The sequence below is a fragment of the Streptomyces sp. MP131-18 genome (genome assembly GCF_001984575.1).
In the GTDB taxonomy this organism is placed as follows: domain Bacteria; phylum Actinomycetota; class Actinomycetes; order Streptomycetales; family Streptomycetaceae; genus Streptomyces; species Streptomyces johnsoniae.
Map to the genome: position 1 here is coordinate 1,738,503 of NZ_LZNS01000001.1, position 57,671 is coordinate 1,796,173.

Sequence of the window (57,671 nt, forward strand, 5' to 3'; positions counted from 1 at the left end):
CCGAAGGACGTCTGCTCGTACCGCCCGGTGGGCCGGAGCAGTCAGCTGCTCCCGGCTTCCCGTTGCGGCGGTGTCGTAAACGTACTGGAGCGGAGCGCCCGGACGCAAATCCAGTCGCTCCGCTGCCAGATGACGGTCAGACGTCGACGACGACCGGCATGATCATCGGACGCCGCCGGTATGTGTCCGAGACCCACTTGCCGACCGTCCGGCGTACCAGTTGCTGGAGTTGGTGGGGCTCGACCACGCCGTCCTGCGCCGAGCGGGCCAGGACCTCGTCGATCTTCGGGAGGACGGCGGCGAAGTCGGATTCCTCGATGCCGGAGCCCCTGGTGTGGATGCTCGGGCCGCTGACGATCTTGCCCGTGCTGCTGTCCACGACCACGAAGACGGTGATGAAGCCCTCGTCCCCCAGGATGCGGCGGTCCTTCAGGCTCGACTCGGTGACGTCGCCCACCGACAGGCCGTCCACGTACACGTACCCGGCCTGGACCTTGCCCGCGATCTTCGCCTTGCCGTCCAGCAGGTCGACGGCCACGCCGTCCTCGGCGATGACGATGCGCTCCGCGGGCACGCCCGTTGCCGCGCCCAGCTCCGCGTTGGCACGCAGGTGACGCCACTCCCCGTGAACGGGCATCAGGTTCTTCGGGCGGCAGATGTTGTAGAAGTACAGCAGCTCGCCCGCCGAGGCATGGCCGGAGACGTGCACCTTGGCGTTGCCCTTGTGGATGACGTTGGCGCCCCACCGGGTCAGGCCGTTGATCACGCGGTAGACCGCGTTCTCGTTGCCGGGGATCAGCGAGGACGCCAGGATGACCGTATCGCCCTCGACGATCCGGATCTGGTGGTCGCGGTTGGCCATCCGGGACAGGGCCGCCATCGGCTCGCCCTGGGAGCCGGTGCAGACGAGGACGACTTCGCGGTCCGCAAGGTCGTCCAGCACCTTGACGTCGACCACGAGGCCGGCGGGCACACGCAGGTAGCCGAGGTCCCGGGCGATGCCCATGTTGCGGACCATGGAACGGCCGACGAACGCGATCCGGCGGCCGTGCTCGTACGCGGCGTCCACGATCTGCTGGATGCGGTGCACGTGGCTGGCGAAGCTGGCCACGATGATCCGCTTCTCGGCCCGCGCGAAGACCTGGCGCAGCACGCCGGAGATCTCCCGCTCCGGCGGGACGAAGCCCGGTACTTCGGCGTTCGTCGAGTCGGAGAGCAGCAGGTCGATGCCCTCCTCGCCGAGGCGCGCGAAGGCGCGCAGGTCGGTGAGGCGGCCGTCGAGCGGCAGCTGGTCCATCTTGAAGTCCCCGGTGTGCACGGCCATACCGGCCGGGGTGCGGATCGCCACGGCGAGCGCGTCGGGGATGGAGTGGTTGACCGAGACGAACTCGCAGTCGAAGGGGCCGATCCGCTCGCGGTGGCCCTCGCGCACCTCCAGCGTGTAGGGGCGGATGCGGTGCTCCTGGAGCTTCGCTTCGAGCAGGGCGAGCGTCAGCTTGGAGCCGATCAGCGGAATGTCCGGCTTCTCGCGGAGCAGGTAGGGCACGCCACCGATGTGGTCCTCGTGGCCGTGCGTCAGCACGATGCCGTCGATGTCGTCGAGACGGTCCCTGATGGAGCTGAAATCCGGCAGGATCAGGTCGATGCCGGGCTGCTCCTGTTCGGGAAAGAGCACGCCGCAGTCGACGACGAGCAGCCGTCCGCCGTATTCGAAGATGGTCATGTTGCGGCCGATCTCGCCGAGGCCGCCGAGCGGGGTAACGCGCAGGCCACCCTCAGGAAGCTTCGGCGGCGCGCCGAGTTCTGGGTGCGGATGACTCAAGAGACTCTCCTGACCACGCGCGCCACATGCCTCGATCCGGGCAGCATGGCGCGCGTGTCTCTGTGCATTGGTCGGTATTCAGTTATCACCCTCGACGCGGTGGGCCGCGTCGAACAGGCAACGTTTTTGTTCTTAGATTTGTACCCCACCGGCCGTCAGATCCCGCTTGAGCTGATCGGTTTCCTCCGGGGTGAGACCGACCAGCGGGAGACGGAGCGGGCCGCCGGGCAGGCCGAGCAAACCGAGCGCGGCCTTGGAGGTGATCACGCCCTGGGTGCGGAACATGCCGGTGAACACCGGTAGCAGCTTCTGGTGGATCTCCGTGGCCTTGGCGACGTCGCCGCCGGAGTGCGCGTCCACGAGGGCCCGCAACTCGGGCGTGACGACGTGGCCGACGACGGAGACGAAGCCCACCGCGCCGACGGACAGCAGCGGCAGGTTGAGCATGTCGTCGCCCGAGTACCAGGCGAGGCCGGTGGTCGCGATGGCCCAGCTGGCACGGCCCAGGTCGCCCTTGGCGTCCTTGTTGGCAACGATGCGCGGGTGCTCGGCGAGCCTGACCATGGTCTCGGTGTTGATCGGGACGCCGGTGCGGCCCGGGATGTCGTAGAGCATCACGGGCAGTGCGGTGGCGTCGGCGATGGCGGTGAAGTGCCGCAGGAGACCTTCCTGCGGGGGCTTGTTGTAGTACGGCGTGACCGTGAGGAGCCCGTGGGCGCCGGCCTCCTCGGCGGCGCGGGCCAGCTCGATGCTGTGCCGCGTGTCGTTCGTGCCGACGCCCGCGACGACGTGGGCGCGGTCGCCCACGGCTTCCACGACGGCGCGCACCAGCCGGGTTTTCTCCACATCGCTGGTGGTCGGGGACTCACCGGTGGTGCCGTTGACGATGAGGCCGTCATTGCCGGCATCCACCAGGTGGGCGGCGAGGCGCTGCGCGCCTTCGACGTCGAGCGAGCCATCCGCCGCGAACGGCGACACCATGGCGGTCAGGACCCGTCCGAAGGGGGTCTGCGGTGTGGAGGTCGGAGCCATAGGTTCCACGCTACTCGCAGCTCAGCGTGCGCGCGCCCATCGGGGCGCTCAACCGGTGGAGCCCGGCACTGCCTGCTCGGGGGTTCAGACAGTGCCGGGTCCGTTCATTCACCCTAAATGAACTTCGCGAAATGTCGCAATACGGACACCTCGCTCGGGCTGGGCCCGGCGGCTCGTCCGCTACGGCGCCACCCGGCCGTTCGCATTGAACGCGGCGTGCGTCAGCGGCATCAGGCGCGCCCACTCCTCCTCCATCCGCTCGCCCACCATCTCGATCTCCCGCTGCGGGAAGGAGGGCACCGCCGCGCGCTCGTCATTGGTGCGCAAGCCGAGAAAGTGCATCAGCGAGCGGGCGTTGCACGTCGCGTACATCGAGGAGAAGAGACCGACCGGCAGGACGGCGCGCGCAACCTCCCGGGCGACACCGGCGGCCAGCAGCTCCCGGTAGGCGGCGTAGCCCTGCCGGTACGACTCCTCCATGACCTTGCCGACCAGCGCGTGCTGCTCCGCCGTCCCCGGCACGAACTCGTACTTGCCCGGGCGGCCCTGCTGCACGAGCTTGCGGTCCTCGCCCGGGAGGTAGAACTCGGGGTCGAGCTGCCGGTAGCGCCCCGACTCCTCGTTGTACGACCAGCCGACCCGGTGCCGGTGGAACTCGCGGAAGACGAAGATCGGCGCACGGACGAGGAAGGTCATCGAATTGTGCTCGAACGGGCTCCCGTGCCGGTCGCGCATCAGGAAGTTGATCAGGCCCCTGGAACGCGCCGGATCCTTGCCGATCTCCTCCAGGGACTGCTCCCCCGCCGTCGAGACGCGGGCGGCGAACAGCACGTCCGCGTCCGAAGCGCTGTGTTTGACCAGCTCAACGGTGATGTCGCTACGGAATGTCGGCGTCTCGGTCACCGGGAATCCTTCCAGGCACAGGGCGGTGGACGAAGCGGCTCCACCCTACGGCCAGGCACTGACACCCTCGTCCGGCGGGCCGGGCAAAACGGGCTCTGGCCCATGAGTCGGATTGTTCAGCTGATAAACTTGACTTTGAGCCAATCGGGGGAGAGATAGCCCGCATGACGTATCACGACGACTTCCGGAGCAATGTCGCCGTACCGCGCGGCCGGCCCTCCGTCGCCCGGCTCCTCGGCGGCGCCCTCGTCGGCCTTGTCGTGATATCCGGGCTCATAGGTGCGCTGCTGCTCGCCCGCCCCGCCCTCGACGTGGAACACCGGCCCGTTCCTGAGGCACCGGAGGCGGCCGAAGGTCACTGACCGCGGTAGCCTCACCGTTCACAGCACCGTCCCCCCGTGATGCCGCCTGTGATACGAACGAGGACCCAGCCGTGCCCCTGACCTTTCTTGCGGCCGACCACGACTCCGCGGGCCACGCGCCCGAGGAAGCGCTGCCGCACGCCGAGCAGGACCAATGGCGCCGCCCGTACCGCCCGGGCCCCTGGCGCGTCGCCGCCGCGGCGGTGATGCTGCTCATCGCCGCCTACATGCTCATCTCGGCCATGATCATCATCATGGCCGGTTCCCCGGCCGGCGCCGGGGCCACGCTCGGGGCCGCGGTGGCGGCCATCGTGTTCGCCCTGCGCCTGCTGCGCATGGGCATCTGGGTCAGCGCGCGCGGGCTGCGCCGCGTCGGGCTGCTGCGCACGCGAACGCTGCGGTGGCGCGAGATCACCCGCGTGAGCACCGTCCAGCAGCCCGTGAAGTGGCTCGGGACCCCGCGCAGCGTCCAGGGCCAGGCCCTGCGCATCGAACGGCGCCGCGGCGAGCCCCTGCGCACGCTGCTGACCGACCACAACGCCGACTTCCTGGCCAGGCCCGAGGCGTTCGACCGGGCCGCCGACGTGCTGGAGGCGTGGGCCGCCGAGCACTGCTAGCACTACGCGGCGGGCCGTCGCGGCCGACCTGTCAGTCGCGGACCGCGGCGGACCGCCGACCGGCGTGCAGCCCGATGGCGTGCTGCATCGCCTTGCGGGCGCGCGGGGTGTCCCGCGCGTCGTGGTAGGCCACCGCCAGCCGGAACCAGCACCGCCAGTCCTCCGGCCGTGCCTCGGTCTCCGCCCGCCGCGCCGCGAAGGCCGCGTCCGCCGCGGCGGGGTCGATACGCCCGCTCGGCGTCCGCGCCAGATCGTCCGCCGGCAGACCGCCCTCGGCCTCCAGGACGCGGGCCAGCCGGTTCGCGCCGAGCACGAACCGCAGGCTCCGCCACAGGAACCACACTCCGAGCAGCGGCAGCACCAGCACCGCCGCGCCCAGCGGCACCGTCACCCACGTGCCCTCGCGCATCAGCAGCACCCCGCGGTGCCCGACCAGGCCGAAGTAGACGACCAGAACGGTGCACAGCCCGAACAGCACCAGCCTGTCACGCACGGCTAGCCGTCCAGCTCCATGAAGTGCTCCAGGCCGAACGTGAGGCCCGGCACGCCGCCGACCCGCCGCACGCCGAGCAGCACGCCCGGCATGAACGAGCCGCGGTTCATCGAGTCGTGCCGCAGGGTGAAGATCTCGCCCTCGTCGCCGAACAGCACCTCCTGGTGCGCGACCAGGCCCCGCAGCCGCACCGCGTGCACCGGCACCCCCTCGACGTCCGCGCCGCGGGCCCCGGCCAGGGACGCGCTGGTCGCGTCGGGCTGCGCGGCCAGGCCGGCCTCCCGCCGGGCGCCGGCGATCAGCTGGGCGGTGCGCACCGCCGTGCCGCTCGGCGCGTCGGCCTTGCCCGGGTGATGCAGCTCGACGATCTCCACGGACTCGAAGAAACGGGCCGCCTGCTGGGCGAACCGCATCGTGAGCACCGCGCCGATGCCGAAGTTCGGCGCGATCAGGACGCCGGTGCCCGGCGAATCGGCGAGCCAGCCGTTCAGCTCGTCGAGGCGCTCGGACGTCCACCCGGTGGTGCCGACGACACCGTGGATGCCGTGGCGCACGCAGAACTCCAGATTGACCATCACCGCGTCGGGGTGCGTCAGCTCGACCGCCACCTCGGCGCCCGCGTCGACCAGCTCCGTCAGCGCGTCACCGCGGCCGATGGCCGCGACCAGCTCCATGTCCCCGGCCTCGGAGACCGCGCGGACGGCCTCGGCTCCCATGCGTCCGCGGGCGCCGATCACGGCCACGCGCAGCTTCTTCATCCTGCTTGCTCCTGGATCTGGTTCAGGCCACGGCGTCCGGCAGGCCCGCGGCCTGCCTGTCGTCCAGCGGGCCGATGACGGACAGCGAGGGCCGGTGGCCGAGCACCTCGCGGGCGACCTGGTGGACGTCGTCGGGGGTGACCGCGGAGATCCGGTCGAGCAGCTCGTCCACGGAGAGCTGCCCGCCCCAGCACACCTCGCTCTTGCCCAGGCGGTGCATCAGCGAGCCGGTGTCCTCAAGCCCCAGCACGGTCGACCCGGCCAGCTGGCCGATGGCCCGGCGCGTCTCGTCGTCGCTGAGGCCGTGCCGTGCCACGTCGGCGAGCTGCTCGCGGCAGATCTTCAGCACGTCGCCCAGCCGGTCGGGGCGGCAGCCGGCATAGACGCCGAAAATGCCGCAGTCGGCGTAGCCGGAGGTGTGCGTGTAGACGTTGTAGGCCAAACCGCGCTTCTCCCGGACCTCCTGGAAGAGGCGGGAACTCATCCCGCCGCCCAGCGCCGCGGACAGCACGCCGAGCGCCCAGCGCCGCTCGTCGTGCCGGGAGACGCCGGGCATGCCGAGCACGAGGTGGGCCTGCTCCGTCGGCCGCTCCTGCACCTCGACGCGACCCGCAGCCCTGATGCCGCGCCGACCGGTGCGGTGCGGCGCGGGCCCGGCCGTCGTGCCGTTCAGCGCGCCCGCCGTCTCGAAGGCGCTGCGCACCTGGTCGACGACGGCGGCATGGTCCAGATTGCCCGCGGCGGTGACGACCAGCCGGGTCGGCTCGTAGTGGCGACGGTAGAAACGGGCGATGCGGTCCCGCGTCAGCGCGTTGACCGTGTCGACCGTGCCCAGCACCGGGCGGCCCAGCGGGCTGTCGCCGAGCAGCGTCTGGGCGAACAGGTCGTGCACACCGTCACTCGGGTCGTCCTCCGTCATCGCGATCTCTTCAAGGATGACGTCGCGCTCGGCCTCGACCTCCTCCGGCGCGATGACCGAGCCGGTGAGCATGTCGCACACGACGTCGATGGCCAGCGGCAGGTCGGCGTCGAGCACCCGTGCGTAGTAGCAGGTGAACTCCTTCGTGGTGAACGCGTTCATCTCGCCGCCGACCGCGTCGATGGCCGAGGAGATGTCCAGGGCGGTACGCCGTTCGGTGCCCTTGAACAACAGATGTTCGAGATAGTGGGTGGCTCCGTTGAGCGCCGGCGTCTCGTCGCGCGAGCCGACGCCAGCCCAGATACCGAACGTGACGGACCTGACCGAAGGAACAGTCTCGGTCACGACCCGCAGGCCCCCGGGGAGTACGGTCTTGCGAACGGTGCCCGTGCCCGGCTCCGCGCGCCGCGGACGGGGCACGGCCCGCCCCACCGAAGCGGTGGGGCGGGCCGTCGAACGGGGGGTGCGCCTCACTGGTCGGCGGTGTCCTTCCCGGCCTCGTCGGCGCCCTCGGCCGTGGCGTCGGCGGACTCTTCATCCAGGACGGGGATCAGCGAGAGCTTCCCGCGCTGGTCGATCTCCGCGATCTCGACCTGCACCTTCTGGCCGACGCCCAGCACGTCGTCCACGTTCTCCACGCGCTTGCCGCCGGCCAGCTTGCGGATCTGCGAGATGTGCAGCAGGCCGTCCTTGCCCGGGAGCAGCGAGACGAACGCACCGAACGTCGTCGTCTTGACCACCGTGCCCAGGTAGCGCTCGCCGACCTCGGGCATCGTCGGGTTGGCGATGCCGTTGATCGTGGTGCGGGCGGCCTCGGCGGCCGGGCCGTCGGCCGCGCCGATGTAGATCGTGCCGTCGTCCTCGATGGTGATGTCGGCGCCGGTGTCCTCCTGGATCTGGTTGATCATCTTGCCCTTGGGGCCGATGACCTCGCCGATCTTGTCCACCGGGATCTTGACGGTGATGATGCGCGGCGCGTTCGGCGACATCTCGTCCGGAACGTCGATGGCCTCGCTCATCACGTCGAGAATGTGCAGCCGGGCGTCCCTGGCCTGCTTCAGCGCGGCGGCGAGCACCGAGGCCGGGATGCCGTCCAGCTTGGTGTCGAGCTGGAGCGCGGTGACGAACTGGCGGGTGCCGGCGACCTTGAAGTCCATGTCACCGTAGGCGTCCTCCGCACCGAGGATGTCGGTGAGGGTGACGTAGTGGGTCTCACCCTCGATCTCCTGGGAGATCAGGCCCATCGCGATGCCCGCGACCGGGGCCTTCAGCGGCACGCCCGCGTTCAGCAGCGACATGGTGGAGGCGCAGACCGAGCCCATGGAGGTCGAGCCGTTGGACCCGAGGGCCTCGGAGACCTGCCGGATGGCGTACGGGAACTCCTCGCGCGTCGGCAGCACCGGGACCAGGGCCCGCTCGGCGAGCGCGCCGTGGCCGATCTCGCGGCGCTTCGGGGAGCCGACGCGGCCGGTCTCACCGGTGGAGTAGGGCGGGAAGTTGTAGTTGTGCATGTAGCGCTTGCGCGTCACCGGCGAAAGGGTGTCCAGCTGCTGCTCCATACGCAACATGTTGAGCGTGGTGACGCCGAGGATCTGCGTCTCGCCGCGCTCGAACAGCGCGGAGCCGTGCACCCGCGGGATCGCCTCGACCTCGGCGGCCAGCGTGCGGATGTCGGTGACCCCGCGGCCGTCGATGCGGACCTTGTCGCGGATGACGCGCTCGCGCACCAGCGCCTTGGTCAGCGCCCGGTAGGCGGCGGAGATCTCCTTCTCGCGGCCCTCGAACTGCGGCAGCAGCTTCTCGGCGGCCACCGTCTTGATGCGGTCCAGCTCCGTCTCGCGCTCCTGCTTGCCCGCGATGGTCAGCGCCTGGGCCAGCTCATCGCGCACGGCGGCGGACAGGGACTCCAGCACGTCGTCCTGGAAGTCGAGGAAGACGGGGAACTCGCCGGTCGGCTTGGCCGCCTTGGCGGCGAGGTCGGACTGCGCCCGGCACAGGACCTTGATGAACGGCTTCGCGGCATCGAGGCCGGCGGCGACGACCTCTTCGGTCGGCGCCTGGGCGCCGCCCTTGACCAGCTCGATCGTCTTCTCGGTCGCCTCGGCCTCGACCATCATGATCGCGACATCGCCGTCGGCCAGGACACGGCCGGCGACGACCATGTCGAAGACGGCCTCCTCCAGCTCGGTGTGCGTGGGGAACGCCACCCACTGGCCGCGGATGAGGGCGACGCGGGTGCCGCCGATGGGGCCGGAGAACGGCAGGCCCGCCAGCTGCGTCGAGCAGGAGGCGGCGTTGATGGCGACCACGTCGTACAGGTGGTCGGGGTTGAGCGCCATGATCGTCTCGACGATCTGGATCTCGTTCCGCAGGCCCTTCTTGAACGAGGGGCGCAGCGGGCGGTCGATCAGGCGGCAGGTGAGGATGGCGTCCTCGGAGGGGCGTCCCTCGCGCCGGAAGAAGGAGCCGGGGATCTTCCCGGCCGCGTACATCCGCTCCTCGACGTCGACGGTGAGCGGGAAGAAGTCGAGTTGGTCCTTCGGGTTCTTCGAGGCGGTGGTGGCCGACAGCACCATGGTGTCGTCGTCCAGGTAGGCCACGGCGGACCCGGCGGCCTGCCTGGCCAGCCGACCGGTCTCGAAGCGGATCGTGCGGGTGCCGAAGCTGCCGTTGTCGATGACGGCCTCGGCGTAGTGGGTCTCGTTCTCCACCTTGGAAAGTCTCCTCTTCTGCACCCCGTCCTGGGGACGGGGCGGGGTGGAGCACCTCCAGACGGGCCGGCCATCGATCGAAGCTCCCGGGACAGCAGCCCGGGGGCCACTACCGAGGACCGGCGACGGTGAGAAGGCACTCCGCCTCGTGCATACGTCGTGGTTTCTCTGTTATGTCGTTGAGGACCAGCCTACAAAGGCGGGCGGTCCCCGGCGCGGTTTCCGTCCGTGACGGACCGGATACGGCGAAGGGAGCGGCCCCGGTTGAGGGTGACCGCTCCCTTGTCGGCGTCTTACCTGGCGCCCGCGGCGCCGCGGCGGATACCGAGCCGTTCCACCAGGGTCCGGAAGCGCTGGATGTCCTTGCGCGCCAGGTACTGCAACAGGCGGCGGCGCTGGCCGACCAGGAGCAGCAGGCCCCGGCGGGAGTGGTGGTCGTGCTTGTGGATCTTCAGGTGCTCGGTGAGGTCCGAGATGCGGCGCGAGAGCAGCGCCACCTGGACCTCGGGGGAGCCGGTGTCGCCGTCCTTCGTGGCGAACTCGGCAATGATCTTCTGCTTCGTGGCGGCGTCGAGTGACGACACACGTGCTCCTTGGTGATGTCCGATGTAGCCACCGAGTGCCCCTGGGCCGATCCGCAGGGGAGCTTCCGGAACTCGGGAGGCGGGGCCCGCTGAGCGCTTCCTCCAGAAGACTCCGGGGGCGCGTACGCAAACGGCCGGTAAGCAGGCTACAACAGGATGGCGAGCCGAGCACACTCGGAGGGCATCAGCCGCTCGTCAGTCCTCTGGCCTCGCCGTACAACTCCAGCACCGCAAGGCACAGCGGTATCAGGGACAACAATACGGCCCCTTCGGTGAGATCGAGCACCCGGCCCCAGAACGGGGTCAGCCCGGCCCGCGGCACGACCAGGGCGATCGTCGCCAGCACCGCCGCCGCGGCGGTGAGCGCCGCGGCCAGCCAGACGGTGCGCAGATCGGGCGAGCCGCCGTCGGCCGCGGACGTGGTGTCCGCCGCGACCCCGACGACGAGCAGCCCGAGGGAGACGAGCCCGGCCGAGAGCAGCACCGCGACCTGGACCGCGTACCGGAAGAGGCGGGCGCGCGTGAGCAGGGCCACACCGGTGGCCAGCGCGAGCAGCCGGCCCCAGCCGCTTCCCGAGAAGCCGAGCGTGCCGACGGACACGGTGGCCAGTACGGCGCAGCCGCCGGTGAGGCCGAGGAGCAGCTGGTGGCCGCGGCGGGCCTGCGCGGCGATGCGTTCGGTGTCGACGGGCGGGGCCGGGGTCTGGGGCTGCTCCGGGTCGGTGGTGTCGTAGCCGGGGCGCGGGGCGGTGTAGCCGATGGGAAGCCGCACCAGACTCGCCGACAGCGCGGGCAGGAAGCCCAGCGCGCCGAGGGCGACAGGCGCGCAGACGGCCGCCGTGTGCACCGGGTCCGCCTCGGTGAGGATGGCGCCGAACGTCGCGAGCGTGCCGAACGTCGCCGCGCAGGCGCTCGCGGCGAACCAGCCCGCGGCCTGGGGCATGGCCGCGATCAGCACGACGGACACGAGCAGGGCGGCGACGCAGCCGAGCAGCAGTTCCAGGCGGCCGACCCCGTGGCCGGCGTCGAGCGGAAGCACGCCGGTGCCCGCGACGAGGGCGTGCGGCAGGGCGGCGAGGCCGAACGTCACGGCGGCCGCGTGATCGTCGTAGACGCGGGCGCGGACTGCGGCGAAGGCGGCGAGGAGCACGGCGAGGATGCCCGCGATGACGCCGGGCAGGCCGTGCATCTCGTGCCGTTCCGGCTCACCGAACCACAGGACCACGGCGACGAGCGCGCCGAGGCAGCCGGCGGCGGTGAGGCCCGCGAGCCGCAGCATGCGGTCCTGCCAGAGCCGCCGGTCACCGGCGACGGCATCGGCGACCGCGTCGGTCACGTCGTCGTGGACCGGCGGCGGCAGGGAGTCGGCGAACGGGCGCAGGGCCAGCACCTCGCCGTCCAGCACGCGCTGCCCCGCCAGGGTGCGCGCGCCGTCGAGCACCGTGCCGTCGCGGCGGACGAGGTGGTAGCCGACGGGGGCGCCCGGGTCGGGGGTGAGACCGGTGAGGTGCAGGATCTCCGGGTACAGCTCGGCGAGCGGGAAGTCCTCGGGCAGCGCCATGTCGGTACGGCTGTTGGGCGCGGCGATGGTGACACGGCAGAAGCCGACGGTCGCGGTCGTGCTCACGGTGTTGCTCCCCTCCCCTTGTGCACGGACTGCGGCGGACACCCTACCCGGAGTGCTGTCAGTGGTGCCCACTAGGATCGACAATGCGTCACCGCACCGTGGCCGGGGGGTCGTTGAAATGAGCCAGATCGTCGTCAAACGCCCGCCGAGGGCTCTGCCGGAGCCCGCGGCCGGGGAGGCCGTGGAGCTGCTCTCGCCGCCCGAGCTGCCCAAGGGGCAGCAGGAGGGCGTGCTGATGCAGGTCGTGCCGATGCTCGGCATGGGCTCCTCGGTGGTCTTCTTCTTCATGCCGAACGCGCACCCCTTCATGCGCATCATGGGGATGCTGATGCTGGTGTCGACGGCCGGCATGGTCATCGCCATGATCGTCAGATTCCGGCGGGGCACGCAGGGACAGATGGCCCAACTGCGGCGGGACTACCTGAAGTACCTGTCGCGGACCCGGCGGGCTGTGCGGGAGACGGCGCGGCGGCAGCGGGACGCCCAGCACTATCTGCATCCGGCGCCCGAGCAGTTGTGGTCCCTCGTCGCGGAGGGCAGCCGGGTGTGGGAGCGGCGGCCGGGCGAGGCGGACTTCGGGCAGGTGCGCATCGGGCTCGGCGAGCACCAGCTGGCCACGCCGCTGGTGGCGCCGCAGACCGCGCCCGTCGAGGAGTTGGAGCCGCTGACCGCCGGGGCGATGCGAAGGTTCCTCGACACCCACAGCACGGTTCACGGGCTGCCGATGGCCGTCTCGCTGCGGAGCTTCTACCGGCTGGTGCTGCACGGCGACGCGGAGACGGCGCGCGGCGTGGCCCGCGCGCTGGTGGGGTCGCTGACGTCGCTGCACTCGCCGGAGGACATGACGCTCGCCGTGGTCACCTCGGCGGAGGCGGCGGGGCACTGGGAGTGGACGAAGTGGCTGCCCCATGCGCAGCTTCCGTCCCTGGACGGGGCCGGCACGCGGCGCCTGTTCGGGGGCAGCGTTCCCGTTGTGGAGCAGGAGCTGTCGGGGCGGCTCGCGGGGCGGGGGCGCTTCTCGCCGGGCGGCAAGCCGGTGCTCGACCAGCCGCATGTGGTGCTCCTCGTCGACGGGGACCGGATTCCGCCGCATTCGGCCTTCGCCGCCGCGGAGGGGCTCCAGGGGGTGACGATCGTCGAGATCGCGCCGGGTGAGCGGGACGCGGGCCGCGGCGGGCTGTCCGTGCGGTGCCTGCCCGGGAGCCTGCGGCTCGAAGCGCAGGGCGGCTCGGTGTTCGACGGCGAGCCGGACGTACTGTCCCCCGAGGCGGCGGAGGCGCTGGCGCGGCAGCTGGCCCCGCTGCGGCTGAGCACGGCCGCGGACGAGGAGGAGCCGCTGCTGGCCGAGCTGGACTTCGCCGAGCTGCTCGGCCTCGGCGATCCCGCGTCGGTCGACGTCTCCAGGACGTGGCGCCCGCGGTCGGCGGGCGAGCGGCTGCGGGTGCCGATCGGCGTGGACGAGGAGGGCCAGCCGGTCATGCTGGACCTCAAGGAGGCCGCGCAGGAGGGCATGGGCCCGCACGGTCTGTGCGTGGGGGCGACGGGCTCGGGCAAGTCGGAGCTGCTGCGGACGCTGGTGCTCGGCCTCGCGGTCACCCACACCTCCCAGACGCTGAACTTCGTGCTGGCCGACTTCAAGGGCGGCGCGACGTTCACGGGCATGGCCGGGCTGCCGCACGTCTCCGCGGTCATCACAAATCTGGCGGACGACCTGACGCAGGTCGACCGCATGGGCGACTCGATCCGCGGCGAGCTCCAGCGGCGGCAGGAGTTGCTGCGGGCGGCGGGCAACTATGCCAACCTGCACGACTACGAGCGCGCCAGGGCGGCCGGCGCCCTGCTGGAGCCGCTGGCCTCGCTCGTCCTGGTCATCGACGAGTTCAGCGAGCTGCTGACGGCGAAGCCCGACTTCATCGACATGTTCATCCAGATCGGCCGCATCGGCCGGTCGCTGGGCGTGCATCTGCTGCTGGCCTCGCAGCGGCTGGAGGAGGGCCGGCTGAAGGGCCTGGACACCTACCTGTCGTACCGGATCGGTCTGCGCACCTTCTCCGCCGCCGAGTCGAGGACCGCCATCGGCGTTCCGGACGCATACCACCTGCCGCAGGTGCCCGGCTCCGGCCTGCTGAAGACGGGGACGGAGCAGATGACGCGCTTCAAGGCGGCGTACGTCTCCGGCGCCTACCGGAAGCCGTCGACGAGGACGGCGTCCTCGGGCCCGCGCCCGCTGCGCCGCAGGCCGGTCGTGTTCACGGCGGCACCGGTCGCCGTGCAGTACGACGAGCCCGAGGCGGCCGCGGGCCCGGCGGACCCGGCGCAGCCTGCGGGCGACGACCCGCTGGCCGACTCGGTGCTCGACGTGATCGTCCGCCGGCTCGAGGGGCAGGGCCCGGCCGCCCACCAGGTGTGGCTGCCGCCGCTGGACTCCGCCGTGCCGCTCGACACGCTGTTCCCCGAGCTGCGGGTCGTGGAGGGGCGCGGCCTCCAGGCGGCGGGCGGGACGGGCGGGACGGGCGGGTTGGGCGTCCCGCTCGGCGTGGTGGACAAGCCCTTCGAGCAGCGCAGGGAGACCTTCGTCCGCGACTTCTCCGGGGCGGGGGGCCACATGCTGATCGTCGGCGGCCCGCAGTCCGGCAAGTCCACGCTGCTGCGCACGCTGATCACCTCGTTCGCGCTGACGCACACGCCGCGGGAAGTGCAGTTCTACGGGCTCGACTTCGGCGGTGGCGGCCTCACGGCGGTCGCCGGTCTCCCGCACGTCGGCGGTGTGGCCTCGCGCCTGGACCCGGACCGGGTGCGGCGGGCCGTCTCCGAGGTGGCGGGCGTGCTGGCCCGGCGCGAGGAGCTGTTCCGCCGGGAAGGCATCGACTCGATCGCGACCTACCGCCGCATGCGGAACGCGGGGCAACTGCCGGAAGAAGCCTGGGGCGACGTGTTCCTGCTGATCGACGGGTGGGCCACGTTCAAGCAGGACTACGACATGACGCTGGAGCCGGTCATCACCGACATTGCGTCGCGCGGCCTCGGCTACGGAGTCCACCTGATCGTGACGGCGTCCCGGTACATGGAGATGCGCCCGGCGCTGAAGGACCAGCTGACGAACCGGGTGGAGATGCGGCTCGGCGACACGCTGGACTCGGACTTCGACCGCAAGGTGGCAGCGGCCATCCCCGCGGGGGCACCGGGGCGCGGGCAGACGCCCGACAAGATGCACTGGATGGCGGCACTCCCCCGGGCGGACGGAGTGACCCGTACCGAGGACCTCGCGGAGGGCACGGCTGCTCTGGTCGAGTCCGTCCGCGCCGCGTGGCACGGCGCCCAGGCACCGGTCATCCGCATGCTCCCGGAGCGGCTGCCTGCCGACGAGCTGCCCAAGGGCTTCGAGCGCCCCGAGTCCGGGATCGCCGTGGGACTCGGCGAGACCGACCTGGAGCCCGTGTTCATCAATTTCGAACGGGACCCGTTCCTGCTGATCATCGGCGAGAGCGAGTCCGGCAAGTCCGCGGCGCTGCGGCTGATCATGCGCAAGCTTTCGGAGCGCTATTCGCCGGACGACGTGCGGTTCATCGTCACCGACTACCGTCGGGCGCTGATGGCGGCCGCGCCCGAGGAGTTCATCGCGAGCTACTCGACGACGGAAGCCCGGCTGACGCAGGACATCGTCTCGCTGAACAAGATCTTCGAGAAGCGGGCGCCGAAGGAAGACATCAGCATGGAGGAGCTGCGCTCGCGGAAGTGGTGGAAGGGCCCGCGGCTCTTCGTCATCGTCGATGACTACGACCTGGTCGCCATGGGCAACAGGAACCCGCTGAGCCACCTGACGGACCACCTGCCGTACGCCAGGGACGTCGGCGTCAATTTCATCATCGCGCGCGGCACGGCCGGCATTTCGCGCGCCATGTTCGAGCCGTTCGTGCAGCGCCTGCGGGAGCTGGGCGGGCAGGGCCTGATTCTGTCGGGCGACCCGAAGGAAGGCGAGATCTTTCCCTCGATTCGCGCCCGCACCCTCCCACCCGGCCGAGCACAGTTCGCCTCCCGCCGCCGGGGCAGGCCCCTGGTCCAGCTGGGTTGGCTGCCCGAGGAGTAACCGCACATGCGAACGGGGGGTGTGACCGGCCCCCGGCCTGCGGCCGGTCACACCCCCCGTGGCACGGATGCGGTGCCGTCGCCGGGTCAGGTACCCATGCGGTTGGCGTTGCGGAGGTCCACGGCCCGGTAGTTCATGCCCGCCGTGTCCAGCGCGTTGCCGGTCATGCCCAGGACGACGCGCAGCTTGTCCAGCTCCTCGGAGAAAACCCGCATGTTGGCGTCGAAGGCAGTGGCTGCCTCACCAGACCATCCGGCTGCGGCCCAGCTGAGAGCCGCCCGCAGGGCCTCCAGGCGATCGAGAAGCTGCCGCTCCTCGGCGGTAAGCCCTTCGGACCCGCCGCTGAGCGCCGCGTAACTGAGACTGAAGTCAGCCATGGTCTATCCCCTTTCCGTATGCGACATGTGTCCGATGGGCGTTACGCAAGATGGTCGAAGCCGCGGGAGGACATGTCCCCCAGGCCCGAGTGGGCGCGCTGCATTTCCGCGATCTGCTCCTGCTCCTGCTGCGAGAAGTCGTCGCGGCTCATCCGGACCAGCTCGCGCAGGTTCTCCAGCGCCCGGACCAGCCGGTCCAGGTTGAAGTTGGCCTCGGTCTGCCCGGAGGCGAACTGCCGGGCCGCCTCACCGGTCCACCCCGCGGCCACCTGGTCGGTCGCCGACGAGAGCTTCGTCCGGCTCTGGTTGAGCAGCCCGACCTCCTGGTCGAGCGAATTGAGCAGCTCCCGGATGGTTTCTTCACTCTGCCGCAAATCGCTGTTCGGCATCGCTTCAGACATTCAGACCCTCCCCTTGTGATTGCTTATCCCGTACTGACTAGGCCGTACCGCGCCGACGGTTGACCACTACCGCTGCCGCGACACCGCCCAGGATCACCACACCGACGACGCCGGCCATGACCAGCGGCCCCGAACCCCCGCCATCACCATCGGCCATATTCTCCGCCGACTCATCAGGCCCACCCGAAGGCTCGGGCCCCGCCGAACCGGCCTCACCGGACTCCCCGGAATCCTCCCCCTCCGGACCCGTTTCCGGCTCCGGCACGGGCGCGGGCGACACCGGAGGATCGAGCGAGGCCTCATACTCCTCGAACAGCGGGTTGACGTCCGGCTCCCCCGGCTCCCCCTCGCCATCGAGAATCACACGATCCGGCCGCACCATGCCGTACCCGACATAGTCGTCCCGACCCCCCTCAGGCCCATCCGCGGTCTCCAACATCGCCCGCAGCACCTGATTCTTCGTCCAGTCAGGGTGCGCCGACCAGATGAGAGCGGCAGAAGCAGACGCAAGCGCCGTCGCCGAACTCGTCCCGCCCTCTTCCACGATGCACGCGGGTTGGAAGCTCCCGTCCGGGCACTGCCCTGGCACCTCATTTCCCGGTGCGGACAGCGCTACTTGCGGGCCATAAGTCGAATAGTCCACATGCTCGCCACTCCGGTCTACGGCGCCTACAGCGACAACCCCCTCGTGCAGAGCGGGAACACTCAGGGAGTTATCGGTGTCGCCGGTATTCCCCATAGCCGCAAAGATTAATGTGTCATTTCGGGCCGCAAGGTCGAGAGCAGCATCCAATTCCGGGACGATCCCCAATTCTTCCACGCCCATGGAAATACTGACGATCTTAGCATCGGAGTCCACAGCGTATTCAATCGCCTGAGCGAAACGCTGTGCTTGGCCGAAGTCCCGCTCAACGTTTTTCACTCGAACAGGAAGGACCTCGACGCCTGGGGCAAGCCCGGGGATACCACTTTCCGCACCAGAACCGGCTATGAGGCTAGCCATACTCGTTCCATGCCCGTCTCGGTCAACGTGCGCGCCCTTGGGGTCGTAGGTGAGATCGGTACCTTCGAGGACTCGTCCCTCCAAAGTGGGCAACGAAGCGTCCGTGCCTGAGTCGACCACGGCGACCGTCACACCTTCGCCTCTTGCCTGCTCCCACACTTCCTCCATGCGCATGGTGTCCATGTACCAGGGGTCCTGAGGCCCCTCGGCAGCGGCATGGGGAGCCAGCGCGAAACTGCCCAGGACCATACCCGTCAATAACAGCGCGGCGGTCCGAAAGCGTGCGGGTGCGGGAGTCAAGAAAGACATAGAGTCAGCGGTCCTTTTCCTGTTGCGCTCGATCGTTCCGCTTCCGTTTGCGCCGTCGGCCATTCGCCGACGGCGAGGGCCGACCGGTGATCCCGGCTGTTGGCGAGCCAGTACTGCCCGCTGCCTTCCGAGATATGGCCGGCTCGGCACCCGCCCTTCCGTAAGGCCGGCTCCCATCACTGAGATGGCTGGCCGATCCGCCCACCAGCGCGCCTCCAGGGCCACGCACCGCGCCGGTCGTTAAATCGCGAAACGCCGAGGGCGCACCGGCACCGACGATCCCGTTCTGCGGAATCGCACGATGATGCGACTCCGCCTGACGCGGCACACCGCCGATGATGCCGCCCTGGCCCGTCTCACGTGACATGCGGCCGCCGGGAAATCCCAACATGGGAGGACGCCCTGTCATGGGACTCTGAGCAGCGCCGCCACCACCCGCGTGGTGACCGTCGGCGTGGGCAGGCGGAGAGCTGACGTTGGACATCGGGTTCATGGTGGGGCGAGGTACAGGGTGCTGGGTGTTCGGATGCGGCGTCCGAAGTGCACCGCCGTTGCCTGGCCCGCCCCCGGGCCCCGGACCGATCCTCGGCTGCGGGGTGATCACGGGGGTGTGGATGTTCTCCGCACCACCGGCAGGCGGAGGCACCGGGCTCGGTGTTGGGGGGACCGTCGGGCCGACCGGAGCCCGTGCGTCCGGCGCGGGCACGGCAGAGTCGAGTGACGTCCCGATCCAGTCGTCGCCCGGCGCCGCCACGATAGGCGTCGGCGCCGCGGCACCGCCGACAAACTCCCGCGGCGGGCTCGGAGCCACCGACGGCGGCATCGACGAAAACCCTTGAGACGCTTCGCCGCTCCCAAACATCGCATAGGCGCTTCCGGCACTGCCTGAATATCCGAGTCCTGGAGCACCGCCGGGCGTGGACGGCCCCGACGCCTGCTCTTGCGGCGGCCGCCAGCCTTCGGTCGTCGTGAACGGCTCGAAGCGGGGTTCCGGGGCGCGGGACATTGCGTCGCTTGCGAGTCGGTAGGCCGAGTCCAGGCTGTCGATCAGTCTGATTGCTTCCTGGCGGTCCACTTCGGCCATCGTTTGCTCGAAGCCGCTGGCGTCCGACAGCGGGCCCAGCGGGGTCGGGCGGGTCGGGGGCATGGCCGACTTCACCTTGGCCAGGACCTGGCCCGCCACCGTCATTGCGCCACCGACCCGCTCGGCGTAGTCGCTGAGCGTTGCCGACTCCTGCCGGAAGTGGTCGCCCCAGGCGCGGACCACTTCAGCCGCCTCGCCGCGCCATTCCATGGCTGCCACGCGGGCCGCGATCAGGTCTCCCACTTCGCGGATCATCGGCACCATTTCCAGCAGCGCCCGTGCCCGGGTCTCCACCGCGCCGGGATCGGCTCGCGCGACCAGCCCCGCGAGGAACTCGTGCTTTTCAGATTCGTGCTCACTCACAGCCGTGCCCTCCCCATGTCACTGCGCCATGTCCTGAGCCCCGCCACCGCCGGTGCTGTCGTCACCCGGACGAGGCCCCGGTGTCGAATACAGCTCGTCCATGTGGGCGGTGATCTGCTGCAACCGCTCGATCTGCTCCATTTCAGTCGCGGTGTAGTCGTTCTCGACCAGTGTTGTCGTAATTCCCAGCATCTCGATGGCGTCCTGCTGGATGCGCACAAAACCTTCGAGTCGTGCCCGGATCTCCTCGTAGCGCGAGAACAACTCGGCCGCTGCCGATGATTCGCCGAACTGGCCCGCCTCCGAGCGGAGATCGCTCAGCTGCTCGGGCGACAGCCGTGATGAACGCAGTGTTTCCACTGCGGACTCCAGCCAGCCGACGAAGTCGGGAAGCTCGCCGTCCGGCAAATACAAATCGGGCCGACCTGCCGGCCGGTATGAATCGTCCGTCATCCCACCCTCCCCTCCACCGGTGCCCCCTCAGTCACCGTGGGCCACCATCTTATGCCGATCACTCCGCATTGATGCAAGGTGGTTACGGAGCGGAATCGATCGCAGCTTCGAGACAGGAAAGCGCTATTGCCGCCGCCGGTCGCGCAGGATCAGGGCCGCGCCGGCCACCGCCGCGGTCAGCACCGCCCCGGTCAGGACGACGAACGTGCCGAGGCGTTCCGAACGTTCGGCATGCGTCTCGCCCAGGTCGAGAGCTGCCACCTCCGGGGCGGGCGGTGCCGGTGCCGGCTCGTCCGGGACCGGGGCGTCGGCCGGCTCCGTGTCGTCCTCCGTCAGCGCGCGCACCGGGTCGACGACGCCCCAGCCGGTGTGCGGATCGGGGCCCGGTGCTGCGCGTTCCGCCGTCTGCTGGAGATGGGTGACGACCTGCTGCGCGCTCCACTCGGGGTGCGCGGCGCGCAGCAGGGCGGCGACGCCCGCCACGTAGGGCGCGGCGAAGCTGGTGCCGCTGTCGACGCACTGACCGCCGCCGGGAACGGTGGAGACCATGTCGACGCCGGGGGCCGCGATGCCGACGAAGTCGCCCGACTGCGAGAAGGGCGCGCGCTCGTTGTTGCGGTCTGAGGCGCCGACGGCCAGGACGCCGTCGTAGGAGGCCGGATAGGTCTCGCGCCGGCGGCCGTCCGCGCCGTCGTTGCCGACCGAGGCGATGACGACGATGTCCGCGTCCACCGCCTCCGCCACTGCGGTCCGGAGGGCGGAGCCCCCGGCCGGCGGCGCGTCCGTGTCCTGGGAGATGTTGATGACGTCCACGTCCTGTTCGACGGCGTGCTCGATGGCTCGGGCGAGCGTCCCTATGGTGCCGCCGGCCTGGGAGTCGGTCTGCCGGATGGGGACGATCGTCGACTCGGGGGCGAGGCCCACGAACCCTGTGTCCTCGTGGGAGCGCGCGGCGATGATGCCCGCGACCTTGGTGCCGTGGCCGACCGTGTCGGTGGTGCTGTCGCCCTCGCCCTCGGTGAAGTCGGCGCCGCGGTCCGCCGCGACGGCGCCGGCGAGCTGGGGGTTGGCGGTGTCGACGCCGCTGTCGATGACGGCGACGCTGACGCCCGCGCCGCGTGTCTCCTGCCACAGCTGGTCGAGCAGGACGCGCTGGAGCGACCAGGGGCGTTCCTCGATGGGCTCGGCCGGGAACGTGCAGCGCGCGCCGTCGGCGGAGGCGGCGTGGGCGCCGGTGAACGTGGCCAGGCCCACGAGGGCCAGCGCGGTGCCCGCGCGGAGCGGGCGGTGGCCGCGGCGCATGTCAGGACCCCTGCGGCTGCTGGGCGTTGCGGGTGTCCAGCCGCGGGCCGGTCGGCAGGAACTCCGACCAGACCGCGGGCACCGGCACCGGCGTGATGTCCCCGTAGCCGAGGCGGAGATGGGCCTGGTCGGGCTCCCCTTCGCCGGGGGCGGTCGCCTGCACGGGGTAGCGCAGACCGGTGTCGGTGACCAGGAACACGCCTCCGGCCTCGGCCTGTTCGCCCTGTACCTGGCGGTAGAGCAGCCCGGAGCCCGGTGTGACGTACGCGTTGGCGGAGCCGGAGGCGATGGTGGCCGGATAGGAGGTGCCGGCCCAGGTGGCCACCTCGGTGCTGCCGTCCTCGCCGTCGACGCCGAGGAGGACGGAGCAGAGCGCGGTGCGGTCGCCTCCGTTGACCTGCTGCGGAACGCCGTCGGGCCAGGCGCGTTCGAGGCGTTCGTCGGCGGGGGCCGGGGTGAAGTGCTGCGCGCCAAGTTCCATGGCGCGGTTGTTCTGGTGGAGGATCTCGGTGTCCGGGTGGTTGAGCGTGAGGTGGGCGGTGAAGTCGGAGACGGGGACGACCGCGCCCGGCAGGACGACGTAGTGCTGCATGCTCCCGCCGGCCGGGGCCACGAGCACCGTCCCGACGGCATCGGCCTCCGGGGCCAGCCCCGGGACCTGGGCGGGGGCGCCGGCGGGGGCCGGGAGTTCGGGGAAGGCGAGGGGATCGCCCTCGCCGAACGTTGCGAGCCACTCGTCGGTGACGGGCTGCGCGTCGCCGCGGGTGAGGAGCCGCAGGAGCGTGTCGCGGGCTTCGGGGTCGGGCTCGCCGACGGGGTACTTGGTGCCGGTGCCGTCGATCAGGTACTCGGTGCCGTCCTCGCCCCGGACGTACAGGGCGTCGCGGCCGGCCAGTCGTTCGTCGCCCCCGACGCGGGCGGTGTCCCGTTCGGCCAGGACGAACGACGCCTGCTGCACGGCGGAGCCGCCGCCCGGCTGCTGGCAGACCGCCCAGCGCTTGGCGTCGGACACCTCGTCGGCGGCCGGGAGGCGGTCGGGGGCGTAGGGGATGCCGAGGGTGGGGCCGCGCGGGATCGTTCCGCTGTCCAGCTCGTCCTCGTCGACGTTCACGATGCTGAGGTCGTCGGTGTCCTCGAGCAGCAGACGCGCGGAGGACAGGTTCAGCACCGGGTGCAGCTGGGCGCGACCGTCCGTCTCCAGCACGACGTAACGTGTGGTGGAGTCGCTGCCGATGATCACGTTGCGGCCCGGCTCGTCCCAGTTCTCGGGGACGGACGGCCGGAACATGCCCCAGGCGCCGAACCCCGCGAGGATCAGCGCGCCGACGACCGCCCCCGGCAGGACGGCGCGCAGCGGGCGTGGCGCGCCCTCCTCGGTCACGCTGGGCGCAGGCTGGAGGAACGCCGAGACGGTTCGCCGTTTGGCGAACGTGTAGGCGTTGAGTTCGTCCTTGCGCGATGCCATGGGCGACCGCTCCCTCCCCCTGCCGGTAACCGGACGTCAGACCGACGTCCTACTATGCCGGGTGACGCTTTGATTACCGTCGGGAGGGGGCGTGATGAGGGGGGACTCTGCGACGCGGGGGTCAGAGGGCCCCGGCCGGGGTGTGGTGCCGCGCGCTTTGTCGGGGCCGGGTGGGACGTTCCCGATGGGGCCGCTGCTGTGCGTGCAGGCCGTCGGCGCGCTGCTGTGGGGCGGCTGGGCCGCGGAGAGCCCGCTCGTCGCCGCGCTGTCCGTGGTGCCGGCCGTGCTGCTCGGGCTGACCGTGGTGGCCTGGCGGCGTGGCGAGCCGTTGCCCCGGTGGATCGGGTCCGCGCTGGCTCTGCGGCGGCAGCGGCAGGAGGTGGCGCGGGCGCCCGAGCCCGGCACCGACCCGCTGCTCGCGCTGGCCGCGGAGTGCCGTCCCGGGCTGCGCAGTTACCCGTTCATGGCGCGCGGCGGGCGGGACGGCAGGGAGCGACGGGAGGTGGGCATGGCCGGGGACGGCGGCACACTGACCGCGGTGCTGCGGGTGGAGGCGGCGCTCGCGCCGCTCCAGCCGGGCCGTGCGGCCCGCCCGTTGCCGCTGTCGCTGCTGTACGACGCGCTGGACACCGACGGCATACGGCTGGACGCGGTCCAGGCGGTGCAGTACACGCAGCCCGCGCCCGCGCCGGTGCTGCCGGACCGGTCGGTGGCGGGGACGAGTTACGCGCTGCTGCAGGGCCAGGGGGATGCGCCCGCACTGCGCCTCACGTGGGTGGCGCTGCGGCTGGACCCGGAGCTGTGCCCGGATGCGGTCGCCGAGCGCGGTGGCGGACTCGTGGGCGTGCAGCGCTGTTTGACGCGCGCCGCGGACCAGCTGGCGAGCAGGCTGACCGGGGCGGGTTTCCGTGCGTCGGTGCTGACGGAGGCGGAGTTGTTGTCCGCGGTCGCCGCGTGCACGAGCTCCAATCCTGCGGCGACGGCGCTGATGGGCCAGGGCGACGGGCCCCGGCCGCGGCGGACGGCGGAGGGACAGCGGGTGTGGCGGTGCGACGACCGCTGGCACACGACGTTCCAGGTGGCGCGCTGGCCGGTGCTCGGCCCGGGGGCGATGCCGCTGCCCGGGCTGGTGGCGCTGCTGACGTCGCTGCCCGCGTTCGCCACCACGTTCGCGCTGACGCTGCGCGGCCAGGGGCGGGAGTCCGCGCTGCTCAACGGGCATGTGCGCATCACCGGGCGCGCGGAGGGCGAGGTGCACGCGGCGGGCCGTCAGCTGCTGCGGGCGGCGCGCGGTGCGCGCGTGGTGCTGTCGCGGATGGACCGGCAGCAGCTGCCGGGTCTCCAGGCCACGCTGCCGCTGGGCGGGATGCGCTGATGGGCCGGTCGGGGCACGTACTCGCGGCGGCGGACCTGTCGGCCCTGTCGCTGCCGGTCGGGGACGACGGGATCATCGTCGGCGTGGACAGCAGATCGCAGCCCGCGGTACTCGGCATCCACCATCCGGTGCCGTACGACGTCGTACTGATCGGCGGGCTGTGGACGGCGCACGTGCTGGCGCTCCGCGCCGTCGCGACCGGCGCGCGCGTGGTGGTGGAGACGGGGCGCCCGCAGCTGTGGACGCGCCTGGCACAGGCGGCGAACGGCGGCCTGGAGTGCATGACGCTGCACGAGGTGGGCCGGGTCCCGCCGGTGGGTGCGACGCTCGGCAGCCCGGTGCTCGTCGTACGGGACTGCGGGACGCGGCCGCCACGCAGCCGGGTCGCGTCGGCGCCCTGGCAGCCGGTGCTGACGCTGCTGCCCTATCTGAGCCCGGCAACGCACCGGCTGGTGGAGCGTGCCTCGCTGGTGGGGGTGCAGCGCGTCTCGCCTGAGGAGGCGCGGGTGGTCGGCCGGATACTGGCGCTGCCGGAGGTGCAGGCGGAGGCGTTGCCGACGCTCGCGGAGAACGCGACGCTGTGGTGCACCCGTTCGTCGCGGCGGCTGGTGCGGCTGCTGCCGACGGACAGCGAGACGGGGCTGCTCGGCAGTCCCAGCCGGCTCGATCAGGGCGCCGAGTGAGGACGGCCCGAGGCGGCGGGCGAGGGGAAGAAGTGGGGAGAAGGGGAGCACATCGGGTGCGGGAGGGGCAGACGGCGGGCGCGGGGTCGGCGATGGTGTGAACGCTTATGCTGCTCTGGTGACTTCACCACAGCAGGGGCTCACTCCCCGCCAGGCCAGGCGGCTGCGCATGGCCATCGCCGGGTGCGCGATGACGGCGATGGCGGTCGTGCTCGTGATACAGCTGGGCGACGGCTCGTCCCTGCGGTCCATAGGTCTGTACGGGGCGGCGTTCATCCTGTCCGGCGCGGTGATCGAGATGAGCCGGCGCGGCAGGACGCGGCTGGGCATGGCGGTGCTCGGCGCCGGCTTCGTACTCCTCCTCGGCGCCGACTGGTGGCTGCGCAACCACTGAGCCACCGCCTCCCTCCAGTACCCGTGTCAGTGCGCTGCGTTACGATCGCGGTCTGGCATGCGTTGTGCTTTTGCTGTTCCGCCGACCGAAGGGATCACGGCTGATGGCCGCCACCGAGACTCCGGACGAGATCGCCGCGCGGAAGGAGCGCGAGAAGAATGAGCTGTATGCGCTCGACATTTCGGGCGTGGAGTGGCTGAGCGCGCCCGGCGGGCCCGAGGACGAGAAGGTGGAGATCGCCTACCTCCCCGGCGGCGGCGTGGGCATGCGCAATTCCAAGGACCCCGGCACGGTGCTGCGGTTCACCGCCGCCGAGTGGGAGGCGTTCGTCCTGGGGGCGCGGGACGGCGAGTTCGACATCGACGAGCAGGGCCGCCTGCCGTCCCAGCCGTCGTAGCCGCCCGGCGCCGGATGCCGGGTGCCGGGCGGCACTTTACGGAGCGGAGCTTTGCGGGGGCGACCCGGGTCAGCGCTTGACGCAGGTGTAGGTGCCGAACAGCCGTGCCTCGTAGGCGACGTGCACGATGTCGAAGCCGGCCGCGTCGAGCATGGGTTCCAGCAGCCAGCGGTAGGTGCTGTGTTCGGTTCTGATGTGCTCCGCGTAGTCTTCGGCGGTGTAGCCTGCGGACGGGTCCGTGGCGGCGCCCGCCATCCAGGCCGAGAAGACGGCCGGCGCCTCGGAGGGCGCGAAGTCGTAGATCAGGTCGCGCAGGCGCAGGACGCCGCCGGGCCGGAGCACCGCCGCGATCCGTTCCAGCGCCATGGTCTTCCAGAGGTCCGGCAGTTGGTGCAGCGCGTGCCGGGTGTGGACGGCGTCCACGGGCGGCCCGTCGTGGTCGTAGCTGAGGAAGCCCGCCCGCGCGGTCTCGACCTGGGCCAGGCCCGCCTCGGCGACGCGCTCCTCGATCACCCGCAGCATCGCCGGGGAGACGTCCACCGCAATGACCCGCCGGAACGCGTCGGCGGCGGCGAGCGCGAAGCGGCCCGTGCCCGCCCCGAGATCAACGACGGTCGCGTCCGCACCCACGCCTCGCTCGCGGAGGGCGTCGATGTCATCCGCAGGGTCCGGATAGCCCTGCTTGCGGTCGAACCCGGCAACGAAGGCGGGGTCGAGGTGTTCCGGGCCGGCATGGAGCAGTTCGTCGGGCATCCACGGTTCAGACATGCCCCGCACCCTGCCACGCGGCCCGCACGAGCGCCCGGCATTTTCCCGCGGGCCGTGGCGGCGTTTTGCCCCGCTTTGCGGGATGGCCTTGCGCGGGCCGGACGGGGAGGGCTAGGGCGAGTTCGCGGGGGGCGTTTAGGGTGAGGGTTGGCGCGTGAATAGTGCCGTGGCAACGACCTGTATCCGTGTCGAGGGAACCGCCCGGGGGATCGGGCCCGTCATCCGCACAGCGGCCTCAAAAGGTGCGGATCAGGTAGCAGGACCAGCAGCGGGAGGCGTCGTGAGCAGCGATCGGGACAAAGTTCGCACCGCGGAGGAAATCTCCGCCGACGAGCACCCCGATGCCGAACTCCAGGAGGAGGAGTCGGAGAGCACCGGGCAGTTCACCATCGACTACACGCCGCCCGCCTGGTATTCCGGTGGCGGCGGCTCCGCCGCGGATCAGCAGCCGCCTGCCGTGCCGCCGCGCGACACACCGCGGGCCGAGCCGGGGGACGCCGCCCCCGGCGACGTGGTGAGCGGGGACACCATGCAGATCTCGACCTCGGCCATGCGCAGGGCTTCGGCCGAGCCGGCGCCCGCGGAGGGCACGGCGACACCGCCCCCGGACCCGCGTACTCCCGCGGCACCGGCCGCGTCGGCCGCGCCGCCGCCGGGTGGACTGCCGCCGCTGCCGCCGGACTTCCGGGTCGACCCGCCCACGCCGCCAGCACCGCCCGGGTTCCCGCCGCCGCCCACCGGGCAGGAGCCGGCCGACGCCGCGCCGCCTGCCACGCCCGCGGCCGCGCCCGCCGGCGAATCGCCGGCCGACGGGGAGGGCGCCGAGCCGCTGGGGCCCGACTACACGTTCGCGCCGCCGCGGAGCGAGCCGGAGGAAGAGCCGCAGGACGAGGAACGCGGAAGTGTGCAGGTGGAGTTCGCCCGCACCTCCCCGGAGCCCGAGCCGGAGCTCGACGAGGACAACGGGGCGGATGGCCCCAGGGACTCCGTAGCGCCCCGGGAGGACGACGCCCGGACGCCATCGGGTCCGCCTCCCCCGCCGCTCGGACTCGGCCTGCCGCCGGTGCCGGGCGCCGCGCAGACATCGCCGCCCGCGCCGGCGCCGCAGGCTCAGCCGGCGGCGCCGGCTCCCGCGCCGCCCCCCGCACCCGCACCCGCGGTGCAGGAGCCGATGGCTGCCCACCCCGACCCGCGCGCGGCGGGGCAGTCGCCGTTCACCCCGCCGCAGGCCCAGCCGCAACAGCCCCCGGCACCACAGCGGCAACAGCAGCCGCATCCGCAGCAGTTCGGGCAACCGCCCGCACCGCCGCAGCCGTTCGTCCCGCAGCAGCCGCAGCAGCAGCAACAGCCGTTCGGGCAACCGCCCGCGCCCGCTGCGGGACCGCCGGCGGTACCGCACCAGCCCCAGCCGTTCACCCCGCCACAGGCCCAGCCGCAACAACCCCCGGCACCGCACCAGCAACAGCAGCCGCAGCAGTTCGGGCAACCGCCCGCACCGCCGCACCAGCAGCAGCAACAGCACAACCCCGCCCTTCCGGCCCCCTTCGTCCGGCCTCAGCAACCCCAGCCCCAGCAGCCGCAACCCCAGCAACCGCAGCAGCCGCAGCAACAGCCGCAGGGCCCGCCCGGAGCCGGCTGGCCGGACCAGCAGCAGTACGCGGCGCAGATGCAGCCGGGGGCCCTGGGATACACGGCCTCCGTCGAGCTGTCCTCGGACCGGCTGCTCCAGGACAAGCGGCGCAACAAGGCGCGTTCGCAGCCGGTCAGCAAGCCCGCGGGCCGGTTCCGGATCGGCAGCAAGGCCGCCGAGCAGGAGCGGCAGCGCAAGCTCGACATCATCCGCACGCCGGTGCTCTCCTGCTACCGCATCGCGGTCATCAGCCTGAAGGGCGGCGTGGGCAAGACGACCACGACCACCGCCCTGGGCGCGACGCTCGCGAGCGAGCGGCAGGACAAGGTCATCGCGATCGACGCCAACCCGGACGCGGGCACCCTCGGCCGCCGGGTGCGCCGCGAGACGGGGGCCACCATCCGCGACCTGGTGGGGGCGATTCCCTACCTGAGCAGCTACATGGACCTCCGCCGGTTCACCTCGCAGGCGCCGTCGGGTCTGGAGATCCTGGCGAACGACGTCGACCCGGCGATCTCCACCACGTTCAACGACGAGGACTACCGCCGCGTCATCGATATCCTCGGGCAGCAGTACCCGATCATCCTCACCGACTCGGGCACCGGACTGCTGTACAGCGCGATGCGCGGCGTGCTCGACCTGGCACACCAGCTGATCATCGTCTCCACGCCCTCGGTGGACGGCGCGAGCAGCGCGAGCACCACCCTGGACTGGCTGGCGGCGCACGGGTACGGCAGCCTCGTGCAGCGCAGCATCACCGTGATCTCCGGAGTGAGGGAGACCGGGAAGCTGGTCAAGGTCGAGGACATCGTGGCCCACTTCAAGACCCGCTGCCGCGGTGTCGTGGTCGCGCCGTTCGACGAACATCTCGCTGCCGGTGCCGAGTTGGACCTCGACATGATGCGGCCGCGCACGCGGCAGGCGTACTTCGACCTCGCCGCGCTCATCGCGGAGGACTTCGTCCGGGTACAGCAGGAGCAGGGCCTGTGGACGCAGGACGGCGGCATGCCGCCGCACATGGCACCGCCCCTGCCCGGCCAGGGCCAGCCCCAGGGCTACGGCTACCCGCAGCAGACTCCCCCGCAGCAGGGCTACGGCTACCCGCAACAACAGCAACAGCAACAGCAACAGCCGGCACCGCCGCCACAGCAGCAGCAGCAACCACAGCAGCCACCGTACGGGTACCCGCAGCAGCCGGGCCCGTGGCAGCCGCCACAGCCGCCGCAGCGCGGCTGAGCCGTTCGCACTGACGCGTGTGCGCCGGGGCCCGGGCCCCGGCGCACACGCGTCAGTCTGCGCGCGTCCGTTCGCGCACCCTGCGGATGTCGTCCTTCATCTGGTCGAGCAGCCCGTCCAGCGAGTCGAACGCCTGCTGTCCCCGCACGAACGAGTGGAATTCGACGGCGACCCACTGGTCGTACAGATCCAGGTCGGTGCGGTCGAGCGCGTACGCCTCGACGGTCCGCCGCGTGCCGTGGAAGTGCGGGTTGGTGCCCACGGAGACGGCAGCCGGCATCCGTTCCCCCTCCGCGATCAGCCAGCCCGCGTACACGCCGTCGGCCGGAACGGCGGAGTGCGGCACGGTGTCGAGGTTGGCCGTGGGGATGCCGAGCTCGCGCCCGCGGCGGGCGCCGTGCACCACGACGCCCTCGACGCGGTGCGGGCGGCCGAGCGCCTCGGCGGCACCGGCCACATCGCCCTCGGCGATCAGCCGCCGCACGAGCGAGGAGGAGAACGGCTCACCGCGACCGGCCTCGCCGCGCTCGATCAGGTCGATCACCAGCACCTCGAAGCCGTAGCTGCCGCCCAGCTCGGCGAGCGTGGCGACGGTGCCCGCGGCGCGGTGCCCGAAGCGGAAGTTCGGTCCCTCCACCACGGCCTGCGCATGCAGCTTCTCCACCAGCACCTTGACCACGAACTCGGCTGCCGGCAGCTGGGAGAACTCTTTGGTGAACGGCAGCACCAGCACCGCGTCCACGCCCAGCGCCGCCATCAGGTCCGCGCGCCGCGGGTGCGGCGCCAGGAGCGGCGGGTGGCTGCCCGGGCGGGTGACCTCCTTGGGGTGCGGGTCGAAGGTGACCACGACGGCGGGCAGGCCCAGCTCCCTGGCGTGTGCCACCGCGCGGCCGATGATCAGCTGGTGCCCGCGGTGCACCCCGTCGTACGAACCGATGGTGACGACGCTGCGTCCCCAGTCCTCGGGGATGTCCGCCATGTCACGCCAGCGCTGCACCGTTCGCTCCTCGCCGTGTTTTTCTGTGGAACCGTCCGCTGTGGGTCTGCCGGTCCAAGGTACCGGGCGCCGCGGCCCCCCGGCCGGGTGGCCGGGTCAGCCGAAGACCGCGAGGCTCCTCGACCGTTCGCCGGCCGCCTCGATGAGCGCGATGAAGCGGTCCTCGGGGCCGAAGACGGCGACCGGCCCCGCGGGGAGCGCCGGCGTGGTGATGCGCGCGCCGTTGCCCAGCAGGGCCGCCTGCCTTTCGTCGACGTCCCAGCGCGGGAACGCCGCGGCGGCCGCCTCGCCGAGCGGCAGGACCGTGAGGGTTTCCCGCAGTTCCTCCAGGGGGTGCGCCACGGCCAGCTCGTACGGTCCGACGCGGGTGCGGCGCAGCGCGGTCAGATGGCCGCCGGTGCCGAGGGCCGCGCCCAGGTCGCGGGCGAGCGCGCGGATGTAGGTGCCGGAGGAGCAGACCACGGTGACGTCCACGTCGAGCACGGGCGTGCCGTCGTCGGCGTGCCGCTCACGCGTCTCGCGCACGGTGAAGGACCGGACGGTGACCGGGCGGGCCGGGATCTCCACGTCCTCCCCCGCGCGCACCCGGTGGTAGGAACGTTTGCCGTCGATCTTGACGGCGCTGACCTTGGCCGGGACCTGCATGATGTCGCCGGTCAGCCGCGCCACTTCGGCGTCCAGGGCGGTGCGGGGCACATCGCGGGCACCCGACCCGCCGGTGATCTCGCCCTCGGCGTCGTCGGTGACCGTCGTCCGGCCGAGGCGGATCGTGCCCTCGTACTCCTTTTCGGTGAGGGCGAGGTGTCCGAGCAGCCGGGTCGCCCGCCCGATGCCGACGACGAGCACGCCGGTGGCCATCGGGTCGAGGGTCCCGGCGTGCCCGACGCGACGGGTGCGGGCGATGCCGCGCAGGACGGCGACGACGTCGTGCGAGGTGAAACCGGCGGGCTTGTCGACCACGACGAGCCCGTCCGCTGCGGTACGGCTCATCGGCCGGTCAGTCCTCGTCCCCGGCCGGGTCGTCGTCCCGGTCGCTCTCCTTGACGTACGGGTCGGCGCCCGCGGCGTATTCGGCGCCCGCCGATGCCTGCCTGACCTGCTCGTCGCGCTCGCGGACGCGGCTGAACAGGTCGTCCAGATTGCGGGTGGTCTCCGGCAGCGCGTCCGGAACGAACTCAAGGCTCGGGGTGTGCTTCACGCCCGCGGCGGCGCCGACCGCGGACCGCAGCACGCCCTTGGCGCTGCGCAGCCCGGCGGCGACCTCCTCGCGGTCGGCCTCGTCGCCGTACACCGTGTAGAAGACGGTGGCCTCCCGCAGGTCGCCGGTGACCCTGGTGTCGGTGATGGTGACCCTCGTGCCCAGTCTGGGGTCCTTGATGTCCCGGTGCAGCTTCTCGGCGACCACCTCGCGGATGAGGTCGGCCAGCCTCTTGGCCCGCGCCTTGTCGGCCACTGGTCCATCTCCTTGCTCACGTGCTCGCTCACTGGCGCGCAGCGGTGCTATTCGTCGTGATCACCGTGGAGCTGCCGCCGGACGGACAGCAGTTCCACCTCGGGGCGGGCGGCCATCCACCGCTCGCATCGGTCGAGAACGTCGGTAAGGTGCGCCACGTCCCCGGAGACCACGGCCAGCCCGATTTCGGCCCGGCGGTACAGGTCCTGATCGCCCACCTCGGCCGCGCTGACCGCATAGGAACGACGCAGTTCCGCCACGATCGGCCGTACCACGGAGCGCTTCTGCTTGAGCGAGTGAACGTCGCCGAGCAGCAGGTCAAAGGACATCGTCCCGGTATACATGCTGATGATCGTAACGGGAACGGCCGGGGCCGATCGACGGAGTTTCCTCCGGCCGACCGGCCCCGGCCGGCTGCGTCACGCGCGCGGCTTCTCCCGCATCTCGTACGTCGCGATGACGTCGTCGATCTTGATGTCGTTGAAGTTTCCGAGGTTGATACCGCCCTCGAAGCCTTCCCTGATCTCGGTGACGTCGTCCTTGAAGCGGCGCAGACCCTCGATGTTGAGGTTCTCCGCGATGACCTTGCCGTCGCGCACCAGGCGGGCCTTGGTGTTCCGCCTGACCTCGCCCGAACGGATGAGGACACCCGCGATGTTGCCGAGCTTGGACGAGCGGAAGACCTCGCGGATCTCCGCGGTGCCCAGCTCGACCTCCTCGAACTCCGGCTTCAGCAGGCCCTTCAGAGCCGCCTCGATCTCCTCGATCGCCTGGTAGATGACCGAGTAGTACCGGACGTCCACACCCTCGCGCTCGGCCGCCTGCGTGGCACGCCCCTCGGCGCGCACGTTGAAGCCGATGACGATGGCGTCGGAGCCGGCCGCCAGGTCGATGTCGGTCTCGGTGACCGCACCGACGCCGCGGTGCAGCACCCGCAGATCGACACCCTCGCCGACGTCGAGCTGGAGCAGCGAGGACTCCAGGGCCTCGACCGAACCGGATGCGTCGCCCTTGAGGATGAGGTTGAGCTGCTGGATCTCGCCCGCCTTGAGCACCTTGTCCAGGTCCTCCAGGGAGACCCTGCGGGTGCGCTTGGCGAACGCCGCGTTCCGCTCGCGGGCGGCGCGCTTCTCGGCGATCTGCCGCGCGGTGCGGTCCTCGCCGACCACCAGGAAGTTGTCCCCGGCGCCCGGCACGTTGGTCAGACCCTGCACCAGAACCGGCGTCGATGGGCCCGCCTCGCCGAGGTTCCGCCCGGTGTCGTCGAGCATCGCCCGCACGCGGCCGTGGGCGTCGCCCACCACCATCGTGTCGCCGACCCGCAGCGTGCCGCGCTGGACCAGCACGGTGGCCACGGCGCCGCGCCCGCGGTCGAGGTGGGCCTCGATCGCGATGCCCTGCGCGTCCTGGCTCGGGTTGGCCCGCAGGTCGAGCGCCGCGTCGGCGGTCAGGACGACCGCCTCGAGCAGGCCCTCGATGTTGGTGCCCTGCCGGGCGGAGATGTCGACGAACATCGTGTCGCCGCCGTACTCCTCCGCCACCAGGCCGAACTCGGTGAGCTGACCGCGCACCTTCGCCGGGTCGGCACCCTCGACGTCGATCTTGTTGACCGCGACGACGATCGGCACCTCGGCCGCCTTGGCGTGGTTCAGCGCCTCGATCGTCTGCGGCATCACGCCGTCGTTGGCCGCGACCACCAGGATCGCGATGTCCGTCGACTTGGCACCGCGGGCCCGCATGGCGGTGAACGCCTCGTGGCCCGGGGTGTCGATGAACGTGATCGCGCGGTCCTCACCGTTGACATCGATCGACACCTGGTAGGCGCCGATGTGCTGGGTGATACCGCCGGCCTCGCCCTCGATGACGTTTGTCTTGCGGATCGCGTCCAGCAGGCGGGTCTTGCCGTGGTCGACGTGACCCATGACGGTGACCACCGGCGGCCGGGAGACCAGGGCCTCCTCGCCGCCCTCGTCCTCGCCGAACTCGATGTCGAAGGACTCGAGAAGCTCGCGGTCCTCCTCCTCCGGGCTGACGATCTGGACGGTGTAGTTCATCTCGTCGCCGAGCAGGTTGAGCGTCTCGTCGGAGACCGACTGGGTCGCGGTGACCATCTCGCCCAGGTTGAACATCACCTGGACCAGGGACGCCGGGTTGGCGTTGATCTTCTCCGCGAAGTCGGTGAGCGAGGCGCCGCGGGAGAGCCGGATGGTCTCGCCCTTGCCGCGCGGCAGCATCACACCGCCGATGGACGGGGCCTGCATGGCCTCGTACTCCTGGCGACGCTGCCGCTTCGACTTACGGCCACGCCGCGCCGGACCGCCGGGACGGCCGAAGGCGCCCTGCGTGCCGCCACGGCCGCCGGGACCACCGGGACGGCCACCGCCGCCGGGGCCGCCGCCGAAGCCGGGGCGCCCGCCGAAACCGCCGCCACCGGGCCGCGTGCCCGTGCCGGGGCGCCCGCCGCCGAAGCCGCCGCCACCACCGCCACCACCGGGACGCGGGCCGCCACGGCCGCTGAAGCCGCCGCCACCACCGCCGCCGCCGGGACGGCTGCCGGGGCCGCCACCGGGCCGGCCGCCGGGGCCACCGCCGCCGGGGCCGCCACCGGGTCGACCGCCGGCCGAGGGCCGCTGCGGCATCATGCCCGGGTTCGGCCGGTTGCCACCGGGGCCGGGACGGGGGCCGGCGGGGCCACCCTGCGGACGCGGCATGTTGCCCGGGGTGGCGCGACCGCCACCGGGAGCCTGGGGCCGCGGCCCCGGACGGTCACCGCCGCCGGGACGCGGGCCAGGACGGTCCTGGCCGCCGGAACGCGGACCCGGGCCCGGCCGCGGCGCCTGCTGGGGCCTGGCCATGCCGGTGGAACCGCTGGTCGTGAACGGGTTGTTGCCGGGACGCGGACCCGCGGGCCTGCCGCCCGGCTTCGGGCCGCCCGGCTTGGAGCCCTGCCGGTCGCCGCCGCCCGGCCGCGGCGCATTGCCGCCGCCGCCCGGACGAGGCGAGGCGGGGCGGGCACCCGGCTTGGGACCCTGCCGGTCGCCGCCGCCGCCCGGCCGCGGCGCATTGCCGGGGCGGGGCGGGGCCGCCTCGCCGCCTGTCGCCGGCGGCGCGGTGAACTCGGGCGCCGCCGGGCCGGGCTTGGCCGCCGCCGGCTTGGGTCCTGGGCGCGGGGCGTTGCCCGGCTTCGGCGCCGTCGGCGCCGTCGGCGCCGTTGGTGCGGCCGGCGCTGCCGGCGCGGCCGGTGCCGTCGGTGCGCCCGGCTTGGGGCCGGGGCGCGGGGTCATGCCGCCAGGCTTCGGGGCACCCGGCTTCGGCGCGGGGCCACCCGGCCTGGGGGACCTGCGCCCGCCGTTGCCGTTGCCCGCGCTGAAGGCATCTGTCAGTTTTCGGACTACTGGCGCCTCGATCGTCGAGGACGCCGAACGGACGAATTCACCAAGCTCTTGGAGCTTGGCCATGACGACCTTGCTCTCGACTCCAAGCTCCTTGGCGAGCTCGTATACCCGGACCTTAGCCACTTCGCTCCTTTAACGGTCCGGGGTCGGTCGTCCGCCGGACCTTTGCTACTTCACGGGCGTACTCATCGCGTACTCATCGAGTGCTCATCGCAATCTCGACCTACTTCCGACTCGCGAGGTACCTCATCGTGCGGACGCTCCGCACACTGCTTTCCTGACTCTTTCCTACGGTGCCGTCTGGCCGACCACCCGCCGCAGCTCTCCGACATCGAGCGGCCCCTGGACCCGCAGGGCCCTGGGAAACGCGCGACGGCGGACCGCCAGCTCGAGACAGACCGTCGTGGGATGCACATAGGCACCCCGACCGGGCAGCGTACCGCGAAGATCGGGGACACAGCGACCCTCGATCACCACCACACGCAGCAGACCGTCTCTGGCCGAGCGCTGCCGGCAACCCACGCATGTGCGCTCCGGGCAGCAGGAAGCGCGCGTCCGGCCAGACACTGAAGATTCTACCTCCCCGTGCGCCCGGCCCCGCCGGGCGGGGCCACGCAGACAATCAGGTGAACGTCACGGCGGCCACCGGCATTCCCGGCGGCGCCGCCCGGCTCACTCCGCCACCTGCTCGCTTTGCTCGGTGTCCGGGCGGATGTCGATGCGCCAGCCGGTCAGCCGGGCGGCGAGCCGCGCGTTCTGGCCTTCCTTGCCGATCGCGAGCGACAGCTGGTAGTCGGGCACCGTCACCCGTGCCGACCGCGCCACCTGGTCCACCACGTCGACCCGGGTGACCCGGGCGGGGGACAGCGCATTGGCCACCAGCTCGGCCGGATCGTCCGACCAGTCCACGATGTCGATCTTCTCGCCGTGCAGCTCCGCCATCACGCTGCGCACCCGGCCGCCCATCGGGCCGATGCAGGCACCCTTCGCGTTCAGCCCGGAACGCAGCGAGCGCACGGCGATCTTGGTGCGGTGCCCGGCCTCCCTCGCGATGGCCGCGATTTCCACCGAGCCGTCCGCGATTTCCGGGACCTCAAGCTCGAACAGCTTCTTCACAAGATTGGGATGGGTGCGCGACAGCGTCACCGAAGGACCGCGAGCCCCCTTCACCACGCGCACCACGTAGGAGCGCAGCCGGGCGCCGTGCGGATAGTCCTCCCCCGGCACCTGCTCCTGCGGCGGCAGGATGGCTTCCAGCTTGCCGATGTCGACCAGCACGCTCTTGGGGTCCCGGCCCTGCTGCACGATGCCGGCCACCACGTCGCCCTCGCGCCCGGCGTACTCGCCGAACGTCACGTCCTCCTCGGCGTCCCGCAGCCGCTGGAGGATGACCTGCTTCGCGGTGGTGGCGGCGATCCGCCCGAAGCCCTGCGGGGTGTCGTCGAACTCCCGCGGCTCCGCGTCCTCTTCCGCGTCGGACAGGTCGGCGGCATCCTCCCTGGCCCACACGGTCACGTGCCCCGACTTGCGGTCGAGCACCACCCGGGCCTGCCGCCTGCTGCCCTCGGTGCGGTGGTACGCGATCAGGAGTGCCGACTCGATGGCCTCCACGAGCACGTCGAAGGAGATCTCCTTCTCCCGCACGAGCCCCTGCAGGGCCTTCATGTCGATGTCCACGGCTACGCCTCCTTCTGGCTCTGGTCACCAGCCGGCCTACGGCTGAACTCGAGCTCCACCCGGGCCCCGGCGATGTCGGTGAACTCCACCCGGCGTGCCTGGGCCTTGCGGCCCTTCTCCCCCGGCACTTCGAGATCAAGCCCCGCCTCGTCCACCGCCGTGATCCTCGCGGTCACGTCGCCGCCCTGGTGCAGCCGCAGCCGCACCAGGCGGCCGACGGCGCGGCGGTAGTGCCGCGGCTCGGTGAGGGGCCGCTCGGCGCCCGGCGAAGTCACTTCGAGAACGTAGGGGGCGCCGCCCATGACGTCGCTGCCATCCAGCTCGGCGGAGACCTCGCGGCTCAGCTCGGCGCAGGCGTCGAGGCCGACGCCGCCATCCCTGTCCACCACGACCTGGAGCACCCGCCGCCGCCCCGCGGGGGTCACGCGCACGTCTTCCAGGTCCATCCCGCGGGCATCCGCCAGCGGCTCCAGGAGCTCCCGCAGCCTGTCGATCTGGGTCGTGCTCATCCGGGTGACTCCTCGGCCGCGTGTGCTGTTGTGGGATGGCGCGTCTCGGGCGCTCTCGCCCAACAGCCTATCGCCTGAGGAACGGTACGCCGACCGGCGGGACGGGCCGCCCTGGCACGCCGCGGAGGAGGGGCGGCGCCGGAATAGGCGCAGCGCACCGGTACGCTCACGGGGCGGTGATCTCTCCGGCCCCGCCCCGCCGCATCCCGGCGCGGCCGACGCGGTGAGCCGCCGCCTGCCCAACGGTCCATTCCAAGAGTCGGGGAAGCCATGTCCGCTGGCATGTCCTCTGGCGTCTCCACCGGCGTGCCCCGGCGCGCCCTGCTGGTGAGCTGCCTCCTGGCCGGTGCCCTCACCGGGTGCACCTCCTCGGGCGGCGCCGGGGCCGGCGGCCGGGCCGCCGCCGCCGGCGCGGCCGGCCTGCGCCGCCGGGCCGCGCGCGCCAGTACGGGCCTGCTGGCCCGGTACGACGCCACCGCCGCCGCCCATCCCGCGCTCGCCGGGCCCCTCACGCCCTTCCGCGACATCGTCGCCGCGCACCTGTCGGCGCTCACCGAGGCGGACGCCGGCGGCGCGGGTCCCGAGGGCGCGGCCCCCGAGGTGCCGGGCGAGGCGTCCCGCGCGGTCTCGGAGCTGGCCACCGCGGAGCGGCAGGCGGCCGACGAGCGCATGGGCGCGCTGGCCGAAGCACCACCGGAACTGGCCCGGCTGCTGGCCGCCCTGGCCGCCGCGGGGGCCGTTTCGGCCCATCTGCTGAACGAGGTCCGCGCATGAGCGAGAACACCGGGGAGCTGGACGCCACACAGGCGGCGCTGGCCGCGGAGCACGCCGCCGTTTACGGCTACGGCGTGGTCGGCGGCCGGATCGGCGAGGACCGTGGTACGGAGGCGCGCGAGGCGCACGCGGCCCACCGTTCGCGCCGCGACCAGCTGTACCGCGCCGTCCGCGACCTGGGGGGCGCCCCGGTGGCCGCCGCCGCGGGCTACGCGCTCCCGTTCGAGGTGACCGACAGCACCGGCGCCGTCGAACTGGCCGTGGAGCTGGAGACGCGGCTGGCCGGCGCCTATGCGGACCTCGTGCTCGCGACCACGGGCGAGGCGAGGAAGGCCGCCGCGGCGGCGCTGCGCGAGGCGGCCGTCCGGGCCGCCCGCTGGCGGGGCCACGGGGAGCCGTTCCCCGGGCTCGCCGAGTACGCGGACGGGGGGCGGTGAGCGCGGTGGCGGCGATTGTCTCCCCGACTCCCCCGCAGCGCCTCGCGCTGGCGCGGGAGGCCGACGCGGCCGACTGGCTGGCCGGTTTGCCCGCGCTCGTCGACACGATGCTCGCCCGCTGGGAGTTGACGGCGGAGCGGGTCGCCGAGCCGGGCGGCAGGACGAGTATGACGGTGCTGGTGCGGTGCGCCGACGGCGAGCGGGCGGCGCTGAAGCTGTGCGCGCCCGGAACGTCCGCGGTCCTGGAGGAGGCGGCGCTGCGCCGCTGGGACGGGCTCGGCGCGGTTCGGGTGCTGCGGTCGCTGCCGGAGGCGGGGGCGCTGCTTCTGGAACGGTTGCACGGCGAGACGTCGCTGCGGTCGCTGCCCGAGGCGAAGGCGATGCTGGAGGCCGTGTCCGCGGTGCGGCGCCTGTGGGTGGACCCGGGCCCTGGGGACGTGTTCCCCTCGGTGGCCGAGCGGACCGGGCACGCGGTGCCCGCGCTACGGGCGGCCGTCGCCGGGGAGGCCGGGCCGCTGGCGGAAGAGGCGCTGCGGCTGCGGGCGGAGCTGGTGGCCGATGCGCGCGAACGCCTGCTGCTGCACGGCGACTTCCGGCAGGGCGCCGTGCTGGCGTCGGACGCCGGGCGTTCGCCGTGGCTGGCGGTCGGCCCCGAGCCCGTGACCGGCGAACGGGCCTACGACCTGGCCCGGCTGGTCCGCGACCGGCTGCACGATCTGGTGGCCTCGCCCGGCGCGGCCGCCGTGACGCGGCGCCGGGTGAAGCGGCTGGCCGATTCGGTCGAGGTGGACCCGGAGCGGCTGCGCGGCTGGACGCTGTTCCGCGCCGTCGAGTCGGGGGTGCGGAATCTGGCGGCGGGCCGGCGCACCGAGGGCGAGCTGCTGCTCGAATGCGCCGGCTGGCTGTAGCCCCCTGCGGGCAGGCCCCGCGACGGGCGGGTCAGGCGCCCGTGAGGCGGGCGACGGCCTCGTCCGCCGGCAGCTCCTCGCGCTCCCCGGTGCGCCGGTCCTTCAGCTCCACGCGTCCGTCCCCGGCCGCGCGGCCGACGATCAGGATGGTGGGCACGCCGATCAGCTCCGCGTCGGCGAACTTGACCCCGGGCGACACCCCGGCCCTGTCGTCCACGAGGACGCGGACGCCCGCGGCGCCGAGCCGTTCGGCCAGGTCGCGGGCCAGCTCGGTCTGAACGGCCTTGCCCGCGGCGACGACGTGGACGTCGGCGGGGGCGACCTCCTTCGGCCAGCACAGGCCCTGGCCGTCGGCGGTCTGCTCGGCGAGGGCGGCCACCGCGCGGGAGACCCCGATGCCGTAGGAGCCCATGGTGACGCGGACCGGCTTGCCCTCGCGGCCGAGGACGTCGAGGGAGAAGGCGTCGGCGTACTTGCGGCCGAGCTGGAAGATGTGGCCGATCTCGATGCCCCGTTCGAGGCGCAGACCCGCGCCGCAGGACGGGCAGGGGTCGCCGGGCTCGACCTCGACGACGTCCAGGTAGCGGTCCACCTCGAAGTCCCGGCCGCAGACCACGTTCCGCGCGTGGGTGTCGGCCTTGTTGGCGCCGGTGACCCAGGCGGTGCCGGGCGCGACTCTGGGGTCGGCCAGGTAGGGGAACGCCTTCCCCGCCAGGTCCTGCGGGCCGATGTAGCCGCGGACGAGGTCGGGGCGGCCGGTGAAGTCGTCGGCGGTGACGACCTCGACGACGGCGGGCGCGAGGTGCTCGGCGAGCTTGCCGAGGTCGACCTCGCGGTCTCCGGGCACGCCCACGGCGGTGATCTCGCCGTCCACCTTGACCAGCAGGTTCTTCAGGGTGGCGGAGGCCGGGACGCCGAGGTGGGCGGCGAGCGTCTCGATGGTCGGGGTGCCGGGGGTGTCCAGCTCCTCGGCCGGCGGGTGCGCGGCCGGGTCGCCGGCGGGCACGGTCACGGTGACGGCCTCGGAGTTGGCCGCGTAGCCGCAGGCGGGGCACGAGGCGAAGGTGTCCTCGCCCGCGGCGGCCGGGGCGAGGAACTCCTCGGAGGCGGAGCCGCCCATGGCACCGGAGACGGCGGAGACGACCCGGTAGTCGAGGCCGAGCCGTTCGAAGATCTTGATGTACGCCTCGCGGTGCAGCCGGTAGGCGCCTGCGAGCCCTTCGTCGTCGGTGTCGAAGGAGTACGAGTCCTTCATCTGGAACTCGCGGCCCCGCAGGATGCCCGACCTCGGCCTGGCCTCGTCGCGGTACTTGGTCTGGATCTGGTACAGGATGACGGGCAGGTCCTTGTAGGACGTGGCCTGGTCCCTGACCAGCTGCGTGAAGATTTCCTCGTGCGTGGGCCCGAGCAGGTAGTCGCCGCCCTTGCGGTCGCGCAGGCGGAACAGCAGGTCGCCGTACTCCTCGTAGCGGCCGGACACCTCGTACGGCTCCCTGGGCAGCAGCGCAGGCAGCAGGACCTCCTGGCCGCCGATGGCGTCCATCTCCTCGCGAACGATGCGCGCCACATTGTCCAGGACCCGTTTACCGAGCGGCAGCCAGCTCCAGATGCCGGCGGCGGAACGGCGCACGTATCCGGCGCGGACCAGCAGCCGGTGGCTGAGGGTCTCGGCGTCGGCGGGGGCCTCGCGCAGCGTCTTGAGCAGGGAGGCGGACAGGTACTGGACTCGGGCTGGCATGGCCGGAGCCTAACGGTGCGGGGCCGCCGGGCGCCAAACGGGTGCCGGGGGCCGGGCGGCGTCAGCGCCGCAGCGGCAAGGGCGCGCCCATGACGGCGTAGGGGCTCGGCGCGGAGGGGAACATGACGCGGCGGGCCAGGTCGGCGTAGCCGAGCTTGCGGTAGAGGGCGCGGGCCGGGCTCTCGGTGTCGATGGCCGAGAGGATCGAGCGCGGCTCCGCGGCGCTGTCCGTGAGCGAGGTGATGAGGGCACGGCCTATGCCGCGGTGCTGGTAGTCCGGCAGCACGTGCAGCTCGGTGATGGTGAACGAGTCGTCCAGCCAGGATTCGTGGCCGGCGCGGCGCAGGTAGGGCTCGACGACTCCGGACCACCACTGCGCGCGGTCGTTGGGCATGCCGTAGACGAAGCCGACGAGCCTGCCGTCGCCGTTGGTGGCACCGAGGGCGCGGGCGCCGGGGCCGGCGAGGTGGCGCAGGACGATGTGCCTGCGCACGCCGACCTCGTCGGCGGTGAGGCCGAACGCCTGGGCCTGCACGTCCAGCGCCTCGTCCACCTTGGTCGCGAGGTCGATCGGCGTGATCACGACGTCCCGGGCGTCCGGGGCCCGGCCGGCGGATGGTGTCATGCGGGGAGGCTAACGTGCACGGCCGGGTAAGTCGCGCCCGGTGCCGCGAATGATCAGAACAGCACGCTCATCAGGGTGCCGCACCGGGTGAAGCCGAGGCGGCGGTAGACGGCGAGCGCGGGTGCGTTGAAGTCGTTCACGTAGAGGCTGACGACCGGCGCGGTCTCGGCCAGGGCGTGTGCCAGGACGGTGGCGAGCCCGGCGGTGGCCAGCCCCCGGCCCCTGCGATCGGGGGCGGTCCAGACGCCCTGGAGCTGGCATACCTCGGGGGTGACCGCCCCGATCTCGGCCTTGAAGACGACGCGGCCGTCCTCCACGCGGGCGAAGCAGCGGCCGGAGCCCACGGTCTCGGCCACCCGCGACTGGTAGGCGAGCCCGCCGTCCTCGGCGCCGAGCGGGGAGATGCCGACCTCTTCGGTGAACATGGCCACGGCGGCGGGGAACACCAGCTCCATCTCGTCCTTGCGCATGCGCCGCACCCGCGGGTCCGCGGTGACGCCGGGGGCCGTGCGGCGGGTGGCCAGCAGCGGCTGACGCGGCCGGAGCTGGCGGGCGGGCCCCCAGTGCGGTTCGAGGCGGGCCCAGAGCTGCGCGGTGGGCCCGGCGGGGCCGACGAGGGAGGAGCAGCGGCGGCCCTGGCGCAGGGCCCGTTCGGCGAACGCCTCGACCGCGGCGGCATCGGCACGGACCGGCACGAGGTTCGCCCCGGCGTAGCAGAGCGAGGTGAGCCTGCCGTCGCGGTAGTAGCCCCACATGTCGCCGCCGAGGTAAGGCTGCTGGAGTCCGGACTCCAGGACGCGGGCGGTCACGAAGGCGTTGGCCACCGGGTCCTCGTTGAGCACGGCCAGGGCGGGCTTGAGTTCGGACGGGCGCAGGACCCGGGTGGTGGGCGTGGTGAGCACGGGCGGCGGGCCTTGTGTTGGTCGGGAGAGCGGGTGCCCCGCACCCTACCCCGGGTGCGATCCGTGCGGAGGGTCGTCCGCGCGGGCCGCACCGCGGGGGCGGCGGGTGTCAGGCCACGGTGACTTCGGGGGCGCCGGACTCGGTGCCGTCCTTCGCCATCTGGTCGGCGATCTTCATGGCCTCGTCGATGAGCGTTTCCACGATCTTGGACTCGGGCACGGTGCGGATGACCTCGCCCTTGACGAAGATCTGCCCCTTGCCATTGCCCGAGGCGACGCCGAGGTCGGCCTCCCGGGCCTCGCCGGGACCGTTGACGACGCAGCCCATGACGGCGACGCGCAGCGGCACGTCCATGCCGGTCAGGCCCTCGGTGACCTCTTCCGCGAGCTTGTACACGTCCACCTGGGCCCGGCCGCAGGAGGGGCAGGAGACGATTTCGAGCCCGCGCTGCCGCAGGCCGAGGGACTCCAGGATCTGCGTGCCGACCTTGATCTCCTCCACGGGCGGCGCGGAGAGGGACACACGGATCGTGTCGCCGATGCCCTCGCTGAGCAGGGCGCCGAAGGCGACGGCGGACTTGATGGTGCCCTGGAAGGCGGGCCCCGCCTCGGTGACGCCGAGGTGGAGCGGGTAGTCGCAGGCGGCGGCGAGCTGCCGGTAGGCGTTCACCATGACCACGGGGTCGTTGTGCTTCACCGAGATCTTGATGTCGCGGAAGCCGTGCTCCTCGAACAGGGAGCACTCCCACAGCGCGGACTCGACCAGGGCCTCCGGGGTGGCCTTGCCGTACTTGGCCAGCAGCCGCTTGTCGAGCGAGCCGGCGTTGACGCCGATGCGGATGGGCGTGCCCGCGTCGGAGGCGGCCCTGGCGATCTCGGCGACCTTGTCGTCGAACTGCTTGATGTTCCCCGGGTTCACGCGGACCGCGGCGCAGCCCGCGTCGATCGCGGCGAACACGTACTTCGGCTGGAAGTGGATGTCCGCGATCACGGGGATGCCGGACTTGCGGGCGATCACCGGCAGGGCATCGGCGTCGTCCTGTGTCGGGACGGCGACGCGCACGATCTGACAGCCGGAGGCGGTCAGCTCGGCGATCTGCTGAAGTGTCGCACCGATGTCCGAAGTCCGTGTCGTCGTCATGGACTGCACGGAGACCGGGGCGTCACCACCTACGGCGACCGAGCCGACCTGGATCTTGCGGCTGACGCGGCGGTCGGCCAGCTTGGCCGGTACGGACGGGATTCCCAGCGAGATGGCTGTCATGGATCAGTGCAACCCCACGGTGTGGACGGGCGGGCTCCAGGGCTTGAGCCTACGGCACTTCACCCGGTGAGCCGCACCGGACTGACAATGTCCGCGGCCAGCACCAGCAAGGTGAAGCAGATGAACACGCCGGCGACCACGTAGGCGACGGGCATCAGCTTGGCCACGTCGAACGGGCCGGGATCGGGGCGCTTGCGCAGGCGGGCGAGCCTGCGCCGCAGGGACTCCCACAGGGCACCGGCGATGTGCCCGCCGTCGAGCGGCAGCAGCGGCAGCATGTTGAACAGGAACAGTGAAAGGTTGAATCCCGCCACCAGGAAGAGGGCCATCGCGACCTGCTGGCTGGCGGGGATGTCCAGGGTGAAGATGTCGCCGCCGACGCGTGCGGCGCCGACGACGCCCATCGGGGAGTCCTGCTCGCGCTCCGCGTTGCCGAGGGCCGCGTTCCACAGTCCCGGCACTTCGGAGGGGATGTCGACCAGCGCCTCGACGCCGGTGGTCATGATGTCGCCCATCCGCTCGACGGCCTGCGGGAAGTCCTGCTTGACGATGCCGCTTGCCGGGGAGAAACCGAGGAATCCCGCGGTGACGAACTCGCCCTCGACGTAGCCGCCGTCGCCGTCGGTCCTGGCGACCTGGTTCTCGATGAGGTCGGCGTGCAGCTCCATCGTGGTGCCGTCGCGCTCGACGGTGATGGTGGCCTCGCCCGTGGTGTCGCGGATGCGGTCCTGGAGGGTGCCCCACTCGTCGATGGGCACCCCGTCGAACGCCACGATGGTGTCCCCCGGCAGCAGTCCCGCCTCGGCGGCCGGGGCCGGCTGGTCGGAGGCGCGGCAGTCCCGCGGCTCCTCGCTCTGCGAGATGACGCACTCGGAGACGGTGGCGACGGTGGTCGTCTGGGTGTTGATGCCGAAGCCCATGAGCACGCCGAGGAAGATCACGACGGCGAGAAGCAGGTTCTGCGCGGGCCCTGCGAACATGACGATCACGCGCTGCCACGGCTTGCGCGTGTAGAACAGCCGCTTCTCGTCCCCGGGCTGTAGCTCCTCGAAGGCGGCGGCGCGGGCGTCCTCGATCATGCCGCGGAACGGCGAGGTGGAGCGCTGACGGACCTTGCCGTCGTCGCCCGGCGGGAACATGCCGATCATGCGGATGTAGCCGCCGAGCGGGATGGCCTTGATGCCGAACTCGGTCTCTTTCTTCTTCCGGGACCAGATGGTGGGGCCGAAGCCGACCATGAACTGCGGCACCCGGACGCCGAACATCCGCGCGGTCGAGAAGTGACCCAGCTCGTGCCACGCAATGGACACGAGCAGGCCGAAGACGAAGACGAGTATGCCGAGAATGAACATCAGGGCTGTCATCGGGTCGCCTCCGTCGTCGTCCGGCCGGTCGTCCCGGCCAGCTCCCGGGCACGCCTGCGCGCCCTGGTCTCCGCTTCGAGGACGTCCGGCAGGGCCAGTGAGGTTCCGGAGCCGTCGCTGCCCTGCTCGTCGACCACCTGCGCCACGGTGTCCACGATCCCGGTGAACGGCAGCAGGCCCGCGAGGAACGCGTCGACACACTCCTCGTTGGCCGCGTTGAACACCGCGGGCGCCGTACCGCCGAGGCTACCGACCTTCATGGCGAGCGGCACCGAGGGAAAGGCATCTGTGTCCAGCGGGAAGAACTCCCAGGTGTGCGCCCTGGTCCAGTCGCAGGGCGGAGCGGCCCCCGGCACCCGGTGCGGCCAGCCGAGCCCGAGCGCGATCGGCATGCGCATGTCGGGCGGCCCGGCCTGGGCGAGCGTCGAACCGTCGGTGAACTCCACCATCGAGTGAATATAGGACTGCGGGTGGACGACGACCTCGATGCGGTCGAACGGAATTCCGTACAGCAAGTGGGCCTCGATGACCTCGAGCCCCTTGTTGACGAGCGTCGCGGAGTTGATCGTGATGACCGGGCCCATGGCCCAGGTCGGATGCGCCAGCGCGTCCTTCGGGGTGACAGAGGCCAGCTCGGCGCGGCTGCGCCCGCGGAACGGCCCGCCGCTCGCGGTGACGACCAGGCGTTCGACCTCACCGCGCGTGCCGCCGAGCAGCGCCTGGAAGAGCGCCGAGTGCTCCGAGTCGACCGGGACGATCTGTCCCGGCTCGGCCAGCCCGGTCACCAGCGGCCCGCCGACGATCAGCGACTCCTTGTTGGCCAGCGCGAGCACCCGGCCCGCCGACAGCGCGGCGAGGGTCGGGGCGAGACCGATGGAGCCGGTGATGCCGTTGAGCACCGTGTGGCACTCGCTCGCGGCCAGCTGGGTGGCCGCGTCGGGCCCGGCCAGGATCTCGGGCAGCGGCTGACCGACGCCGTACTGGGCACGCAGCGCCTCCCGCAGTGCGATCGCCCGGTCCTCCCGCGCGATGGCGACGGTCCGCACCTGGAGCCGGTGCGCCTGCCCGGCCAGCCGGTCGAGCCGCTCGCCCGCGGCCGAGAGCCCGGTGACACGGAAGAGGTGCGGGTTACGCAGCACGACATCGATGGCCTGGGTGCCGATCGACCCGGTGGACCCCAGAACGACAACCTCCCGCGGCCCCTCGGGCGGCGGCTCGGCCGGGAAACGCGCATGCGGATCGGCAAGACAGACGGGACTCTCGGTCATCCCCCCATTGTCGCCCGCCCCGCGAACGCTTCCCGACGGCCCCCACACATCCGCGGTTGCCGCAGCCCGCGGTGCACGGGGCCCCGGCGGCCCGGGGCGCGCACCGGTTCGTAGAATGGCAGGCAGCACATCAACTCTTGGCCTTCCGCGCGAAGATGCCGAGACGCAGTCTTTCCGGGGGGTGGATGATGTGGACGCTTGGGCATCCGGCGGGGCGGGCCGCCCGGACCTGGCGGTGAACAGCGAGAGGCTCGATCCGGTGGCCAATACGGCCCGGGAACTCTACGACGATCTCGACCGGCACGGTTGCACGGCGGAGGACGACGTCTCGGCGGCCTCCGGGGACTTCCGTCAGGTGGGCATGGCCGCCGGGCCGACCCTGTCCGTGCTCGCCCAGTGGTGGCGCAGGCAGTGCGACGACCTGCTCGCCGACTGCTCCAGGATCTCGGGGCACCTTGATGAGACCGTCCGTTCACACGACGGGCTGGAGAGCGACGTTCAGGCGTCGCTGCACGGCATCGCCGGCGGCCTGGCAGAGGTACTGCCGGGCGTCCAGCCCAACCTGGCGCTGCTGCGCAGCGCCGGGATCGAGGACTCCGAGGACGGCGGGCAGGGGATGCCCTGATGTTCGGGGATCTATGGGACAGGGCCCAGTGGCAGCAGCAGAGTCTGTTCCTGCCGTCGGGCGGTGAGGTGACCTACGAGCAGCTGAAGCAGCTCCGGCTGGGTTCGCTGCGGCAGGCCGTGGAGGAGTGGGCCGGCGTCCGCGACCGGCTTGCGGATATGGCCGGCCGGGCGAGACACCGGATGCTGGACCAGGCTCACCACTCCGGCTGGCGCGGGGTGAACGCGGACGTGAGCCTGCCCTTCATCGAGGCGACGGCCGGCAAGTTCGAGTACGCCCGTCAGCAGGCCGATGCGCTGCACGCCCTTCTCCAGCAGCTGAGCGACGCCCTGGGGCAGAGCAAGAGCGAGCTTGAGAGTGCGGCCGCCGCCGCGGCCGACGAAGGCGTGACCGTCGACGCCCGTGGCGTGGCCCGCACCGCCGACCCGCCGCACCTGAGCCTCGGCGAGGCGCAGGCCGGCGTCGGCCCGGGCGTGGGGATCGGGGATTACGGGACCGAGCTTTCGCCCGCGCAGGTGAATGCGCTCACGGGCGTGGAGCAGCGCATCAGCAGAGCGCTCGGCTCCGCCGAGGAGGCGGAGCAGACCGCAATCCGGGCCATCAGCGACATTCTTTCCGAGCGGCCGGGCGAGTTCAGCCCCACACCCTACGCAGACGGCGCCGACCCCGAGGCCGTTCAAACGCTCGCAGACGTCGACGAGTTCCTCGAACTGTCGCAAGGCGACGGGCCGGTGACCTCCGACGCGGCCGTACGGCAACTGGAGTTACTGAACGAGTACGCGGACGATCCTCTGTTCGCGGAACGGGTCATCGACGGGATGGGCATGGATGCGTATCTCCAGCTTTCCCAACGCTACGACGCCGGCGCCGAGGAGCTGGACCGTGCGGGTGTGTCACTGAACTCCCTCCAGCAGGGCCTCGGCACCACGCTGATCACCGCGATGCAGCCCCCCGGCGACATGGCCTCGCACCCGCCCGGCTCCGCGGCGTGGAACGAGTGGCTGCGGACTCCGGACGGACAGCGTTACCAAACACGCCTGGACGCCTTGCAGGAGGCAGGCACGGAATGGACATACCAAGAGGAGTCGGCCTCTGGCCTGCCGACACCCGAGCGCAACGACGCCCGCCTCGGCTATGACGTGGTGCTCGATCTTCTGGAGCGGGGCGAGGGCCAGGTCGACGACCAGTTCTTCAACCAACTGCTCGGGGGAATGATCGACCAGGAGAAGGACGATCCGGAGGTCTGGTCCGCGAACAGGTACACCGGCGAGGACGGCTGGGACCAGAGGAACGACCCGGTCGACCGCCTCCTCGGCTACGGGGCCGGAAACAACGCCGAGGCGGTGACGGCCTATTTTGCCCCAGTCCCGGACGGCGACACCTCACGCATCGACTACTTCCTCAAGAATCCCGCGGAGGAGGGCGGCCGCGGCGTCCACCTCGACGGCGCCGACTGGACGAACATGGCCCTGCCGGCCAACGCCGAGTCCCCGGGCGCGGTGGCAGCCCTCCAGGTGGCCGCCACCGGCATCCACCCGGACGACGTCGTGTGGCCGGACGACCAGCACTCGGACGCCAACATTGCGATGGCCGAACACATCTGGAACTCTTTCGCCGAAGACCCCGGCACCGTCCAGCACCGGAGCGGCGCCTTCGCCCCTCTCCTGGGCCACATCGGCGCAGAGTACATCGCAGACGTGCAGCACGCCGTTGCGGGCACCGGAGGAACCCTGCCCGACGACGCAGAGGCCGTCTTCGATTCGGCCAATTCCGGAAGCCTGCTCTGGGAAATCGGCAAGCACCAGGAAGCATACGAACGCATCACCATCGCAAACCAATCACTCATGCATGTCGCGGTCGATGACGCAGTAACCGACTGGAATGGCGACATTTATTCGCAAATGGCGCTCGACGCCGCGGTGCACCGCGGCGGATATGTGGCCGGAATCATGACGGACGCACACGCCACAGCCATGATCGAAGACCAGATCGCGGCCGACGCGGCGCACAATGCACAGGTCGACGACATGGCGAAGTGGGTCGACAGGGGAATCAACGTCGCCATTTACGGGACGATGACCCCGGGCATGGCCTCCCTCACGGACGCGATCAAGGCCGACGCGGTAGAAGCAGTTGCGAGCACCTTCAGGGTGGATAATTCGGCCGACGCCTCGGATGAGGCCCAGTCACGCTTCAATGCCTCGCGGGAAAATTACCAGGAAACCGCCGTAGGTGCTTTCACCTCGGCACGCGAGCACAACGGAATAGATCTGAGCGATAGGGAACTCACCTCGCTCGAAGGACATATCGAAGACGCGGCGATGAACGGGTACAACAGTGGCACGGTACATCAGCACGACTCGTGAGAACGGATATTCAACGAGCACGACATCGACCATGGCATGGCCGCGGCGGCGCCGGTGGGGTGTGAGAGTCCTCGTACCGGTACTCGCCGGGGTGGTGGTTGCCTGCTCGGGTGGGGCCGGTGCGGAGGAGCGGGAGTACTCCGTGCCCGAGGAACTGTGCGGACTGCCCATCGATGTCGGAAGCTTCGACGCGTTGTTTCCTCCCGGGGAGGAGATGCAGGTACGCGATCAGTTCCAGCGAACCGGTGGCCACCTGCTTCCCGACGGTATGTGCACGGTGACCGTGGACGGCGACCCGGCATTCCACCTTGCGCTGACCCCCGCATACGAGGGTGGTGTGCAGGAAGTGGTCGACAAGCGGCGGTACGAGATCACAGACGATACGCCGGACACCCTGCGCATCGGACCGCTCGCCGCCATCCGGTACGTCGAGTGCGGGGACGCCACTCCACAGCGGCCGCCGGAGTACGACTACGACGGTTTCGGGACCTCGGTCGGTGTGGAGGGCGACGGCGGCGAAGACCTGAGCGGGACCCTGGAACAAGTCGTCGGCCCGCTGGCCGAGGAGGTCGCGCCGCAGGTACACCCGGAGTTCTGCGACGTCTGAACGCTCCGCTCCTGCGCCGGGGCGCGGCTCAGTTGATCGCGCAAGGGAGGTCCCTTGTGAAACGGGTGTCCTCGGTGGGTCGGCGTTCCAGGGGTCGAGGGGCGAGGGACGTGGTTGCCTTCTTACAGCCAGGTGTCATCGCCGGACAGCGTGCGGGAGGTCAGGGTGGTGCCGGCGGTATGCCACAGGTTGTGGAACAGGTCGTCCATGCGCAGGCGTGACCGGCAGCAGAAGCGTGGGCCTTCTGGTGCACCGCGCGGCCTCACAGGACACAGGTCCATGTCGATGTCGAGCCCACTTCGCAGGAAGGGCCTATGACACCGGCGCCGCGCGTGAGCAGCAGCGCAGTCCGTAAGCACGCCGCACGCAGGGCTGCTTCCCCCGCACTGGTACTGGTGTCGACCCCGACCTGCTCGACCCGCGCTTCCCTCCAGTGGATCTTTTCGTCCGGAGCAGTGAACTGGCAGGCGTAGGCGCTGACGTCACGTATCACCAGCAGTGCGGGCTCGAACAGTTCCCGGGCCCGAGTCGGGGCCCGAGTCGGTTCCGGAGGGGGCGCGGTACGGCCCTGCGCGTACGGGGCGAAGCCCCAGGTGCCGTGGCGAGTGCCTGGAGTCGGAGAAACGGGAATGCCCGTGCCGGGGCGGGGCTCATTCGATCGTGCGGTGGACGTTCTTGTGCAGGGCGGTGTCCTCGGTGGGGTCGGCGATCCAGGGGCCGGGGGTCGAGGGGTCGTGGATGCCTTCTTCCAGCCAGGTGTAGTCGCCGGACAGCACGTGAGAGGCCAGGGCAGTGTCGGTGGTGTCGGTGTTGTGCCACAGGTTGTGGAACAGGTCGTCGACGCGCAGGCGTGACTGGCGGCAGAAGGCGTGGGCCAGTTGGTACGCCTCGCGGCCGTGGTCCTCGTGGGAGCGGAGGCGTTCGGCGTGGACGCAGGCCGCGGACATGGCGAAGAGTTCGGCGCCGATGTCCACGATGCGGCCGAGGAAGACCTGTTTGGTCTCCAGGCGGCCCTGCCAGCGGGACATCGCCATGAACGTGGCGCGGGCCAGGCGTCGGGAGGCGCGTTCGACGAAGCGCAGGTGTGCCGCCAGGTTGGGGTGGCGGGAGACGTGGAAGTCCCCGTAGGCCAGGGGGAGATGGCCGCGGCCGGTGGCCAGGGTGGGAAGCCAGCGGGCGTAGAAGAGGCCGGCGGCGGTGGCGGACTTCCGCTTTTGGGTGAAGGAGGAGTCGGGGTCGATGAGCCCGCCCGCGACCTTCAGGTGGGCGTCGACCGCCTCGCGGGCGATCAGCAGGTGCATGATCTCGGTGGAACCCTCGAAGATGCGGTTGATGCGCAGGTCCCGCAGCATCTGTTCGGCGGGGATGCCGCGTTCGCCGCGGGCGGCCAGGGAGGCCGCGGTCTCGTAGCCGCGTCCGCCGCGGATCTGGACGAGTTCGTCGGCGATCCGCCAGGCCATCTCGCTGCTGTAGAGCTTCGCGAGCGCGGCCTCGATGCGGATGTCGTGGCGTTCCTCGTCGGCCAGTTCGCCGGAGAGTTCGAGCACGGCCTCCAGGGCGAAGGTGGTGGCGGCGATGAAGGAGAGTTTGGCGCCGACCGCCTCGTGCTTTCCGACCGGGCGTCCCCACTGTTCGCGCGCACCCGACCATTCGCGGGCGATTTTCAGGCACCACTTGCCCGCTCCGGTGCACAGGGCGGGGAGCGAGAGGCGGCCGGTGTTCAGGGTGGTCAGGGCGATCTTGAGGCCGGCCCCCTCGGCGCCTATGCGGTTGGCGGCGGGCACGCGCACGCCGCGGAGCCGGGTGACCCCGTTCTCGATGCCGCGCAGTCCCATGAACGCGTTGCGCTGCTCGACGGTGATGCCGGGCGAGTCGGCTTCGACGACGAAGGCGGTGATGCCGCGGTCGGGCACGCGCGCCATGACGACGAGCAGGTCGGCGACGACCCCGTTCGTGGTCCAGAGTTTCACGCCGTCCAGCACGTAGCTGTCGCCGTCGGGGACCGCGGTGGTGGCCAGGCGTGCCGGGTCGGAGCCGACGTCGGGCTCGGTCAGCAGGAAGGCGGAGATCGCGCCGCGGGCGCAGCGTGGCAGGAACGCCTTCCGCTGTTCCTCGGTGCCGAACAGTTTGAGTGGCTGCGGCACTCCGATGGACTGGTGCGCGGAGAGGAGGGCACCGACGGCGGGGCTCGCGGTACCGACGAGGGCGAGGGCGCGGTTGTAGTGGACGTGGCCGAGGCCGAGGCCGCCGTACTCCTCGCCGATTTTCATGCCGAACGCGCCGAGGTCGCGCAGCCCCGCGACGACTTCGTCGGGTATGCGCGCCTCGCGTTCGATCAGGCCGCCGTCGATGCGTTCGGCGCAGAACGCGCGCAGCCGGTCGAGGAAGCGCTCGCCCCGCCGCGCCCCGGGCCCTTCCGGGTCCGGCCGGGGGTGGATGAGGTCGAGCCGGAGCCGGCCGAGGAACAGTTCCTTGGCGAAGCTGGGCTGGTGCCAGTCCTGTTGCCGGGCGGCCTCGGCGACCCGGCGGGCTTCCCGTTCGGAGACGGTCATGTCCACACACCTCGTCCCGATGAGCACTACTGGTGAGTATGTACCCGTTTCCGACCGGGTGAAAGCGCCTGTGAAAACATCGTTGAAGCGCTTCGATACATCTCTGGACACAGCCCACTTGCCGGTCTAAGGTCAACGCGATTACATAGACAGCCGCTGTCGAAGCGCTTCACAACACCTCATTCCCACGGGAGAGCAGATGGTCACTCTCGCCGAGGTCGCCCGGCATGCCGGCGTCTCCGCCAGCACGGTGAGCTACGTCCTCAGCGGCAAACGGACCATCTCCACCAGGACCAGGGAGCGCGTCGAGAAGTCCATCAGGGAACTGGGCTACCACCCCAACGCGGGCGCCCGCGCGCTGGCGAGCAACAAGTCGAACATCATCGCCCTCATGATGCCGCTGCGCACGGACATGTACGTGCCGGTGATGATGGAAATCGCCATCGCGGTGGCCACCACCGCCCGCGAACGCGGCCACGACGTCCTGCTGCTGACCGGCCAGGAGGGCCCCGAGGCGGTGCGGCGGGTGGTCGGCAGCGGGCTCGCCGACGCGATGATCCTCATGGACGTGGAGCTCGAGGACACCAGGCTGTCGCTGGTGCGCGAGTCCCCCCGCCCCGCGGTCCTCATCGGCCTGCCCGCCGACCCCAGCGAACTCACCTGCGTGGACCTGGACTTCGCCGCCACCGGCCGGCTGTGCGCGGAGCACCTGGCCGAGCTCGGGCACCGCGACGTCGCCGTGGTCGGCGAGGCCGCGGCCGTGTACGAGCGGCGCACCGGCTTCGCCGAACGCACCCTCCAGGGGGTGCGCGAGCGGGCGGCCGAGCTGGGCGTGCGCGTGCTGCACCGGCCGTGCGACGGGAGCTACGAGTCGACGGCCGGCACGCTGGCCCGCATCTTCGACGAACGCCCCGCCACCAGCGCGGTCATCGTCCAGAACGAGGCCGCCATCGGCCCGATGCTCAGCCTGCTGCGCCAGCAGGGGCGGGCGGTCCCCGAGGACATCTCCGTGATCGCCGTGTGCCCCGAGCAGGTCGCCACGCAGCAGTCGGTCGCGCTGACCTCGGTGGCCATCCCGGCGCAGGAGATGGGCCGGCGGGCGGTCGAGCTGGTGATGGCCAAGGCCGGGGCGGCGGACGGCCGCGCGCCGACGGGGGCGGGGGCGGAGACCCTGATCGAGCTGCTTCCCCCGCAGTTGACCGTCCGGGCCAGCACCGGCCCGGCCCCCACCCCGACAGGAGCGCCGTGAACGACTCGTCCGCCGTATCCCTCGCCCAGTCCTCCCCCACCGTCGGGACCTTCCGGAGCAGCGCGGGCGCGCTGGAGTGGAGCGGCCGGCAGGAGACGTTGCGCCTGGAACCCTGGGGTCCGGACGGCATCCGGGTGCGGGCCGGGGTCGGCGGCCCCCTGCTGGACGGGCTGCCGGGGGCGCTGGCGGACGCGCCGGAGGAGACGGGCCCCGCCGTGGTGAAGATCGGCGACCGGCTGGCGACGCTGACCTGCGGGTCCATCACGGCGGAGGTGAGCGTCGAGGGCGAGGTCAGGTTCCTGCGCACCGCGGACGGCACGGAGTTGCTGGCCGAGGAGCGGGCGCACTTCTGGTGGCCGGGGCCGCGGCTCTACACCGCGACGGGGAACGGCTATCACCGGCTGGAGCAGCGGTTCGCGGCCTATCCGGGGGAACGGCTCTACGGCCTCGGGCAGCACCAGCACGGGATGCTGGACCAGAAGGGCGCCGTGATCGACCTCGTGCAGCGCAACGCCGAGGTGTCGATCCCGGTGCTGACCTCGAACCGCGGCTACCTGCTGCTGTGGAACAACCCGGCGATCGGGCGCGTGGAGCTGGCGCGGAACGGGACACGGTGGGTCGCGGACAGCGCCCGGCAGATCGACTACTGGATCACGGCGGGCACGCCCGCCCAGACGCAAGGCAGGTACACGGCCGTGACGGGCCGTTCGCCGATGCTGCCGGAGTGGGCCGCCGGGTTCTGGCAGTGCAAGCTGCGCTACCGCACGCAGGAGGAACTGCTCGGCGTCGCGCGGGAGTACAAGCGCCGCGGGCTGCCGATCTCGGCGATCGTCTGCGACTTCTTCCACTGGACGCATCTGGGCGAGTGGAAGTTCGACCCGGCCGAGTGGCCCGACCCGGCGGCCATGGTGCGGGAGCTGTCAGAGCTTGGCATCCGGCTGGTCGTCTCGGTGTGGCCCTCGGTCTCGCCGCTGAGCGAGAACCACCAGGTCATGGAGCAGCGGGGCTTCTTCATCGGCACGGAGTACGGTCCGATGGCGCACGCGGACTGGCCGGACAAGGAGGTCGCCGAGACGGTGCAGGTGGCGTTCTACGACGCGACCAACCCCGGGGCGCGGGACTTCGTCTGGTCGAAGGTGCGGGAGAACTACCTGGAGCCGTACGGCATCACGGCCTTCTGGCTGGACGCCTGCGAGCCGGAGCTGAAGCCCGGTTTCCAGGCCAACCTGCGCTACCACGCCGGTCCTGGACTTGAGGTGGGGAACCTGTACCCGCGGGAGAACGCCAGGACGTTCGACGAGGGGCTGCGGGCCTCGGGGGCGGGCGCGGACGAGGTGATCACGCTGAACCGTTCGGCCTGGGCAGGCAGCCAGCGGCACGGCGCGGCGCTGTGGTCGGGCGACATCGGCACGGATTTCGCGACGCTGCGGCGGCAGATCGCGGCGGGTCTGAACACCTCGCTGTCCGGCATTCCGTGGTGGAACACGGACATCGGCGGCTTCCACGGCGGCGATCCGGAGGACCCGGAGTACCGCGAGGTGCTGGTGCGCTGGTTCCAGTTCGGCGCGCTTTCGCCGCTGATGCGGCTGCACGGCTTCCGCGACCCGGGGATGCCGCTGGGCCCGGAGATGACCGGCGGGCCGAACGAGGTGTGGTCCTACGGCCCCGAGGCGGGCGAGGTGCTGGAGTGGTACCTCGGGCTGCGGGAGCGGCTGCGGCCCTACGTGCTGGAGCAGATGAGGGCGGCGCACGAGGCGGGGCTGCCGCCGATGCGGCCGCTGTTCCTGGAGTTCCCCGACGACCCGCGGGCGTGGGACGTGGCGGACGCCTACCTGTTCGGTCCCGACCTGCTGGTGGCGCCGGTGCTGGCGGCCGGGGCGCGGGAGCGCGCGGTGTATCTGCCGGCCGGGGCGCGGTGGACGGACGCCTGGACCGGCGCCGCGTACCCGGGAGGCGCCGAGGCGGTGGTGCCCGCGCCGCTCGACCGGATTCCGCTGTTCCTGCGGGACGGCGCGCGCCTGCCCGTCACGGGCTGAGCCGGGCGCCGTCCCGCCATGGGCTCCCCGCCCACCCGCCCCGTGCAGGGGAGCGGGTGGGCGGGGGCAACGCGGCCCGGCGCTCCCTTCGGGCCGCGGGTCTTCGGCCGGCCCCACCGCACCTGCGGTGCGCGCGGTGCGGTGGGGCCGCGTCGTCGCCTGCCTCAGCCCTCGCTGACGCTGAAGTCGTTGGTGACGAACTCGAGGCCGCCGGCGGACGAGGTGATCTCGTAGCCGAACTGCACGTCCCCGATGACGGTGTCCTGGCTCATCCAGCCCTGCTCGGTGATCCAGTCGAGGATCGGCAGAATGTCGACGTCGCCCTGCGAGGAGTTGCCCTGGCGCAGGAACGAGTAGACGTTGTTGGCGCCGTTGCTGCCGTTGTAGACGTCCCACGTGTGGCCGCCGAGGGTGGCCTCGCCGACGGGGTTGCCGAGCGGGCCGACGGGTCCCGTCCAGTTCATCCAGAGCATGATCTCGTGGTCGTAGTTCTCGTCCCAGACGTCGAACGTCGTGTTGTAGGCGCCGCTGTCCGGGACGGTGACGTCGTAGTTCGCGCTCAGCGAGCCGATGTCGCCGATCGGCTCGCCGACGATCCACTTGGCATTGGGGTAGGACTTGATGCCGCCGGTGTTGGGGTGGTCGGCGGTCACGGACCACTGCGAGCCCGAGTCGGCGGCGATGCACTGGCTGCCCGCGCCCGAGCCCCAGATGTTGTTGTAGACGATGTAGCCGTCGCCGGGCTCCCAGTTGCCCCACTGGTCGCAGGACTCCCAGGCGGCTGCGGCGTTCGCGGTGCCGGCGGTGAGGCCGGCACCGGTGATCACCGCGGTCGTCAGGGCGGCGGTGGTGAGAACGAGTCGTTGCATGTGCGGCTCCGTTCGGTGTGGGGGGTGAGCACGGCCGCGCCGTGGCGTTCCAGGGTGATCCCGTCGCCGTGGCCGCGGCCGGTGAGCAGGTCGGTGTGGGGGTGGTGCAGGGGGATCGTGACCTGCCCGGGTCCGTGGTTGAGGAGGAAGAGGTGCGCGCCGCGCCGGACGGCCTCCACGCCGGGGGGCGCGTCCGGCAGCACGGGCCCGACGCCCGCCTCGCGGGCGGCGCCGGCCAGCAGCGCGCCGAGTGCGGGCCGCTCCAGGAGGGTGGAGACGTACCAGGCCGTGCCGCGGCCGTGGGAGTGCCGGGTGAGCGCGGGGCGGCCGGACAGCTCGCCCTCCGCGTAGGCGGCGACGACGTCGGCGCCCGCGGGCTCCAGGTCCTCGCTCCAGATGCGGCCCGCGGTGCCGTCGGTGAGCCGGACGGCGACGCCGGCTTCCAGCGGCCACCACTCGTGCAGCGTGGCGAGGCCGAGGACCTCGCGCAGCCTGGCGTCGATCCCGCCCTCGCGGACGCGGTCGTCGGCGTCGGCGATGCCGGTGAAGAAGCCGCAGACGAGGGTACCGCCGCCGCGCACGTAGGCCGCGATGTTGTCCAGGGCGGCGTCGGTGAGGAGGTACAGCTGCGGGATGACGACCACCGGGTAACGGGTGAGGTCGGCCTCGGGGTGCGCGAAGTCGCAGGTGAGGTTCTGCTCCCACAGGGCGTGGTGCCAGGCGGCGAGGATGTCCGGGTAGTTCAGCTCGGCGGAGGGCCGGCCCGGCTGCTGGGAGGCCCACCACGCGGACCAGTCGTGCAGGACGGCGACGCCCGCCGTGACGTGCGTGCCGTGCACGGGCGTGAGGTCGTGCAGCTCCGCGCCCAGCTCCCGGACGTGCCCGAAGACGCGGGAGCCCT

At 71.7% G+C, this 57,671-nt stretch carries 50 protein-coding genes (1 of these 50 only partly in view); 16 read left to right on the plus strand and 34 right to left on the minus strand.

Going from position 1 to position 57,671, the window contains the following annotated elements:
• Positions 1-136 precede the first annotated feature (136 nt).
• From STBA_RS07535 to thyX, 3 genes are all read right to left on the minus strand, one after another.
• Complete coding sequence (locus STBA_RS07535; RefSeq protein WP_077058501.1) at positions 137-1,822, minus strand: ribonuclease J; 1,686 nt, start codon at positions 1,820-1,822, stop codon at positions 137-139.
• Positions 1,823-1,954: 132 nt separating this feature from the next.
• Complete coding sequence (gene dapA, locus STBA_RS07540; protein ID WP_077058502.1) at positions 1,955-2,854, minus strand: 4-hydroxy-tetrahydrodipicolinate synthase; 900 nt, start codon at positions 2,852-2,854, stop codon at positions 1,955-1,957.
• A 180-nt stretch (positions 2,855-3,034) separates the two neighbouring features.
• The gene (gene thyX / locus STBA_RS07545) at positions 3,035-3,757 is read right to left on the minus strand and encodes an FAD-dependent thymidylate synthase (protein ID WP_077058503.1); all 723 of its coding nucleotides are present in this window, start codon (positions 3,755-3,757) and stop codon (positions 3,035-3,037) included.
• A gap of 164 nt (positions 3,758-3,921) precedes the next feature.
• On the opposite strand from thyX, the gene STBA_RS07550 reads away from it, so the two are divergent.
• Both STBA_RS07550 and STBA_RS07555 read left to right on the plus strand, forming a co-directional pair.
• Positions 3,922-4,119, plus strand: a complete 198-nt coding sequence (locus STBA_RS07550) for a hypothetical protein (protein ID WP_077058504.1) — start codon at positions 3,922-3,924, stop codon at positions 4,117-4,119.
• Positions 4,120-4,190: 71 nt separating this feature from the next.
• Positions 4,191-4,736, plus strand: coding sequence for a PH domain-containing protein (locus STBA_RS07555; protein WP_077058505.1), 546 nt, complete (start codon positions 4,191-4,193; stop codon positions 4,734-4,736).
• Positions 4,737-4,767: 31 nt separating this feature from the next.
• On the opposite strand, the gene STBA_RS07560 is transcribed toward STBA_RS07555, so the two are convergent.
• The 6 genes from STBA_RS07560 to eccD all read right to left on the minus strand — a co-directional run bounded on the left by STBA_RS07560 (position 4,768) and on the right by eccD (position 11,828).
• Entirely contained in the window at positions 4,768-5,229 is a 462-nt protein-coding gene (locus STBA_RS07560; protein ID WP_077058506.1) for a hypothetical protein, read from the minus strand.
• A 2-nt stretch (positions 5,230-5,231) separates the two neighbouring features.
• Positions 5,232-5,987, minus strand: coding sequence for a 4-hydroxy-tetrahydrodipicolinate reductase (gene dapB / locus STBA_RS07565; RefSeq protein ID WP_077058507.1), 756 nt, complete (start codon positions 5,985-5,987; stop codon positions 5,232-5,234).
• A 22-nt stretch (positions 5,988-6,009) separates the two neighbouring features.
• Positions 6,010-7,380, minus strand: a complete 1,371-nt coding sequence (locus STBA_RS07570; protein ID WP_077058508.1) for a pitrilysin family protein — start codon at positions 7,378-7,380, stop codon at positions 6,010-6,012.
• Complete coding sequence (locus tag STBA_RS07575; protein WP_077058509.1) at positions 7,377-9,617, minus strand: polyribonucleotide nucleotidyltransferase; 2,241 nt, start codon at positions 9,615-9,617, stop codon at positions 7,377-7,379. The genes STBA_RS07570 and STBA_RS07575 overlap by 4 nt, the downstream gene beginning before the upstream one ends.
• Positions 9,618-9,910: 293 nt before the next feature.
• The gene (gene rpsO, locus STBA_RS07580) at positions 9,911-10,201 is read right to left on the minus strand and encodes a 30S ribosomal protein S15 (RefSeq protein WP_077058510.1); all 291 of its coding nucleotides are present in this window, start codon (positions 10,199-10,201) and stop codon (positions 9,911-9,913) included.
• 184 nt (positions 10,202-10,385) lie between these two features.
• Positions 10,386-11,828 (minus strand): type VII secretion integral membrane protein EccD, encoded by a 1,443-nt coding sequence (gene eccD, locus STBA_RS07585; protein WP_077058511.1) that lies wholly within the window; start codon positions 11,826-11,828, stop codon positions 10,386-10,388.
• 118 nt (positions 11,829-11,946) lie between these two features.
• Here eccD and eccCa point away from each other — a divergent pair, with 118 nt between their 5' ends.
• Positions 11,947-15,915 carry a type VII secretion protein EccCa gene (gene eccCa / locus STBA_RS07590; protein ID WP_077058512.1) on the plus strand — a complete coding sequence of 1,323 codons (3,969 nt, stop codon included), beginning with the start codon at positions 11,947-11,949 and terminating at the stop codon, positions 15,913-15,915.
• Positions 15,916-16,001: 86 nt separating this feature from the next.
• On the opposite strand, the gene STBA_RS07595 is transcribed toward eccCa, so the two are convergent.
• From STBA_RS07595 to eccB, 7 genes are all read right to left on the minus strand, one after another.
• Entirely contained in the window at positions 16,002-16,292 is a 291-nt protein-coding gene (locus STBA_RS07595) for a WXG100 family type VII secretion target (protein WP_077058513.1), read from the minus strand.
• A gap of 41 nt (positions 16,293-16,333) precedes the next feature.
• Positions 16,334-16,693: a WXG100 family type VII secretion target gene (locus STBA_RS07600; RefSeq protein WP_079251782.1), complete on the minus strand. Its 360-nt coding sequence runs from the start codon at positions 16,691-16,693 to the stop codon at positions 16,334-16,336.
• Between the two features lie 37 nt (positions 16,694-16,730).
• Entirely contained in the window at positions 16,731-18,005 is a 1,275-nt protein-coding gene (locus STBA_RS07605) for a S8 family serine peptidase (RefSeq protein WP_171987664.1), read from the minus strand.
• Between the two features lie 4 nt (positions 18,006-18,009).
• On the minus strand, positions 18,010-19,452 hold the full coding sequence (locus tag STBA_RS37655) for a hypothetical protein (RefSeq protein WP_171987665.1): 1,443 nt from the start codon (positions 19,450-19,452) through the stop codon (positions 18,010-18,012).
• Positions 19,453-19,470: 18 nt separating this feature from the next.
• Positions 19,471-19,905, minus strand: a complete 435-nt coding sequence (locus tag STBA_RS07610; protein WP_077058515.1) for a hypothetical protein — start codon at positions 19,903-19,905, stop codon at positions 19,471-19,473.
• 123 nt (positions 19,906-20,028) lie between these two features.
• Positions 20,029-21,207: a type VII secretion-associated serine protease mycosin gene (gene mycP, locus STBA_RS07615; protein WP_077058516.1), complete on the minus strand. Its 1,179-nt coding sequence runs from the start codon at positions 21,205-21,207 to the stop codon at positions 20,029-20,031.
• A 1-nt stretch (position 21,208) separates the two neighbouring features.
• On the minus strand, positions 21,209-22,672 hold the full coding sequence (gene eccB, locus STBA_RS07620; RefSeq protein ID WP_077058517.1) for a type VII secretion protein EccB: 1,464 nt from the start codon (positions 22,670-22,672) through the stop codon (positions 21,209-21,211).
• Positions 22,673-22,856: 184 nt separating this feature from the next.
• Between eccB and eccE the strand changes: the two genes are divergently transcribed.
• The 4 genes from eccE to STBA_RS07640 all read left to right on the plus strand — a co-directional run bounded on the left by eccE (position 22,857) and on the right by STBA_RS07640 (position 25,521).
• A complete protein-coding gene (gene eccE, locus STBA_RS07625; protein WP_077058518.1) occupies positions 22,857-24,047 on the plus strand; it encodes a type VII secretion protein EccE in 1,191 nt (396 codons plus the stop codon).
• The gene (locus STBA_RS07630; RefSeq protein WP_077058519.1) at positions 24,047-24,730 is read left to right on the plus strand and encodes a hypothetical protein; all 684 of its coding nucleotides are present in this window, start codon (positions 24,047-24,049) and stop codon (positions 24,728-24,730) included. The genes eccE and STBA_RS07630 overlap by 1 nt, the downstream gene beginning before the upstream one ends.
• Before the next feature lie 118 nt (positions 24,731-24,848).
• A complete protein-coding gene (locus tag STBA_RS07635) occupies positions 24,849-25,124 on the plus strand; it encodes a hypothetical protein (protein ID WP_253194577.1) in 276 nt (91 codons plus the stop codon).
• Between the two features lie 103 nt (positions 25,125-25,227).
• A complete protein-coding gene (locus STBA_RS07640) occupies positions 25,228-25,521 on the plus strand; it encodes a DUF397 domain-containing protein (RefSeq protein WP_077058520.1) in 294 nt (97 codons plus the stop codon).
• Positions 25,522-25,590: 69 nt separating this feature from the next.
• On the opposite strand, the gene STBA_RS07645 is transcribed toward STBA_RS07640, so the two are convergent.
• A complete protein-coding gene (locus STBA_RS07645) occupies positions 25,591-26,289 on the minus strand; it encodes a class I SAM-dependent methyltransferase (RefSeq protein ID WP_077058521.1) in 699 nt (232 codons plus the stop codon).
• Positions 26,290-26,569: 280 nt separating this feature from the next.
• Between STBA_RS07645 and STBA_RS07650 the strand changes: the two genes are divergently transcribed.
• A complete protein-coding gene (locus tag STBA_RS07650; RefSeq protein WP_077058522.1) occupies positions 26,570-29,155 on the plus strand; it encodes an SCO5717 family growth-regulating ATPase in 2,586 nt (861 codons plus the stop codon).
• A gap of 52 nt (positions 29,156-29,207) precedes the next feature.
• On the opposite strand, the gene STBA_RS07655 is transcribed toward STBA_RS07650, so the two are convergent.
• The 8 genes from STBA_RS07655 to rimP form a co-directional block, all read right to left on the minus strand.
• Positions 29,208-30,152 (minus strand): bifunctional riboflavin kinase/FAD synthetase, encoded by a 945-nt coding sequence (locus tag STBA_RS07655; RefSeq protein WP_077058523.1) that lies wholly within the window; start codon positions 30,150-30,152, stop codon positions 29,208-29,210.
• Positions 30,153-30,248: 96 nt separating this feature from the next.
• A complete protein-coding gene (gene truB / locus STBA_RS07660) occupies positions 30,249-31,142 on the minus strand; it encodes a tRNA pseudouridine(55) synthase TruB (RefSeq protein WP_077058524.1) in 894 nt (297 codons plus the stop codon).
• 7 nt (positions 31,143-31,149) lie between these two features.
• On the minus strand, positions 31,150-31,605 hold the full coding sequence (rbfA, locus tag STBA_RS07665; protein ID WP_077058525.1) for a 30S ribosome-binding factor RbfA: 456 nt from the start codon (positions 31,603-31,605) through the stop codon (positions 31,150-31,152).
• Positions 31,606-31,652: 47 nt separating this feature from the next.
• The gene (locus STBA_RS07670; protein ID WP_077058526.1) at positions 31,653-31,949 is read right to left on the minus strand and encodes a DUF503 domain-containing protein; all 297 of its coding nucleotides are present in this window, start codon (positions 31,947-31,949) and stop codon (positions 31,653-31,655) included.
• A 75-nt stretch (positions 31,950-32,024) separates the two neighbouring features.
• The gene (infB, locus tag STBA_RS07675; protein WP_077058527.1) at positions 32,025-35,123 is read right to left on the minus strand and encodes a translation initiation factor IF-2; all 3,099 of its coding nucleotides are present in this window, start codon (positions 35,121-35,123) and stop codon (positions 32,025-32,027) included.
• A gap of 165 nt (positions 35,124-35,288) precedes the next feature.
• Positions 35,289-35,567 (minus strand): YlxR family protein, encoded by a 279-nt coding sequence (locus tag STBA_RS07680; RefSeq protein WP_077058528.1) that lies wholly within the window; start codon positions 35,565-35,567, stop codon positions 35,289-35,291.
• A gap of 105 nt (positions 35,568-35,672) precedes the next feature.
• Positions 35,673-36,677 (minus strand): transcription termination factor NusA, encoded by a 1,005-nt coding sequence (nusA, locus tag STBA_RS07685; protein ID WP_077058529.1) that lies wholly within the window; start codon positions 36,675-36,677, stop codon positions 35,673-35,675.
• A gap of 2 nt (positions 36,678-36,679) precedes the next feature.
• Positions 36,680-37,186, minus strand: a complete 507-nt coding sequence (rimP, locus tag STBA_RS07690; protein ID WP_077058530.1) for a ribosome maturation factor RimP — start codon at positions 37,184-37,186, stop codon at positions 36,680-36,682.
• A gap of 282 nt (positions 37,187-37,468) precedes the next feature.
• Here rimP and STBA_RS07695 point away from each other — a divergent pair, with 282 nt between their 5' ends.
• Genes STBA_RS07695 through STBA_RS07705 form a run of 3 tightly spaced genes read left to right on the plus strand, consistent with a single transcriptional unit; the run spans position 37,469 to position 39,305 of the window.
• Positions 37,469-37,960 carry a hypothetical protein gene (locus tag STBA_RS07695; protein ID WP_171987866.1) on the plus strand — a complete coding sequence of 164 codons (492 nt, stop codon included), beginning with the start codon at positions 37,469-37,471 and terminating at the stop codon, positions 37,958-37,960.
• A complete protein-coding gene (locus STBA_RS07700) occupies positions 37,957-38,397 on the plus strand; it encodes a ferritin-like domain-containing protein (protein WP_077058532.1) in 441 nt (146 codons plus the stop codon). The genes STBA_RS07695 and STBA_RS07700 overlap by 4 nt, the downstream gene beginning before the upstream one ends.
• A 5-nt stretch (positions 38,398-38,402) precedes the next feature.
• On the plus strand, positions 38,403-39,305 hold the full coding sequence (locus tag STBA_RS07705) for an aminoglycoside phosphotransferase family protein (protein ID WP_077063169.1): 903 nt from the start codon (positions 38,403-38,405) through the stop codon (positions 39,303-39,305).
• Between the two features lie 31 nt (positions 39,306-39,336).
• Here STBA_RS07705 and STBA_RS07710 read toward each other — a convergent pair whose 3' ends face one another.
• From STBA_RS07710 to dxr, 6 genes are all read right to left on the minus strand, one after another.
• Positions 39,337-41,043 (minus strand): proline--tRNA ligase, encoded by a 1,707-nt coding sequence (locus tag STBA_RS07710; protein WP_077058533.1) that lies wholly within the window; start codon positions 41,041-41,043, stop codon positions 39,337-39,339.
• 61 nt (positions 41,044-41,104) lie between these two features.
• Positions 41,105-41,668, minus strand: coding sequence for a GNAT family N-acetyltransferase (locus STBA_RS07715; protein ID WP_077058534.1), 564 nt, complete (start codon positions 41,666-41,668; stop codon positions 41,105-41,107).
• A 53-nt stretch (positions 41,669-41,721) separates the two neighbouring features.
• Complete coding sequence (locus tag STBA_RS07720; protein ID WP_077058535.1) at positions 41,722-42,570, minus strand: DUF4081 domain-containing GNAT family N-acetyltransferase; 849 nt, start codon at positions 42,568-42,570, stop codon at positions 41,722-41,724.
• A gap of 109 nt (positions 42,571-42,679) precedes the next feature.
• The gene (ispG, locus tag STBA_RS07725; RefSeq protein ID WP_077058536.1) at positions 42,680-43,834 is read right to left on the minus strand and encodes a flavodoxin-dependent (E)-4-hydroxy-3-methylbut-2-enyl-diphosphate synthase; all 1,155 of its coding nucleotides are present in this window, start codon (positions 43,832-43,834) and stop codon (positions 42,680-42,682) included.
• A 59-nt stretch (positions 43,835-43,893) separates the two neighbouring features.
• Complete coding sequence (locus STBA_RS07730) at positions 43,894-45,198, minus strand: site-2 protease family protein (RefSeq protein ID WP_077058537.1); 1,305 nt, start codon at positions 45,196-45,198, stop codon at positions 43,894-43,896.
• Entirely contained in the window at positions 45,195-46,466 is a 1,272-nt protein-coding gene (gene dxr, locus STBA_RS07735; RefSeq protein WP_077058538.1) for a 1-deoxy-D-xylulose-5-phosphate reductoisomerase, read from the minus strand. Before dxr ends, STBA_RS07730 begins: the two co-directional genes overlap by 4 nt.
• 190 nt (positions 46,467-46,656) lie before the next feature.
• On the opposite strand from dxr, the gene STBA_RS07740 reads away from it, so the two are divergent.
• From STBA_RS07740 to STBA_RS07750, 3 genes are all read left to right on the plus strand, one after another.
• Positions 46,657-47,091 carry a hypothetical protein gene (locus STBA_RS07740; protein ID WP_143659448.1) on the plus strand — a complete coding sequence of 145 codons (435 nt, stop codon included), beginning with the start codon at positions 46,657-46,659 and terminating at the stop codon, positions 47,089-47,091.
• Positions 47,091-49,457, plus strand: a complete 2,367-nt coding sequence (locus STBA_RS07745; RefSeq protein WP_077058540.1) for a hypothetical protein — start codon at positions 47,091-47,093, stop codon at positions 49,455-49,457. Before STBA_RS07740 ends, STBA_RS07745 begins: the two co-directional genes overlap by 1 nt.
• 61 nt (positions 49,458-49,518) lie before the next feature.
• Complete coding sequence (locus tag STBA_RS07750) at positions 49,519-50,064, plus strand: hypothetical protein (protein WP_143659449.1); 546 nt, start codon at positions 49,519-49,521, stop codon at positions 50,062-50,064.
• A gap of 650 nt (positions 50,065-50,714) precedes the next feature.
• Here STBA_RS07750 and STBA_RS07755 read toward each other — a convergent pair.
• The gene (locus STBA_RS07755) at positions 50,715-52,616 is read right to left on the minus strand and encodes an acyl-CoA dehydrogenase family protein (protein ID WP_077058542.1); all 1,902 of its coding nucleotides are present in this window, start codon (positions 52,614-52,616) and stop codon (positions 50,715-50,717) included.
• A gap of 199 nt (positions 52,617-52,815) precedes the next feature.
• Here STBA_RS07755 and STBA_RS07760 point away from each other — a divergent pair, with 199 nt between their 5' ends.
• Positions 52,816-53,865 (plus strand): LacI family DNA-binding transcriptional regulator, encoded by a 1,050-nt coding sequence (locus STBA_RS07760; protein WP_077058543.1) that lies wholly within the window; start codon positions 52,816-52,818, stop codon positions 53,863-53,865.
• On the plus strand, positions 53,862-55,901 hold the full coding sequence (locus STBA_RS07765; RefSeq protein WP_077058544.1) for a TIM-barrel domain-containing protein: 2,040 nt from the start codon (positions 53,862-53,864) through the stop codon (positions 55,899-55,901). The genes STBA_RS07760 and STBA_RS07765 overlap by 4 nt, the downstream gene beginning before the upstream one ends.
• A gap of 164 nt (positions 55,902-56,065) precedes the next feature.
• Here the strand turns inward: STBA_RS07765 and STBA_RS07770 are convergent, their stop codons facing one another.
• Both STBA_RS07770 and STBA_RS07775 read right to left on the minus strand, forming a co-directional pair.
• On the minus strand, positions 56,066-56,770 hold the full coding sequence (locus STBA_RS07770; RefSeq protein WP_077058545.1) for a hypothetical protein: 705 nt from the start codon (positions 56,768-56,770) through the stop codon (positions 56,066-56,068).
• Positions 56,737-57,671, minus strand: partial view of a beta-galactosidase gene (locus STBA_RS07775; RefSeq protein ID WP_077063170.1) — the 3' end only. 1,105 nt of this gene lie beyond the right edge of the window; only the last 935 of its 2,040 coding nucleotides appear in the window; its start codon lies beyond the right edge, outside the window; its stop codon occupies positions 56,737-56,739. Before STBA_RS07775 ends, STBA_RS07770 begins: the two co-directional genes overlap by 34 nt.

Excerpts from the sequence above, each read along its gene's own strand:
- dapA (WP_077058502.1), bottom strand. The coding sequence starts at position 2,854 with ATGGCTCCGACCTCCACACCGCAGACCCCCTTCGGACGGGTCCTGACC.
- STBA_RS07550 (WP_077058504.1), top strand. The coding sequence starts at position 3,922 with ATGACGTATCACGACGACTTCCGGAGCAATGTCGCCGTACCGCGCGGC.
- dapB (WP_077058507.1), bottom strand. The coding sequence starts at position 5,987 with ATGAAGAAGCTGCGCGTGGCCGTGATCGGCGCCCGCGGACGCATGGGA.
- eccCa (WP_077058512.1), top strand. The coding sequence starts at position 11,947 with ATGAGCCAGATCGTCGTCAAACGCCCGCCGAGGGCTCTGCCGGAGCCC.
- STBA_RS07595 (WP_077058513.1), bottom strand. The coding sequence starts at position 16,292 with ATGGCTGACTTCAGTCTCAGTTACGCGGCGCTCAGCGGCGGGTCCGAA.
- STBA_RS07600 (WP_079251782.1), bottom strand. The coding sequence starts at position 16,693 with ATGTCTGAAGCGATGCCGAACAGCGATTTGCGGCAGAGTGAAGAAACC.
- STBA_RS07605 (WP_171987664.1), bottom strand. The coding sequence starts at position 18,005 with ATGTCTTTCTTGACTCCCGCACCCGCACGCTTTCGGACCGCCGCGCTG.
- STBA_RS07610 (WP_077058515.1), bottom strand. The coding sequence starts at position 19,905 with ATGACGGACGATTCATACCGGCCGGCAGGTCGGCCCGATTTGTATTTG.
- mycP (WP_077058516.1), bottom strand. The coding sequence starts at position 21,207 with ATGCGCCGCGGCCACCGCCCGCTCCGCGCGGGCACCGCGCTGGCCCTC.
- eccB (WP_077058517.1), bottom strand. The coding sequence starts at position 22,672 with ATGGCATCGCGCAAGGACGAACTCAACGCCTACACGTTCGCCAAACGG.
- eccE (WP_077058518.1), top strand. The coding sequence starts at position 22,857 with ATGGGGCCGCTGCTGTGCGTGCAGGCCGTCGGCGCGCTGCTGTGGGGC.
- STBA_RS07630 (WP_077058519.1), top strand. The coding sequence starts at position 24,047 with ATGGGCCGGTCGGGGCACGTACTCGCGGCGGCGGACCTGTCGGCCCTG.
- STBA_RS07640 (WP_077058520.1), top strand. The coding sequence starts at position 25,228 with ATGGCCGCCACCGAGACTCCGGACGAGATCGCCGCGCGGAAGGAGCGC.
- STBA_RS07645 (WP_077058521.1), bottom strand. The coding sequence starts at position 26,289 with ATGTCTGAACCGTGGATGCCCGACGAACTGCTCCATGCCGGCCCGGAA.
- truB (WP_077058524.1), bottom strand. The coding sequence starts at position 31,142 with ATGAGCCGTACCGCAGCGGACGGGCTCGTCGTGGTCGACAAGCCCGCC.
- STBA_RS07670 (WP_077058526.1), bottom strand. The coding sequence starts at position 31,949 with ATGTATACCGGGACGATGTCCTTTGACCTGCTGCTCGGCGACGTTCAC.
- rimP (WP_077058530.1), bottom strand. The coding sequence starts at position 37,186 with ATGAGCACGACCCAGATCGACAGGCTGCGGGAGCTCCTGGAGCCGCTG.
- STBA_RS07695 (WP_171987866.1), top strand. The coding sequence starts at position 37,469 with ATGTCCTCTGGCGTCTCCACCGGCGTGCCCCGGCGCGCCCTGCTGGTG.
- STBA_RS07700 (WP_077058532.1), top strand. The coding sequence starts at position 37,957 with ATGAGCGAGAACACCGGGGAGCTGGACGCCACACAGGCGGCGCTGGCC.
- STBA_RS07710 (WP_077058533.1), bottom strand. The coding sequence starts at position 41,043 with ATGCCAGCCCGAGTCCAGTACCTGTCCGCCTCCCTGCTCAAGACGCTG.
- STBA_RS07715 (WP_077058534.1), bottom strand. The coding sequence starts at position 41,668 with ATGACACCATCCGCCGGCCGGGCCCCGGACGCCCGGGACGTCGTGATC.
- ispG (WP_077058536.1), bottom strand. The coding sequence starts at position 43,834 with ATGACAGCCATCTCGCTGGGAATCCCGTCCGTACCGGCCAAGCTGGCC.
- STBA_RS07730 (WP_077058537.1), bottom strand. The coding sequence starts at position 45,198 with ATGACAGCCCTGATGTTCATTCTCGGCATACTCGTCTTCGTCTTCGGC.
- dxr (WP_077058538.1), bottom strand. The coding sequence starts at position 46,466 with ATGACCGAGAGTCCCGTCTGTCTTGCCGATCCGCATGCGCGTTTCCCG.
- STBA_RS07745 (WP_077058540.1), top strand. The coding sequence starts at position 47,091 with ATGTTCGGGGATCTATGGGACAGGGCCCAGTGGCAGCAGCAGAGTCTG.
- STBA_RS07755 (WP_077058542.1), bottom strand. The coding sequence starts at position 52,616 with ATGACCGTCTCCGAACGGGAAGCCCGCCGGGTCGCCGAGGCCGCCCGG.
- STBA_RS07760 (WP_077058543.1), top strand. The coding sequence starts at position 52,816 with ATGGTCACTCTCGCCGAGGTCGCCCGGCATGCCGGCGTCTCCGCCAGC.
- STBA_RS07770 (WP_077058545.1), bottom strand. The coding sequence starts at position 56,770 with ATGCAACGACTCGTTCTCACCACCGCCGCCCTGACGACCGCGGTGATC.